We start from the raw sequence: 57,671 nt of genomic DNA, 5'->3' as shown, positions 1-57,671 counted from the left end.
TTTTAACAAAAATCCCATCTTTATCTTTGCTATTTTTGCGATAGTTATAGTTCTAGCTTTTAGAAGCTTTAGTGGCGACGGACTAGGCGGTACTTTTGGGCTTGGCAGCAACGCTCAAAGCAAGATGGTGGCCTACTCCGAATTTAAAGATATGCTAAAAAATAAGCAACTAAATGAGGTTGCGATATCTGAAACCACGATAAAAGGCGTTGGTAATGACAAAACCATCTACCTCGCAAAGCGCATAAATGATCCAACGCTCATTGGTATACTTGAGCAAAACGGTATAACTTACAGTGTTTATAGCGAAAATAACTGGTTTGGTGATCTTATATTTTCATGGATTATACCGGTATTTATATTTTTTGCTATTTGGATGTTTATCGCTAGTCGTATGCAAAAGAATATCGGCGGTGGCATACTTGGCATAGGAAGTGCAAAAAAGCTTATAAATTCTGAAAAACCAAAAGTTAAATTTGACGATGTTGCAGGCGTTGAAGAGGCAAAAGAAGAGGTTCAGGAGATAGTTGACTATCTAAAAAGCCCAGATAAATACCTAAGACTTGGCGCAAAAATCCCAAAAGGAATTTTACTAGTTGGCCCTCCAGGCACTGGTAAAACACTTCTTGCAAGGGCAGTTGCAGGCGAGGCTAGCGTGCCATTTTTCTCTATGTCAGCGTCAAGCTTTATCGAGATGTTTGTTGGTGTTGGTGCGAGCAGGGTTAGAGACCTTTTTGAAAATGCAAAAAAAGAGGCTCCGGCGATTGTATTTATAGATGAGATCGACGCTATCGGTAAGAGTAGAAATTCTGGCCCAATGGGTGGAAACGATGAGAGAGAACAAACTTTAAATCAGCTTCTTTCTGAGATGGACGGCTTTGATGCGGATAAGTCGCCAGTCATAGTTATAGCTGCTACAAACAGGCCTGAGGTTTTGGACGCTGCGCTTTTAAGGCCAGGTAGATTTGACAGGCAAGTGCTTGTTGATAAGCCTGATTTTAAGGGACGTTGCGACATCTTAAAAGTCCATATGAAAGATGTGAAAATCGGCAAAGATGTAAATATTGAGGATATCGCAAGGCTTACTACTGGTTTGGCAGGTGCTGATCTTGAAAATATCATAAATGAGGCCGCACTTCTTGCAGGACGTAAGTCAAAGACTTTTGTCGAGCAGGCTGATCTAGTGGAGGCTGTCGAGAGATCGATAGCTGGTTTAGAGAAAAAATCACGCCGCGTAAATCCAAAAGAGAAAAAGATAGTCACTTACCATGAAAGCGGTCATGCCTTGATAGCTGAGCTAACAAAAGGTGCAAAAAGAGTGACAAAAGTCTCAGTCGTGCCACGCGGTCTTGCGGCGCTTGGCTATACGTTAAATACACCTGAAGAGAATAAATTTATGATGCAAAAGCATGAACTGCTTGCAGAAGTCGATGTGCTTTTGGCTGGTAGGGCTGCTGAAGAGGTCTTTATAAAAGAGATATCAACTGGAGCTAGCAACGATCTAGAGCGTGCGACTGATATCATAAAAGCTATGGTTAGCATGTATGGTATGAGTGATGTTGCTGGTCTTATGGTACTTGAAAAGCAACGCGCAACATTTTTAAATGGTGGACAAAGCATAAAAGACTATAGCGACAAGATGGCTGAAAAGGTCGATGAGTTTGTAAAAACGCTTCTTCATGAGAGATATACAGCTGTGCTTGGTCTTCTTGAAATTTATAAAGGCGCCATTGAAAACATGGTTTCAGCGCTTTATGAAGAAGAGACTATCGAGGGAAAAAGAGTTAGAGAGATCATCAAAAACTACGAAGAAGAAAATGGTCTTGAAAGTAGGCTTGTAGAGCTTGAAGAAGAGGAAAAAGGCAAAAAAGAGGAATAAAAATGAGTGGCTACATCGCAAAAGCAGGGTATAAATTTATATTATTCTTTTTGATTTTATTTGCTATATCTGCATTGTTTGGTATTGCGCCACTATTTTTTCTAGCACTGCTTCTTTTAACTCTTTATTTTTTTAGAGACCCTGAAAGAGAGCCTTTTACTGATGATAAACTAGCCTTACTTTCGCCCATAGATGGTAAGATAAAAGAGATCAGCGTTTCAAATTTTGATGATAAAGAGGTAGCTAAGATAGTTATCTCAAAGCCATTTTTTGGCGTAGGTACGCTAAGAGCTATAAGCGATGCTAACGTCACTGAAGTTAAAAGAAGGCATGGGCTCTTTTTGTGCCAGGCTATGAAAATTTCAGAGATGCTAAACGAAAGAGCGATAATTCGTTTTGAAAAAGGAAGTATTAAATTTGCTATGAAGATCATAGCTGGAGTTTTTAGTAGAAGTTTAGAAATTTATAATATTACCAGTCTAAAAGCCTCTAGAAAATTTGGCTTTTTAGGAAGCGGCGAAGTGATTTTATACTTGCCAAGAGATACTAAAATTTGCGTAAGCGTTGGCGAGAGCGTTAAAGCTGCTTCACTTCTTGGATACTTTGAAGAGGAAAAATAAAATGAATAGCATACAAAAAATGCAGTTAATGTATATCTTGCCAAATTTATTTACCGCAGCAAGCGCTTTTTTGGGCGTTATAAGCATTATTTCATCTATTCAGGGGAACTATTTTAAAGCTATTATTTACATCATTCTTTCACTGATTTTAGACGGACTTGATGGACGCGTGGCAAGGCTTACAAAGACTACAAGTAAATTTGGAGTAGAGTTTGATAGCCTTGCAGACCTTGTAGCATTTGGTGTGGCTCCAGCGATTTTATTTTATCTAACAGTTGGTGCAAAATTTGGCAGATTTGGTGCGTTAATAGCAGCTATGTTTGTAGTCTTTGGAGCTATTAGACTAGCTCGTTTTAACGTCACTACCGGCACATACGAACCAAATGTTTTCATCGGACTTCCTATACCATCAGCAGCCATCATCGGAGTGCTTTGGGTTGGTGTTTATCTAAAGCATGAATTTTTATATGGTTTTGAGTGGTGCTTGATATTGCTTGAAGTAGTTTTAGCTATCTTGATGGTTAGCAACATCCGCTACCCAAGCTTTAAAAAGATGAATTTAAAACAAACTCATGTTATGCGAATTTTAGTAGCACTTGTAGTTGTATTTTCTATGCTTTATCTATATCCTTACGAGAGTGCGACCTTTTTTATGAGCGTTTATATGCTTTATGGTATTATTAGAGCGGCGATAATGTTTAGCAAAAATCACAAAAAAAAGGAGAGCGAATGAGCGAAAATGGCATAATAAAATCGCGTAAATTTTTACCAAAAATTGAAATCAAAAACTCTCTACTGCTGCTACTTAGGTAGCAAATTCTTCTTTACTTAACTCATTAAATTTAAATATAAAAATCATAAAAGGACAAAAAATGGATAAAAATAAAATTATAATCTTTGATACGACTTTAAGAGATGGCGAGCAAAGCCCAGGAGCTTCTATGAACACAGCTGAAAAGCTTCAGATCGCACTTCAGCTTGAAAGGCTTGGTGTGGATGTGATGGAGGCTGGATTTGCAGCTGCAAGCCCAGGGGACTTTGACGCGGTAAATCAGATCGCAAAGCAAGCTTCAAACATCACTGTCTGCTCGCTTGCACGCGCGGTTGATCGTGATATCAAGGCAGCTGGCGAGGCACTAGCTCCGGCAAAAAACAAAAGAATTCACACCTTCATAGCAACAAGTCCGATCCACATGGAGTATAAGCTAAAAATGAGCCCAGATGAGGTGATCAGGCGTGCAGTTGAGGCGGTACAATACTCAAAAACGTTTTGCGATGATGTGGAGTTTAGCTGCGAGGATGCTTGCAGAAGCGAGATGAGCTTTTTAAAAGAAATTTGCGACGCAGCGATAAACGCAGGGGCAAAAACCATAAACATCCCAGATACGGTTGGCTACTTGTATCCAGAGGAGATCACAGCTCGCATTAGCGAAATAGTAAAATTTATAGGCGATAGAGCGGTAGTTTCGGTGCATAACCACAACGATCTAGGCATGGCTACGGCAAATTCACTAGCTGCTATAAAAGCTGGTGCAAGGCAGGTTGAAGGCACGATAAATGGCATCGGCGAGCGCGCTGGAAACGCTGCACTTGAAGAGATCGTGATGGCTATCAAAACTCGTCAGGACGTCTTTGCTCCACTTTACACAGGCATCATCTCAAAAGAAATTTATCCGACTTCAAGACTTATCGCTAGCATCACAGGCATCGAGCCACAGCCAAACAAAGCGATCGTTGGCAAAAACGCCTTTGCGCACGAGAGTGGCATCCACCAAGACGGCGTACTAAAGCACAAAGAGACTTACGAGATCATCAGTGCTGAGAGCATCGGCTTAGAGAAAAACTCGCTCGTTCTTGGCAAGCACAGCGGCCGCCATGCGTTTAAAGATAAGCTTGCTAGCCTTGGATTTGACCTTGATAGCGATGCGCTTAATAAGGCGTTTGAGAAATTTAAAGACTTGGCAGATAAGAAAAAAGAGATATTTGACGATGATATCAGAGCGCTTGTGGCAGAGGAGATCACCAAGATCCCACAAGCTTACGAGATCACAGACTTGCTTCAAAGTAGCGGTGGCAGCTTAGCAAGTGCCTCTATGAGTATCAGGCACAACGACGAGATCGTTAGCGACTCAGCCCTTGGCAATGGCACAGCAGATGCGATATTTAAGGTAGTTGATCGCATTAGTGGCATTAACGGCACGCTCAAAGACTACAAGGTCACAGCTGTTTCTCAGGGCAAAGATGCTCTTGCAAAGGTCGATGTAAAAGTCGAGTTTGAGGGCAAGACAGCAGTAATGGGTCACGGACTTGATATCGATACGATGATGGCAAGTGCTAAGGCCTATGTCGGCGCACTAAATAGCTACCTTCGCATCCATAAAAACTAAAATTTTTGGCCAGCTGCTAATTTTGCAGCTGGCTAATTTAAATTTAGCTACTCTTTAAATTTACTGCGTTTTTTAAATTTTAAAATTCCATTCACTCGCAAGAATTGACTACTAAAATTACTCGTTCATAAAATTTTAAAATTTACTTGACGCTTGCTCGATATTCAAACACATGCAGTGCGAAGCACCGTTGCATGCACCTCTAACGTGCGGGGGATTGGGGGATTTAAAAAGGGGGATAAGGGGACGGCCTCGTAACTTGAGTCCCCTTGTCTCCCTTTTGGATAAAAGAGTTTATAAATTTAAAATCTGGATTTCAAAAATATAAATTTACTATTTTACAAATTTTAAAATTTCATTCACTCCTAAGAATTGACTACTAAAATTTGGCTTCGCCTATAGCTTAGCTCAAATTTATGGCCGAAATTACTCGTTCATGAAATTTTAAAATTTGATAGAGTTTTTTGTAGCAAAACCGCATGCGGTGCGAAGTGCCGAAGCATGCCACCTCTAACGTGCGAAGGGGGTCTTACTCGGGCTTTGTCTCACAACTGCAAGCAGACCGTAATTCAAGCCTCTTCCCCCTTAACAAAGAGGCAAACATTTAAATTTGATTAGGTTGCTTTGCAAATTTTAAAATCTTACTCACTAGACTTAGCGGACTACTAAATTTAGGTCTCGCAGAGCTTACCACTAAATTTAGAGCCATGATATGTTCGCTCATAAATTTTAAAATTTAATAAGCACTTTTTTTGGGTTACAAAATGCAAATCTTTATAAATCCAAGAATTTAAACAAATATCCTAAAATAACCAAAAATTTTAAAGGAAATTTCATGCAAAACAAGCTTTTTACGCCGCTTAAGATAGGCGGCATCGAGATCAAAAACCGCATTATCATGGCTCCGATGTGCATGTATGAGGTCAAAAAAGAGGATGGTCGTCCAAGGTGCTTTCACAAGCTCCACTACGCTACAAGGGCGATAGGTGGTGTTGGTATGATCATCGTTGAGGCGACGGCTGTGGAGGCGCGTGGCAGGATCACTAAAAAAGACCTTGGGCTTTGGAGTGACGAGCAGATCGAGGCTCACGCGGAGCTGGTAAAAGGCTGCAGCAAATACGGCGCCAAAATGGCCGTCCAGCTTGCTCACGCAGGCAGAAAGGGCACTTGTGAGGGCATTATCGCGCCAAGTGCTATCAAATTTAGCGATGAGTACGCCACACCAAAAGAGATGAGCGCAGAGGATATCGCAAGCGTCAAGCAAAGCTTTGTGGAGGCGGCCATTAGGGCAAAGAGCGCAGGATACGAGGCTGTGGAGATACACGCGGTGCATGGATATTTGATAAATCAATTTTTATGCGCTGGCACTAACAAGCGAGGTGACGCATACGGCGGTTTTTTTGAAAACCGCATAAGGCTGCTGCTTGAGATTTTAAGAGAGATTAAGGCTGGCACTAATATCACTGTTGGTGTTAGGATAAGTGCAAGTAGTTGGCTTAAGGGCGACTGGGACGTAGAAGATAGCGTAAAGCTCGCACGTGAGCTAGAAAAAAATGGGGCTGATTTCATCCACGTCTCAGCTGGCGGAGTCTATGCAAAAGTTGATGCTGCGCCTAAATTTACGCCTCTTTATCAGGCTGGCTACGCAAAAGCGGTGAAAAATGCAGTCAAAATCCCAGTCTTTGCAGTCGGCCTCATCACAAAGGCAAGCGAGTGCGAGGCATTGCTGCTAGGCGATGTTTGCGACGGTGTGGCGCTTGGCAGAGAACTACTACGCAACCCATATTTTGCTTTTGGCGCTATGAAAGAATTTGGCGAAAATGACAAAATAGAAAACGCCTATAAAAGGGCATACTAAATTTTCATGGCAAGGTGAGAGCCTTGCCAAATTTCACTTTTCTTAAATAAAATCACTAAAATTTACTTGCTATTTTTCTACACTAACAAATACAAATTTCTATATTTATAGCTATAAAATCGCATTTATTTTAAATTTTTACCTAAAATTTATATTTAAAATTATAATATTCAATCTCAAAATTAGATTATAAACTAAAATAGTAATTTTAATAATCAAACTAGGAGGAGAGATGAGATTTAAGGGCTTATTTAAGCTCTCTCTTGCAGCAAGCGTGGCAGTTTGTGCAAACGCAGCAGACGAGAGCGTGCTAAGCGGTGTTGAGGTGACAAGTAGCAGCGGTGGATACGGCGTTGATGATATCAAAATTTCAACTAGAAACGCTGGCCTAGCAAAAGACGTGATGAGGGACATCCCTGGCGTCTATGTGGGCGGCACAAACGGCATGAATCAAAAAATTTATATGAGAGGCGTAAGTGACCGCGGTCTAAATATCACGGTAGATGGCGCAAAACAAAATGGAAACACCTTTCACCACAACGCCGACTTGCTGATCGATCCTGATCTCATAAAGGCAATAGACGTCGAGGTTGGCTCAAGATCGGTCGTAAATGGCTCTGGCGCACTTGGTGGCTCAGTCGCTTTTAAAACGGTCGACGCAAGGGACTTGCTTGAAAGTGGCGAGAAGATCGGCGCAAAGATAAAGACCGGATACGCCTCAAATAACAGCGAATTTTCTCAAGGCCTTATGCTCTTTACCGCCCCAGTTGAAGGGCTCGATTTTATAGCAGCTATTAATCACAAAGGTTACGACTACGGCAAAAGTGGCAACAAAATGAAGATAGGTGGCGATGGAAACGATCTTAGCTATCTTTTAAAGCTTGGTTATAGCTTCCTTGATGCACATAGAATTTCTATCTCAAGAGAGCATAATGAATTTAAGGGTCTTTATCCTTTAAGGGCAGAATTTGGCAGCTGGCATACAAATGACGACTACCGAAAATACGAGCGCGATACAACAACGCTAAAATACGAGTATAAGCCTAGTGATATTTTAAATTTGGACGTAACGGCTTATAATACAAGACACCAAAGGATCGATGGTTCAAAATGGGGCGTAGAGACAAATGGCATAAATGCAAAGGCTAAAAGCGTAGTCGAGAGCGGCGCTTTGACGCAGACTTTTAGATATGGCGCTGAGTTTTACCAAAGTAAAAATTTCAACAAACCAGACAATCACTACCCAGAAAAGGTAAATAACTACTCGATCTACGCAGAAGATGCGCTAAATTTTAGCTCGCTAACCATCACGCCAGGCGTCAGATATACGCACCATGAGCTAAAAAGCTACGACGGCAGAACTGGAAATGTAAAGAGCTACACATATAAATTTAACGAATTTACCCCAGCGCTTGCGCTTGACTATGAGATCCTTAAAGGGCTACACGCATTTGCAAGCTATGCAAGAGTCTTTAGAGGGCCTGACGTCATGGAGTCTATGATGGCAAGTGGAAGAGGCAGAAGCGGAGCTTTAAACTGGGCGGCAAATAAAAACCTAAAAGCTACAACTGGCAATAGCTATGAGACTGGACTTAAATACCATGGCGACATAAACGAAGCCAGCTCATATAGCCTATCTGCAAAATACTTCATGACAAAATATAAAAATTTAATAGTCGATAACAACGCAGCAGGTGGTGGTGTAAATCAAACTCTAGTCAGGATAAACGCTGGTGGGGCTGATATAAGCGGCGTTGAGCTACTTGCAAGGCTAAATTTAGACGCACTAAGCCTAGCTGCTAGCTACACTCACCAAAAGGTAAAATATAAAGATAGGGTCGCTAAACCAAATGGCAGCTACTACACCTCAAACATCATCGGCTACCGAGATCAAGGTGATAAATACACATTTAACGCAGAGTACGCATTTTCAAGGATCGATACGCTAATAGGCTACAACCTAATCTACTTTGCCTCGAAAAATACCATCTCAGCTGGCGATAATGAAAATGTCAAGATACCAAGCTACGCAGTTAGCGACATCTACGCTACCTATGCGCCAAGCAGCGGTAAATTTAAAGGGCTTGAGATAAATGCTGGAATTTACAACCTTTTTAACAAGGCATACGCTTCGCAGTCCCAACGAACGGCTAATTATACAGGCGATCCAAACTACGTAGACTGGGAGCCAGGTAGAAATTTCAAGGTAAATGTCTCTTATAAATTTTAGCTTTGTGGCAAGGTGAAAGCCTTGCCAAATTTCACTTTTACACAGCCTATTTTTCACACCTCGCTTTTTGCTGTTTGATTTAAATTTAATATAGTATCATTTGTGCGACTAAACTTTCAGGGGAGAAAATGAGGCAAAAGCACTTTGAAGTGGCAATTGTTGGAGCGGGCATTAGCGGGACGGCACTCTTTTACGAGTTGGCTGCATTTAGCGATATAAAAAAGGTCGCGCTTTTAGAAAAATATGACGGCGTAGCTACGCTAAATTCAAGCGGCAAGGGTAACTCGCAGACCATCCACTGCGGCGATATCGAGACAAACTACACGCTAGAAAAGGCAAAAAAGGTCTCACAAGTGGCAAATATGCCAGTAAAATACGCCCTAAAATACAACTTAGAGGGCAAATATATGTTTGCTCATCAAAAGATGACATTAGCCATCGGAGATGCCGAAGTAGAGCGCATCAAGGAGCGATATGAGAGCTTTAAGGAGCTGTTTTCTTATCTTGAAATTTATGACAAAGAGAAGTTAAAGCAGATCGAGCCAAACGTCGTTTTTGACGCAAGTGGCAATGAGCGACCTGAAAATATCATCGCAATAGGCGCGCAAAATGGCCAGTACACGACGATGGACTTTGGTGGCATGGCAAATTCGCTCGTACAAAATGCGCTAAATTTGGGCGGAGATGGCTATGAGATCAGCCTAAGCTCAGAAGTGACCGATATGAAAAAGGTGGGCGATACATTTCACATCAAGATAAATGAGGGCGAAGTGATCACAGCAAACTACGTCGTAGTCGATGCTGGAGCGCACTCGCTATTTTTAGCTCACAAGATGGGTTATGGGCTTCATCTTAGCACGCTGCCGGTTGCTGGGAGCTTTTATTTTGCTAACAAGCGCCTGCTAAACGGCAAAGTCTATATGGTGCAAAACGACAAGCTACCATTTGCCGCACTTCACGGCGATCCAGACATCCTAGCTAATGGCAACACTCGCTTTGGTCCAACAGCTCTTGTCATACCAAAGCTTGAGAGATTTCACGGCTGTTCTAGCTTTTTTGACTTTTTAAAGTGCCTAAAATTTGACAAAAACGTCCTTGAAGTCTTTACAAATTTACTAAAAGATGAGGACATCAGGTCATATATACTAAGAAATTTCTTGTTTGAAGTGCCATTTATCAACAAAAAAGAATTTGTTAAAGACGCCAGAAAGATCGTACCAAGCCTAAGCGAAAACGACCTAAGCTACGCTGTAAATTTTGGTGGTGTAAGGCCGCAGGTGATCGACCGCAATAAAAAAAGGCTCGAGCTTGGCGAGGGCAAGATCAGCACAGGCGAGGGCATAAACTTTAATATGACGCCAAGCCCGGGGGCTACTAGCTGTTTTGAGACGGCGAGGGCCGATATGGAGGAAATTTGCAAATTTTTGGGCAAAAATTTCGACGAAGAGAAATTTAACGCCGAGTTTTTTGGGTAGAAAATGGGAGTGTTTGATATTTTTAAAGGAGGTGCGGATATGCCAAAAACAGCACAACAAAGAAAAGATGAGAACATAAAAATTTTAAAAAAAGAGGGCGTGGCGGTGCTTGAGAGCTTGCCACTTCGCTATGAAAATAGCGAGGTTACGCCAAGAGATATTGACGAGATAGTAAAGCGCGCAGTTTGCTCATTTACAGCGATCATGTGTGCTTGCACTATCCGTGATGAGGGCTCTTTGGGCAAAGAAAATATGGCGTGGGCAAAGAGCTTTTTAGGTGATGCCTACGAGGGACTAAGCGTAAAAGAAAAAGAGGTCGTTGAAGATAGAGCCGATATGGACACGGCTGTGAATATGGGTTGGAAATATGAGTCGCTTTGGATCTTGCTTTGGGCGCTTGGCATAGCTGAAGATATCGGCCAGATGGATAAAATTTGCGACTGCGACTTTGTGATGAATGTCTTTAGAGAAGGCGGGCTAAAAAGCCGCTCAAAGCTTCGCAGTATGGATGAAATTTTAAGTAAGCTCGATCTAGTTTATCGCTACCACTGGGCGTGCGTAAATGCAAGAGTAAATGGCACAAAGGCGGCTGGACTTGACGAAGAGGTCGTTATGGAGAGGCGAGCAGGGCTTGAGTGGCTATGCTGCAAAGGGCAAGAAAATGACGACTTGAGCGCTGAGTTTAACTGCTGGGACTATCCTGATCTAAACACTTGATATAAGAAATTTTAAGCTCAAATGAGCTTAAAATTTATCTTAACGTAAATGCTATCGGAAAGCGAAGATAGCGGTCTTCTTTTGGCTTTGAAAAGTCGTTTTTACATTTTCTATCTTACCTTCTACAAGTTGCTCAAATGCTCGTATATGTAGCAATAAACATTAATCAAATTTAACTAGCTTAGCGCGGTTTAAACGGTAAAAAACTAACTTTCAAGGCCTAAATTTGCTCTGTATTCTTCGTATGTGCCTTTAAAATCAACGACTTCGCCACTACCTTTTAGGTGTAAAATTCTATTTGCAAAGGCATCTATCAGCTCCCTGTCGTGGCTTATGCAGATGACCGAGCCATTAAAGTTGTAAAACGCCTCGCCAAGTGCGATGATAGCCTCAAGGTCAAGGTGGTTGTTTGGCTCGTCCATGACAAGTAAATTTGGCTTGTGAAGCATGAGTTGAGCTAGTCTCACGCGATGTTTTTCACCACCGCTTAGCGCGCCAACTGCCTTTTCTTGCTCAGCACCGCTAAAGAGCATCCTGCCAAGGCACTTTCTGATCTCGTCGATGTCCTTGTTTTTGGCATCTTGCAAGTATTCATAAAGTTTTAGCTCGCCATCTATCTTATTTACCGTATCTTGTGCAAAATATCCTAGCTCAATGGTCGCACCTATATGCACCTCGCCCGCGTCAGGCTTTATCTCGCCCATTATGATCTTACAAAGTGTGCTTTTACCAACGCCGTTATGACCAATGATGGCTAGTTTGTCGCCCTTTTCGAGCTTAAAGTTAAAATTTTCAAATATCACTTTATCATCAAATTTCTTACTTACGTTTTTAAGCTCAATTAGCTCATTGCCTATCTCGCGGTTTGCACGAAATAGAATACTTGGATCACGCCTGCTTGAGACTGTGATCTCTGCGATATCTAGCTTTTCAAGCTGTTTTGCACGTGAAGTCGCCTGCTTTGCCTTGCTCGCATTTGCTGAAAATCTCGCGATAAATTTCTCCAGCTCCTCTTTCTCTTTTAGCTTCTTGTCACGCTCCATCTCATGCTGCTTTGCGATCAAATTTGCAGCCATATACCAGTCGTCGTAGTTGCCTGAAAACTCGCGAATTTTCTTAAAATCCACATCCAAAATGTTTGTGCAAACTCTATTTAAAAAGTGTCTGTCGTGACTGATAACCACAAGTGTGCCCTCGTGGCGGTTTAGCTCGTTTTCTAGCCATGCGATCGCGTCTATGTCAAGGTTGTTTGTTGGCTCGTCTAAGAACAAGATGTCTGGCTTTGGAAATAGCACTTGAGCCAGCAAAACTTTAACTTTATCCGAGTTTTCGACCTCGCTCATGAGCTTATCAAATTCATTTAGTCCAAGCGAGCTTAGGATTTTCTCTATCCTAGTCTCGTACTCGTAGCTTGGGTCTTCTTCAGCGCTTATCATCTCAAGCTCGCTTAAACGCTCGTTTATCTCATCTGTAAATTCCTCGCTCATATAGAGCTTCTCTTTCTCTTTTACAGCGTCATATAGGCGTTTGTTGCCATAAAGCACCGCATCTTTTAGCGTGAAATTTTCAAACGCAAACTGATCTTGCCCAAGCACGCCAACCTTTAGTCCATTTTCTATAATGATCTCGCCGCTAGTTGGCTCGATAGCTCCGCTTAAAATTTTTAAAAATGTCGATTTACCAGCGCCATTTGCACCGATTAGTCCGTATCTGTTGTGGCGATTTAGCTTTAAATTTACATCCTCAAATAGCAAACTGCTTGCAAATCTTTGAGTAAGTCCCCTAACTTCTAACATTATTTTTCCTTGAATTTATTTTGTGCGATTTTGCCTAAAATTTGATTAAAAAGCCATTTTGCTACTTTAGCCTAAAATGCCCCGTGATCTTGTAGCTATAAAGTATGTTTTCTTCTTGCACGCCAGAGCCGATATTGTGGATGACAAGCGGTGTTTGGCCTTCAAATTTATCTGAGATCACACCGATGTGAGGTAGATTTTTTGGTAGCATCCATGTGACGATATCGCCTGGCAAAAATTTATCATCTCTGGCCTCAAAACCTTTTCTTTTTAGATAGGTAGCGATGTTTAAAACACGCCTGTGATCGATGTTTTTATCAGCCTTTTTAAGTCCCCATTTTTTAGGATAGCTTGCAAAATTTCTACTCATATCTTCAAAAATGAGCCTTTGCAGATCCATATCCTGATGCCGCAAAGCCCTTACTACAACGTCGGTGCAAACGCCCTTTTTGATATCCACGTCACCCATTGGGTAGGCGAGCCGCTCATAACTTGGATCGTAACTTAGAGTCACGCCTATCTGCGACCTAGCGTCATTTACAAATTTACTCGCCGAAAAGGCAAAAATTTGCGTGGCAAAAAGAGCTAAAAGTAGAAATTTCTTCATTTTCTACTTTAAAAGCATTGTTTTTAAGATACGTTTTCCTATCTCAACGCCTGGCTGATCGTAGGTGTTGATGCCTAGCATGATACCAGTGGCAGAGGTTAGTAGCTCGTAGTAAAAAATGAGCCAGCCAGCATGAAACTCATCAAGCCTCTCAAGCGTGATAGTATCGACACTTATGCCCTCTTGCACCAGCGCCATAGCCGTCGCATCGCACTGCAAATTTATAAGCTCGTTTAGGCTTAGACCCGCCACAAAATCGCACTCTTCAAGCCCCTTTAGGCTTAAATTTGGGATGGTCTTGTCGCTTGCGTGATCTTTTATCTTTATAAACGTCACACTCTTATCTTTTACGCCGTCCATGATAAGCTGTAAAAAGCTGTGCTGATCGCGGCTGCCGACAAGTCCAACTGGCGTAAGGCCGACCCTTTTATAGCCTCTTTTTTTACCAAGGCTCTCCGCCCAAAGCTGCACGTACCAGTCGTTAAATTCAAAAAACCTATCGCAATAGCTAAAAATGACATTTATACTTGCATTTCTGCTAGTTGCGTAGTGGTAGGCTTTAGCGACTATTGAGCTATCTTTTTGCTCGATGTATTGCTTCTTGCAAGCAAGTGCGCCCTCCAAAAGTGCCTTTATATCATAGCCACAGATACCAAGAGGCACAAGGCCGATCGCACTTAGCACGCTAAATCTCCCGCCAACGTTCTTTGGGATGTTAAAAAATTTGATCCCATTTTCTTTGGCGAAATTTTCTAAATTTGTGCCTGGATCTGTGATGATGAGGAAATTTTTGCCTAAATTTTGAGGTTTAAAGTCATCAAGCAAGCACTTAAAAATGGTGATCGTCTCGATCGTATTGCCTGATTTTGAGCTTATTATAAAAAGTGTCTCATCAAATTTTAGCCCACTAAGCGTGCTTTTGTAGCTGCAAGGATCGACGTTATCTAAAAACAAAAGCTCTCTTTTTATCCCCTTTGTGCCTTCAAGCATTGATTTTAGCGCCTTTACGCCAAGACTGCTGCCACCAATGCCAACAAGTACTACATTTTTGATATGAGCTAGCCCCTTTTCATATTCCTTGATCTCGCCAAGTAAATTTTGCCCAAGCACCGGCAAGTGGTAGTAGCCTATCTCGCCGCTTTCGTACTCGTCGTTTATGCGTTTGGCATAGGAGTCGATGACCTCGCTGTTTGCAAAGTTAAATTTAAATGAAGTTTCTATCATTTACTGCGCTCGTAAAAGAAATTTGTAGCCTCGACAAAGCCATCGATGCTACCGCAGTCAAATCTCTTGCCCTTAAATTTATAGGCTAGCACCATGCCATCTTTCGCCTGCGTTTTTAGCGCGTCTGTGATCTGGATTTCGCCGTTTTTGCCTGGCTTTGTTTGCTCTAAGATGTTAAAAATATCTGGCGTTAGGATGTAGCGGCCAATTATCGCTAAATTTGTCGGAGCCTCGGCAGGATCAGGCTTTTCAACCATATCATCGACCATTATGAGATCATCTTCTATAAACCTACCGCTTACTACGCCATAAGACTTGGTCTGCTCTTTTGGCACCTCCATCACAGCTACGACGCTGCAGCGGTATTTCTCATAAATTTTAACCATTTGCGAAAGCACGCCCTCGCCATTTTCATTTATACATAGATCATCTGCCAAAATGACCCCAAATGCCTCATCTCGAACTAGAGTTTTACCCGTATAAATGGCGTGTCCAAGCCCTTTCATGGCATTTTGCCTAGTAAATGAAAATGTGCATGAGCTCATTAAATTTCTAACTTCGCTAAGTAGTGACTCTTTTGAGCTGCCTGCGATCTCTTTTTCTAGCTCGTAGCTGATGTCAAAATAGTCCTCAAGCGCCCTTTTTCCGCGTCCTGTGACAAAGGCCATATTGTCCATGCCAGCCTCAAGCGCCTCATCAACGCCGTAGTGAATGAGCGGTTTTGTAAGGATCGGCAACATCTCTTTTGGGAGTGATTTTGTAGCTGGTAAAAACCTCGTTCCATATCCAGCCGCTGGAAATAGGCAAGTTTGTATCATTTTAGTCCTTCATGAAAAATTGCAAAATTCTACTATTTTTTCCTTAATAATATAAATTTGTCTGAATTTACAAGGCTTTAATTAGCAAATTGATAAGATTTTTAAAATTTTTAAAAAAGAGCAAATTTGCAGACGATTGATAGGATTTTCAAAGCCCAGCTTGATATAAAAAAGTCAAATTTCTTAGCATTTTTATGCCCTATAAGCTCGTTTAAAAGCTTGCATGAAAGCCTAAAAGAGGAGCATTTTAAGGCTGTTCACGTAGTTTGGGCGACAAGGGAGCTAAACAAATATGGACAAATCGTTGAAAATCAAAGTGATGACGGCGAGCCAAAGGGCACTAGCGGCCAGCCAAGCCTAAATGCGCTAAGAGGGGCTGGGCTTATAAACGTTGGGGTCTTGATAGTTCGCTACTTTGGCGGGATAAAGCTTGGCACTGGAGGGCTTGTTAGAGCCTACTCAGGGGCTGTAAATGAAGCGATAAATGAAGCGATAAAAGATGGTGGCGTAATGAAATTTGAGATAAAAGATGAGGTTAAATTTTTTACGCCATTTTCGCTGATGAGCCGTTTTGAGCACTACTTTGCCACTAAAAATTTAAGCGAGTTTGAAAGAGAATTTAACGACCTTGGAGCGATCTGGAGCGTAAATTTAAACGAAGCCGAGTTTGCTGAGCTATTTAAATTTTGCAAAGAATTTGAAGCAAGCGAGTTTAAATTTTTAGCCTTGCCACTTGGCAGCAAAGCGCTGTTTATTTATTAAAAGCCAAATCATTGTAAAATATCAAAAATTAAAGCAAAAAGAGAGAAAATGATAACAAAGGAAAATTTAAGAGAAGTTCTCCAAAAACTAAATTTTACGTTAGACGAAAATGGTGAAATTTTTACTAAAAATTATCAAAACGACAATATCCTAGTAAATTTTAAATCTCAAAAAATTATCTATCCAAAAGAGCTTATTTGCGGCGATAAAACTAGCTCAAATTTCGATCATCCCGAAAATTTCGTCGTTTTAGAGTGCATAGATCGCCTTTTAACTAGCGGTTATACACCTTCAAATTTAGAGATAGAGCGCAAATGGAAACTCGGCAGAGATCAGAAAAGCGGTAAAGCCGACATTATCGTAAAAGATAATCAAGGCTCAACATATATGATAATAGAATGCAAAACTTTTGGCATGGAGTATAAAAAAGAGCTATCCAAAATGAGAGAAAACGGTGGTCAGCTTTTTAGCTATTATCAGCAAGAAACATCTGCAAAGTTTTTGCTTCTTTATACGGCTGATTTTGATAGCAATACACCTAAAAACGAGTACTTTGCGATAGATTTAAGCGACGATGAAAATATAAGTAAAAACGCCGATAAAACCTATGAAAATGCTACGAATAATATAGAAAAATTTCAAGTTTGGCGAGATACTTATGAGTATGATGGCTTTAGCGTAGGCGTATTTGATAGCAAGCCGTTTAATATAAAACAAAATCAAAAAACATTACGTAGCTTACAGGAAATTACTTTAAGTGACGTGGGCGGTAAATATAATGAATTTGCAACAATTATGCGAAAACACAACATTAGTGGACGTGAAAATGCTTTTGACAAACTCTTAAATTTATTTCTTTGTAAGATTATTGATGAGTTAGAAAATCCAAACGAGCTTAAATTTAACTATCGCGGAAAAAGATATGACGATATTTATGCTTTTAGTGATAGGCTCCAGCAACTTTATCAAAAAGGTATGATGAAATTTTTGCAAAAAGAGATCGCATACGTCTCTGACAAGCAAATTCAAGATGCTTTTAAATTTCTTAAAAAAGATCCCGACGAGACTAAAAAGACGATAGAAAAATATTTTAGAGAGCTTAAATTTTACACAAATAACGACTTTGCTTTTGTGGAAGTTTATAATGAAGAGCTTTTTAAGAAAAACGTCAAAATTTTGACCGAAGTAGTCGAAATGTTTGAAAATATTCGTCTAACAAATAGTGAGCATAATCAATTTTTAGGCGATTTATTTGAGGGCTTTTTGGATCAAGGCATCAAGCAAAGCGAAGGTCAGTTTTTTACTCCGCTTCCTATCGTTAAATTTATTATTCAAAGCCTACCAATAGAGCAAATTTTAAAAGACAATGAAGACGTTAGAGTAATTGACTATGCTTGCGGTGCGGGGCATTTTATAAATGAATACGCAAGCTTTATTAAGGCTCATTATATAAAAGATGCGGACGAATTAAAGCGTCATCACAAAAATATTTACGGCGTAGAAAAAGAAAGTCGTTTGGGTAAAGTAAGTAAGGTTGCAAGCTTTATGTATGGGCAAGATTTAAACATTATAGATCAAGACGCGCTAGCCTACCATAAAGATATCGATAAAGGAGGTTTTAACATTTTAATTGCAAATCCGCCTTATTCGGTAAAAGGCTTTTTAACGACACTAAAAGAGGATGATAATTATGAAAAATATGAGCTTAGCGCGTTAATTGAAAATCTAGAAACCAATAGAGCCATCGAGTGTTTTTTTGTGGAGAGGGCTGCCCAAATTTTAGATAAAGACGGTGTTTGCGGTATCGTTTTGCCAAGCTCGCTTATAAATAAAACTGGTAAAATTTACGAGAAAACACGCGAAATTTTGTTAGGAAATTTCGAGATTATCGCTGTTAGCGAATTCGGAAATAAAACATTCGGCAAAACTGGAACAAATACGGTTATTTTATTTTTACGCCACCTAGCAAACAAGCCGAATGCCTTACTCCACGCCAAAAACCGCGCCGCTAGCGTTATAAACGATGGCAGCTTTTTAGCACAATATAACGATAGGCTAAATTTAGGCGAATACTGCGAATTTATGGGCTATGACAAAGATAAATACGAAAAATTTATAACGCAAAACGAACTTTTTGAAAATGAGATTTTTAGCGAATACGAATCAGCATTTAAATCTAGTAGCGAGTATAAGAATATAGATAAGAAAAAAATTCCTGATGAACAAAAGAAGACTGAAATTTCTAAAAAAAAGTTTGAGTTCATAAAGGCTATCGAGATAGAAAAATTTAGCATCTTTCAGCTTGTAAATTCTCAAACAACGCTCATAACTAAAGCGCCGAGCAATAATGAGGAACAGAAAAAATTTTTAGGCTACGATTGGAGTGATGCCAAAGGTAACGAAGGGATAAAATACATAACGGATGCGGTGATAGGCGGCGATGACGACGAAACGATAGAAAATATAAAAAAAATAAGCTCAATTAAGACCGCACTTTACGATCCAAGCGATTTATATAATCCCGAAAAATTAAATTTTATTATTCGCGAAGCCTTCGACGGAAAATTAAAACGAATTAACGAGGACTTAAAGCCGTATGCAAATTTGGTAAATTTACGTGATTGCATAGATTTTCGCCGTGCAAGCTTTGATAAAGCGATAAATTTAAGAGCGAAAAGTAAAGTCGAGATAACGAGTAAGTATCCACTTGTTAGATTAGTAGATTTTCCTTCTCAAATTAGTAAAGGTAAATCTATCACACAAAAGGATACAAGAAGTGGTGTTTATAAAGTCGTTGCAGGTGGTTTAAATTATGCTTATTTGCATAATGAATTTAATAGAGATGAAAATACGATAACGGTTAGCGCATCGGGCGCAAATGCTGGTTATGTTAATCTATGGAAAGAGAAGATATTTGCATCGGATTGCACAACAATAAGGGCAGAATCAGACGATGAAACATTTTATATTTTCTACTTCCTAAAAAATATACAACAATATATTTTTACCTTAGCTAAGGGTGCGGCACAACCACATGTTTATCCTATAGACTTAGAAAATTTAAAAATCCCGAAACCGCCGATTGAGATTCAAAAACAAATCGTAGTTGAATGCGAAAAAGTAGATAATGAGTTTAAAACTATTAGAATGGAGATTGACGAGTTAAAAGCTAAAATGAGTAAAATTTTCTCTAAGTTTGGTATAAGTTTTGAAACAAATGGGGGGGGTATGAGCTAATTTCTAAATTTTGCGATATTTTAATAGGTGGAACGCCCAAAAGAGGTAATTCCGCATATTATGGCGGAGAAAATTTATGGCTAAGTATTTCAGAGATGAATTCAAACTTAATAACCGACACTAAGGAAAAAATTACAAATTTAGGGGTAAAGAACTCAAACGTTAAACTTATACCAGAAGGTACAACTCTTGTTAGCTTTAAACTAAGTATAGGAAAAACTGCCATTGCAGGAACTGATTTATACACAAATGAAGCAATAGCTGCCTTTGTTATCAAGAAAGAGTTTAAGGATAAAATTTTGGATAAATTTATCTTTTGCTTATTTGATACAAAGTTTATAAAATTACAAAAAAATGGATTGAATGCTTTTGGTCAAAGCCTAAATTCAAAAGACTTAAATTTAATAAAAATCCCACTTCCGCCGCTTTCTACACAAAAGCAAATCGTCTCCGAATTTGAAAAATTAGAAGACGAAATTTTGCAAAGAGAACAAAAACTAACAAATTTACAAGGTGTATACGGTAAAATTTTAGATAAATATTTATGATTTTAAGCCTTTCTATTATAGAATCCATAAAAAATAAAATGAGATTCTATGGAAATTTGGAACGACATTTATAACCACTTTAACCCAGTCGCTTTTAGTGTTTTTGGCTTTAGCGTGCACTGGTATGGGCTTATGTATATTTTAGCCCTTGTTTTGGCGCTTGCCATGGCAAAGTATCTCGTTAAAAAAGATGATATCCCCATCTCAAATCAACTTTTAGATAACTACTTTTTTTGGGTAGAGATAGGCGTCATTTTGGGCGCTAGACTTGGCTGGGTTTTAGTTTATTCTGGCGAAGCGGGATATTATCTAACGCAGCCTTGGCAAATTTTTAATCCAATCCACAACGGCGAGTTTATAGGAATTCGCGGTATGAGCTATCACGGCGCTGTGGTTGGCTTTTTGTTAGCGACAATTTTATTTTGCAAAAGATATAAGCAAAACGCTTGGCAGTTGCTTGATCTTTGCGCCATTTGCATACCTTTTGGCTACACCTTTGGCAGGATAGGAAATTTCTTAAATCAAGAGCTTTTTGGGCGAGTCACAGACGTGCCTTGGGCGATAAATGTCTTTGGTCAGCCAAGACATCCAAGCCAGCTTTATGAAGCATTCTTAGAAGGTTTAGTTATTTTTGTCATTTTATTTTTATATAGAAAATATAAGAAATTTAATGGCGAGCTCATAGCACTTTACGCCATTTTATACACATTTGCAAGATTTATTTGTGAATTTTACAGAGAGCCTGATTCTGGACTTGGATTTATTATTTTTGGTCTATCAATGGGGCAAATTTTATCACTTATTATGTGCGGGTTCGGAATTTTTGTCTATATTAAACTCTATAAGAGATTTACGAAAATTTAATGTCAATATTTAAAATTTATTAAAGTAAAGTTCTGATAACATTAGCTTTATCAATTAATGCTAATGTTTAAATTAGTATTAAGAAATGATAACTTATTTCAAATTTCTTAGGAGGGCTCATGACCGGGCTTATAGAAGGTTTTTTGGGGAAACGGTCGGACGGCAAAAAAAGCCGCACTCCAGCCGCTTGGGATAGATGGCAAAGTATTACAGGATTTATTCTAGCCTGTTTCATATTGTGCCATATGGTTTTTACTTCTACTATACTACTTGGCAAAGACGCATTTAACGCTGTCGTAGGATTTGCAGAGGCTAAATTTTTATTTGGCGAGGCTACTTGGTGGATCACAAATGTTATAGCTGCTGTTATCTTTGTAGTTTTTGTAACTCACGCTTTCTTGGCAATGAGAAAATTTCCTGCAAATTATAGACAATACTTAATGTTTAGAGGCCACAAAGACCGCATGAAGCACCTTGATACCACACTTTGGTGGTTCCAGTTTTTAACAGGCTTTGCTCTATTTTTTGCAGCAAGCGCCCACCTCATCGACATCATCTTTGGTGGACACATCACTGCTGACAAATCAGCTGCTGCTTTTCATAAACTAGAAATTTTCTACTTCGCACTACTTGTTTTTATGGTCGTTCACGCTAGCGTTGGTATGTACCGTTTATATGTCAAATGGGTAAGCATTGATGGCGTAAATAAACACGAAATGTTTGCCAAAAGAAATAAGGCAAAGACAGTTGTATTTGTCATTTATGGCATACTTGCTGTGATCGCTTTGATCGCTGACTTCGTGTGGATCAGCCATTAAAAAGGAGCTAGAAGATGAATGTAAAATATTATGACGCATTGGTAATTGGTGGCGGTCTAGCTGGTCTTAGAGCTGCTGTGGCTGCTGGAGAAAAGGGCTTAAGCACCGTAGTTTTGAGCCTCATCCCTGTAAAACGCTCTCACTCTGCTGCTGCACAAGGCGGCATGCAAGCAAGCCTTGGTAACTCTAAAATGAGTGAAGGCGATAACGAAGATGTACACTTTGCTGACACAGTAAAAGGTAGCGACTGGGGTTGTGATCAACAAGTTGCACGTATGTTTTGTCAAACTGCACCAAAAGCTATTAGAGAGCTTGCAGCTTGGGGTGTGCCTTGGACTAGGATCACAAAAGGCGAAAGAAGCGCTATCATCAACGCTCAAAAGACAACTATCGTTGAAAAAGAAGAGGTTCATGGCCTTATCCACTCACGTGACTTCGGTGGTACAAAAAAGTGGAGAACTTGCTACACAGCTGACGCAACTGGTCACACCATGCTTTTTGCTGTTGCAAACGAAGCGCTTAAGCACAATGTAGAAATTCACGACCGCAAAGAGGCGATCGCTTTGATACACCAAAATAACCGCTGTTACGGCGCGATCGTTCGTGACCTAGTAAATGGCGAGATCACAGCTTATGTTTCAAAAGGCACACTGATAGCAACTGGCGGTTATGGTAGAGTTTATAAACACACTACAAACGCTGTTGTTTGCGAAGGTATCGGCGCTGCGATCGCACTTGAGACTGGCGTAGCTCAGCTTGGCAACATGGAAGCTGTTCAGTTTCACCCAACTCCGATCGTCCCATCTGGCATTCTTTTAACAGAAGGTTGCCGCGGTGATGGTGGAATTTTACGTGACGTTGATGGATACCGCTTTATGCCTGATTATGAGCCAGAGAAAAAAGAGCTAGCTAGCCGCGACGTCGTTAGCCGCCGTATCATGGAGCACATCCGTGCAGGCAAAGGTGTGCCTAGCCCTTATGGCTATCACGTTTGGCTTGATATCTCTATCCTTGGACGCGAGCACATCGAGAAAAATTTACGTGACGTTCAAGAAATTTGCGAAATTTTTAATGGTATCGATCCTGCTGACACTGAAGTATATACTGACGAGACAGGACATCAGCGTGGCAAAGGTTGGGCGCCGATCCTGCCTATGCAGCACTACTCAATGGGCGGCATCAAGACAAAACCAACTGGCGAGAGCCCAACTTTAGCTGGTCTATTTAGCGCTGGCGAGGCTGCTTGCTGGGATATGCACGGCTTTAACCGCCTTGGTGGTAACTCAGTTTCTGAGACAGTCGTTGCAGGTATGATCGTTGGTGATTATTTTGCAGATTATTGCGCTAGCCACGAGATCGAGATAAACACAGCTGATATCGAGAAATTTGTTAAAAAACAAGAAGATTATCTAAATAGCCTCGTCACAAAAGAGGGTAAATTTAACGTCTTTGATATCAAAAACAAGATGAAAGAGGTAATGTGGGAACACGTTGCGATATTTAGAACAGGCAAAGGCCTAGAACTTGCTGTTAAAGAGCTTGAAGCACTCTACAAAGAGTCACTTGATGTAAAGGTAAGCAACAAAGCACTATTTGGCAACCCAGAGCTTGAAGAGGCTTACCGCGTGCCAAAGATGCTAAAACTAGCACTTTGTATCGCAAAAGGTGCGCTTGATAGAACAGAGAGCCGTGGTGCTCACTGCCGTGAAGACTATCCAAAAAGAGATGACCTTAACTGGCTAAACAGAACGCTTACAAGCTGGAAAGAAGGCGACACTATGCCAACTATCACTTATGAGCCACTTGATATCATGAAGATGGAGATGCCGCCAGCATTTAGAGGTTATGGTGCAAAAGGAAATATCATCGAGCATCCAAACAGCGCTATCCGCCAAAAAGAGGTCGATGAAATTCGCGAGAAAATGCAAGCAGAAGGCAAGAGCAGACAAGAAATTCAAGAGGCTTTGATGCACTATGACCTTCAACCAAAATATAAAGCACCAAATGAAAGAGCAGGTATAGGAAATGAGTAGAAAAATAACCATAAAAGCTTTTAAATACAATCCTTTAAGCAAAGTTTCAAAGCCTCATTTTGCGACTTATGAGCTTGAAGAGACCGATGGTATGACGCTATTTATCGCGTTAAATCAAATTCGTGAGAAATTTGATCCAGATCTTAGCTTTGACTTTGTTTGTCGTGCTGGAATTTGCGGAAGTTGTGGCATGCTAGTAAATGGCAAACCAAGCCTAGCTTGCAGAACTCTAACAAAAGATTTTGAAAGCGGTGTCATCGAGCTTATGCCTTTGCCAGTCTTTAAACTACTAAAAGATCTAAGCGTAGATACTGGCAACTGGATGAACGCTATGAGTAAGCGTGTCGAGAGCTGGATACACACAGATCATGAGACAGATATCTCTAAGCTTGAAGAGAAAGTTGAGCCAGAAGTTGCTCAAGAAGTTTTCGAGCTTGATCGCTGTATAGAGTGCGGAATTTGCGTCGCATCTTGCGGAACAGCTATCATGAGACCTGATTTCATCGGCGCTGTTGGTCTAAACAGGGTTGCTAGATTTAAGATAGACGCACTTGATAAGAGAACTGACGAGGACTTTTACGAGCTAATCGGCGATGATGATGGCGTATTTGGTTGTATGACTTTGCTTGGCTGCGAAGACAACTGCCCAAAACACCTACCACTTCAAAGCCGCATAGCTTATATGCGTAGAAAAATGGCTGCTATAAAGTAGCAAAGGGGCTGTAAAAAGCCCCAAATTTATTTAAAAACTCTGCAAACTGACGCCAAGATACAGATACAAATATCTAGTGCTGCAAATACTAAAAATATAAATATTAAAATCGGAAACGACAAGACTATGCCTATTATATAACCAAGTGGCAAGGTAATAAAAAATAAAAGACCAAAACCGACACTAAAGCAAAAAAATAGCGCAAACAATGAAGCGATCACGTTCATAAACAAATTGATATTATCAGAGAAAAACTCTGTTAGGCTTATATATTTCATGCGGTGATTATAGCTTTTAAGATTACAAAAATTGATTAAAATTTATCTAGCATTTTAGAAAAAATAAACCATGGAACTAGATGTCGATTAGACGGCGTCATGGATGAGCTAGGACTTTCTAAAATTTACATCCAAGCAAAAAGATATAAAGATGGCAGCAACATAGGCAGGCAAGAGATACAGCAGTTCAACGGCGCTATCTCAAATAAAAATACCAAAAAAGGCGTCTTTTTAAGGCGGCAAAATTTACAAAAGAGGCCCAAACGTTTGCCAAAGATAGTCAAAACTTTAGCGTAGTCTTGATAGATGGCGACAGACTAGCCGAGCTAATGATAAAGTATAAAGTAGGCGTTCAAACAGGCCAGATATATGAAATTTGTAAGATTGACACCGACTTTTTTGACGAAAATAATTTTTAGATACAAGAATAAGCAATCTTTTTGTTTTCATCGCATAAATTTTTTGCGTAGCCACCCAAATAAACCTAAAATTTACCAACTCAAAACACATTTTAAACCAAATTTCACTCTTATAAACGCCGTCTAAATTTTAAGTGTTATAATTACGGCAAAATAACGATTTTAAGGAGAGTGTATGTCTTCACGCATTATCACTGGCGTTTTGATGTTTGTTGCTATTTTGGTAGTTTTTTTTATAGATAATTATATTTTAAATTTTATTTTGCTTGGCGCTGTGCTTTACTTTGCCTTTAATGAGTCGCTCAAGCTTTACGGCATCGATCACAAACAGCTAGTTTATGCAGCACTCGCATTTTACGTGCTTACATATTTTACAAATCCGATCTTCATCGCGATCCTAGCTATCATGCTGGTAGCATCTATCCTTGCGCACATAAAAAGCGAAAATTTAAAGCTAGTTGCCCCTTTTGTCTATCCGACAACTCCTATCTTTATGATGTGGATGCTTTACTCAGAGTATGGCATGGGCTATCTTGCGTGGCTTATCTTAAGCGTCGTTGCAAGCGATAGTGGCGCATTTTTCGTTGGTAAGATGTTTGGCAAGCATCCATTTAGCCCAAGCTCACCAAACAAGACCATCGAAGGTGCAGTTGGCGGCGTGGTAGTAGGCACCATAATTGGCTGCGTAGTTGGAAATTTCGTAACAGATGGATTTTTTCAAATTCTATTTTCAAGCTTTTTAGTCTGCGTCTTTGCGGTCTGGGGAGATCTCTTTGAGAGCTATCTAAAGAGACTTTGCGGTGTCAAAGACAGCGGCACGCTTTTCCCAGGTCACGGTGGCATGCTTGATAGGATAGATGGCTATTTATTTGGCGTTGTTGCGCTACTTTGGTCGCTATCGTGGTAATACTTGGCTCAACTGGCTCTATCGGCAAAAATACTCTAGCGCTCTGCGAGAAATTTAATGTAGAGGTTGAGGCGCTAAGCTGCGCTAAAAACGTAGCTTTGCTAAACGAGCAAATTTTAAAATTTAAGCCAAAATTTGTCTGTGTGGGCGACGAAAAGCTAGCTAAAAATATAAAAAACATTGAAGCTAAAAACATCTTTTTTGGCGAGGCTGGACTGCTAGAAATGCTTGAAATTTCAAGCTCAAAAAAGGTGATAAACGCCCTTGTTGGCTTTGCTGGACTTGCTCCTAGTCTAAAGACACAAGCGCTTGGCAAAAAACTTGCTCTTGCAAACAAAGAGAGCCTTGTAGTTGGCGGCAAATTTTTAAAAACAAGAGAAATTTTGCCCATTGATAGCGAGCATTTTGGGCTTAAATTTCTACTAGAAAATAAAACTACCCCAAGCAAGCTCATCATCACAGCAAGTGGCGGGGCATTTTATAAAAAACCGATCAAATTTCTAAAAGACGCCACGCCTAGCGACGCACTTAAACACCCAAACTGGGATATGGGCGCAAAGATAACGATTGATAGCGCTACGATGACAAACAAGCTTTTTGAGGTGATGGAGGCCTACTGGCTTTATGGCATAAAAGATATCGAGGCCGTGATAGAGCCAACCTCAGCCATCCACGCCGTAGTTGAGTTTATCGATGGCTCAAGCACGATGCATCTCTCACGCACAGATATGAAACTGGCCATTTCGCATGCTATCTTTGAAAAAGTTGAGCAAAATATCGTCTCACACGCAAATTTGCTTGATCTAAAAAATATCAAATTTCACAAGATCAGCCTTAAAAAGTATCCGGTCTTTTCACTAAAAGATGAAGTCTTAGCTAGTCCTGATCTAGGTGTCGTCATAAACGCTGCAAACGAGGTTGGAGTATTTAGTTTTTTAGAGAAAAAGTGCTCATTTTTAGATATCTCAAGGCTTATTTTGGGCTTGACTAATAAATTTAAAGATATAAAAATTTCAAGTGTAGATGAAATTTATGAAGTTGATAAAGAGGTTCGAGAATACGCAAAAAGGATGCTAAATGCAAAGGTATGAAGGGTATAAATTTAATCTTAGACAAAGCTTGATCGGTGTGCAGTTTTTATTTGTCGCCTTTGGTGCGCTGGTGCTCGTGCCTATCCTTACGGGGCTTGATGCAAACGTAGCGCTCTTTACCGCTGGCCTTGGTACGCTGCTTTTTCAGCTAATAACTAGAAAAAACGTCCCGCCGATCTTTCTAGCAAGCTCGTTTGCCTTCATCGCTCCGCTTCAGTACGGCATCGAAAAATGGGGCATACCAGTGACTATGGGCGGAGTTATATTTGCTGGATTTTTCTATGTCGCGCTAAGTCTTGTGGTTCGCTTTGGCGGCGAGAAAATTTTGCATAAAATTTTGCCTCCAGTTGTCGTTGGCCCTGTCATCATGACCATAGGTCTGATACTAGCTCCTAATGCCGTCAAAATGGCTACTTCAGCTGCCCAGACCTACACCCAAAACGTAGCGATGATAGTTGCAGCCACCTCGCTTATAGCTACTATCGTTGTCATGATGCTAGGACGCGGGATGTTTAGGCTCATACCGATCCTGCTTGGCATCATCGCTGGCTATATAGTGGCTTACTGCTTTGGCATGGTTGATTTTAGCGCCATTGCAAACGCCCCTTGGTTTAGAGTGCCAAGCTTTAGCGCACCAAAATTTGAAATCGAAGCGATCATCTATATGATACCTATCGCCATCGCCCCAGCGATCGAGCACATCGGCGATATGCTCGCTATCTCAAACGTCACAAAAGAGGATTTTTTGAAAAATCCAGGGCTAAAAAACACCCTTTTAGGCGACGGTCTAGCCACCTCGCTAGCTGCTGCCTTTGGTGGTCCGCCAAACACCACCTACTCAGAGGTCACAGGCGCAGTTAGCCTTACAAAAGCGTATAATCCAGCGATCATGACCTTTGCAGCGATCACTGCTATCGTGCTAGCCTTTGTTGGCAAGCTTGGCGCGGTGCTCTCGACCATCCCAGCACCAGTCATCGGCGGCATCATGCTGCTACTTTTTGGCATCATCGCAAGCGTTGGCATGGAGACACTTATAAAAAACAGAGTAGATCTTGCCGATCCTAGAAATATGATAATCGTAGCCCTCATCTTCATCTTTGCCATCGGCGGCATGGTGCTTGACCTTGGTGCGGTTAAATTTTCAGGTATCGGACTTGGCGCGGTTACTGGTATAGTTTTAAATTTGCTTTTGCCAAAAACAAAGCATTACGAAGGATATTAATGCGTAAATTTAGACTTCTTCTAGCGGCTTTTGTAGCTGCAAGCCTTGCAAATGCAAGCGCACTGGACTATGCACTTATCAAAAAAGGTGAGCCAAGTAGTAATACTATGCTCTTAATTGGAGGCATACAAGGCGATGAGCCAGGCGGCTTTTTGGCGGCTTCTATCGTGGCGACTGACTATAACATCACAAAAGGCTCGCTTTGGGTCGTGCCAAATTTAAATTTCCCAAGTATCATCGAGCGAAGTCGCGGCACAAAGGGCGATATGAATAGAAAATTCGCCCACGTCGATAAAGACGATCCAGACTACAACTCAGTCATGAAGATAAAAGACGTCATCACCGATAAAAACGTCACGCTCATCTTAAATTTACACGATGGTAGCGGATATTATAGAGATAAATTTATAAGCAAGGATGAAAATCCAGACAAATGGGGTAACACTTGCATAATCGATCAAAGCACACTGCCGGGCTCAAAGTATCCAGAGCTTGAAAGCATCGCATCAAGCGTAAAAGACGTGCTAAATAAGCACCTCATAGACCCAAAACATCAGTATCATGTCAAAAATACGCACACAGCTATGGGCGACAAAGAGATGCTAAAAAGCCTCACCTACTACGCTATCACGCAAAACAAGTCCGCCTTTGCAAACGAAGCTAGCAAAAATTTAAACGCCGAGCAAAGGACATATTATCACCTTATAGCGATCGAGGAGTATATGAAAAAGGCTGGCATTAGCTTTACTAGACCGTTTGAGCTCGATGTCAAAAGCGTGAAAAAAGCGATCGAAAAAGAGATCAGGCTTGAGCTATTTGACAGCTACGCTCTTAGCCTTAAAAATTTAAAGCCAGTGATAAGCTTCGTGCCATTTAAAAGGGGCGAGCTAAGCTACCACTCGCCAAATCCGCTAATCGCTGTCATAAAAGAGAATGACACTTACAAAGTGCAGTATGGCAACCGCTCTGTCACAAGGCTAAAACCGCAATACTTTGAGTTTGCAAAGCCACTTGATAAAATTTCTCTTACGATCGACGGCAACGAGCAGGTGCTAAAAAGTGGCGACAAATTTAGCGTGAAAAAGAGCTTTAAGGTAAAAGCTCTCAAAAATGTGCGCGTAAATGTCATAGGATACGGCACTAAAAGCATTGATGAGAGCGAGCAGGACATCGATAAAAACAGCCTAAATAAAAGCTATAGCATAGATAAAGATGGCAAAATTTACCGAGTTGAGTTTTACAAAAGCGAAAATGGTAAAGAGAAATTTGCTGGCATGATACTAGCGGAGTTTAGATGATACTTGGCATCGAAAGTAGCTGCGATGACAGCTCTGTTGCGCTCATAGATGAAGAGACGCTGGAGCAAATTTATTATAAAAAGATCTCGCAAGAAGAGGAACACGCTATCTTTGGTGGTGTGGTCCCAGAGCTTGCAGCGAGGCTTCACACAAAGGCGCTGCCAGCACTTTTAAATGATATCTTGCCAAATTTAAAAGATATAAACGCCATCGCTGTGACAAACGAGCCAGGGCTAAGTGTGAGCCTGATAGGTGGCGTCAGCATGGCAAAAGCGCTAAGCGTCGCTTTAAATATACCGCTAATCGCCGTAAATCACCTTGTCGGCCACATCTACTCGCTATTTTTAGACTGTGAAGCCACCTTTCCGCTTGGCGTTTTGCTAGTAAGTGGCGGACATACGATGATTCTTGAGATTGACAAAAATGGCGAAATCACAGAGCTTGCAAGCACTGGCGATGATAGCTTTGGCGAGAGCTTTGACAAGGTGGCAAAGATGCTTGATCTTGGCTATCCAGGAGGCGCTGTGGTGCAGCAAAATGCACTTTTATGTGAGGATAAAGAGAGGTTTAAATTTACCGTCCCACTTCTTCACGACAAACGCCTTGAATACAGCTTTTCAGGTCTTAAAAACCAAGTCAGAGTTGAAATTTCAAAGCTTGAAACTATCACACAAAAAGATATCTCAGATATTTGCTACGCCTTTGAAAATACAGCCTGCGAGCACATTTTAAATAAGCTTGAAAAGGTTTTCAAGCTAAGAAATTTCAAGCGTTTTGGCGTGGTTGGCGGAGCGAGCGCAAATTTAAATTTACGAAAAAGGCTTGAAATTCTTTGTCAAAAAAATGGGTGCGAGCTTTTGCTAGCCCCACTTGCGTTTTGCTCTGATAATGCGCTGATGATAGCAAGAGCTGGACGTGAGAAATACTTAAAAAAAGAGTTTATCTCGCATGATAAACTAACTATAAATCCAAGGGTTAGTTTTAAGAAATTTGAAATTTAAAATTAGAGTAAATTTGATGGTGGCTAAAGCTAGCCACCTTGTTTAAATTTAAAGTCTTGTTTTCATCTTTTCAAATTCATCTTTTATCACTTGCTCGTGTGGCTCGCTAGTCATTTTATTTATCGCGTCGCCCCAGATACTGACCATGATGATGGCTAGGCTTGAGGTTAAAATGCCTGGTAAAATTTCATAAACATAGGCATTTAGTCCTGATGTTATCCAAAATATCACGGTCGCACCCCCAGCTATCATGCCAGCAAGCGCTCCAAGTGCGCTCATGCGTTTCCAGTAAAGGCTAAAAAGTAGCACTGGTCCAAAGCTCGCGCCAAATCCAGCCCAAGCGTTGCCAACGACGTTTAGAACGTTATCTGTCGAGATAAAGGCAAGCACTGTGGCAATTAGCGCTACAACCACGACTGCATAGCGGCTGATCGCTGTTTGCGTGCTTTGGCTCACCTCTTTTTTATAAAAGGCAAAGATGAAGTCCTTTGTGACCGAGCTTGAAGTGACTAAGAGCTGGCTTGAGATGGTACTCATGATCGCTGAAAGCACGGCTGAGATGATGATACCTATAAAAAATGGTGGGAAAAGTAGCTCACCGAGCTTTAAAAACACGGTCTCAGGATCGCTTAGCCCGCCTCTTTGGCTAAAATAAACAAAGCCGATAAGTCCGCTCATAATTGCACCAAGTAGGCCGATCGTCATCCAGCCGATGCCGATCCTTCTTGCCTTTGCAAGCTCTTTTGAGTCGCGTATCGCCATAAATCTAACTATGATATGTGGCTGTCCAAAGTAGCCAAAGCCCCAAGCTAGAAGGCCCAAAATGCCCCAGAAAGTCTGGTTTCTAAATGGATTTAGGTGATTTGCATCAAGCCTGCTTATCTCTTTTATCAAATTTGTATCGCTTGGCAAGTCTAAATTTAGATATGCCACGACTGGGATCGAAACTAGGACGCAAAACATCAAAAGCCCCTGAAATGCGTCAGTTATGCTAACAGCCTTAAATCCACCAAAAAACGTATAAAAGACCACAATACAAAGTGTAAATATCGCACCATACTTAAAGCCTATGCCAAAAAAACTCTCAAAAGTCTTACCACCAGCGATGATACCGCTACTTACGTAAAGTGTAAAAAATATCAAAATGATAAGGCCAGATACGATCCTTAAAATTTTCGTCCTATCTTTAAAGCGGTTTTCCAAAAAGTCTGGTATGGTGATGCTATCGCTCGCGATCTCAGTATAGACCCTAAGCCTCTTTGCTAGAAATAAGTAGTTGCAGTACGCTCCCACGATAAGACCAGCTATCATCCAGACATTTGCTACGCCAGTTGCGTATAAGGCCCCGGGCACGCCAAGTAACATCCAACCACTCATATCAGAGGCGCCAGCACTAAGTGCGGTGACGACTGGACCCATTTGACGGTTATCCAGCAGATACTCGTTCATACTTGCATTTTTATCGTAGAAATATCTTCCGATAAAGAGCAAAAAGCCAAAATAGATGGCGATGGCTATGTAAGACCCAAAGCTCATAAAATTCCTTTCAAATAAAATAAAACGGTTATGTTATTACAAAAATATTTAAATTTCAATGAGCGGGCTTGTTCCTTAAAAATTTTTAAGCAAAATGATATATTTTTTTTCGTATCATTTAAGGCTACATTTTAAAGAAAAGGACGAAGTTGAAGGCTCAAAATTTAGCTAAATTTCTGTTTTTTATAACAATCGTCTCATTGGGCGCATATTTTTTCTACCCAAGGGAGCTTAGCGATGCTCAGCAGCTAGCCTATATAAAGAGCTACGGAGTGACGCTGGGGCTTACTATCGGTGGTGTCGCCATAGGTATTACGCTTGGATTTATCTTAGCGTTTATTAAATTTCTAAACATCAAAGTTATAAATTTTATAATAGACGAATACATCGACATCTTGCGTGGAACGCCTGTAATACTTCAACTTCTTATATTTTCAGTGGTCATTTTTGCCACTTGGAGTGACAACTTCTACGTCGCTGTGATCGCACTTGGACTAAATAGCTCAGCATACGTCGCTGAGATCGTAAGAAGTGGCATAAATAGCGTCGATAAAGGTCAGATGGAGGCAGCTAGGGCGATGGGGCTAAACTACTACGTTTCGATGCGTGAGATAGTCTTCCCGCAAGCTACTAAAAATATCTTGCCAGCACTTGCAAACGAGTTTATATCGCTTTTTAAAGAGACCTCAGTAGTTGGCTACATAAGCGTCGTTGATATCACGATGCAAAGTAAGAGCCTTCAGGCGGTCTTTTACAGCCCAGAGCCAGTCATTTTTACGGGCATTGTATATTACGTGAGCGTTAAATTTTTCACCCTTTTGGTGAAACTACTTGAGAGGAGACTAAATCGCCATGATTGAGATTAAAAATTTAAATAAAAGCTATGGCGATCTACTCGTTTTAAACGACATCAGCGTAAATATCAAAAAAGGTGAGGTTATAGCGATAATTGGCCCAAGTGGTGGCGGCAAAAGTACATTTTTACGCTGCATAAACCGCCTTGAAGAGCCAGATAGTGGGCATATCAAGATAAACGGCGAAGATATCTTGGATAAAAAGTCAGATATAAATAAAATTCGCCAAAAAGTGAGCATGGTGTTTCAGCACTTTAACCTTTTTGCAAACAAAAACGTCTTGCAAAATTTGACTCTAGCTCCAATAAAAGCTGGAATTTTAGACAAAGAGAGTGCCGAGAGGAGGGCCGAGGAGCTGCTAAAGAGCGTTGGGCTAAGCGATAAGAAATTTGCCTATCCGCATAAGCTCTCAGGCGGTCAAAAACAGCGTATAGCAATCGCAAGAAGCCTAGCTATGGAGCCGGAGGTGATACTATTTGACGAGCCAACAAGCGCACTGGACCCTGAGATGATCGGCGAGGTGCTTGATATCATGAAAGATGTCGCAGCAAAGGGCATAACTATGCTTGTGGTGACTCACGAGATGGGCTTTGCGAGAAACGTGGCAAATAGAATTTTCTTTATGGACAAAGGCAAGATAGCCGTTGATGACACGCCAAAAAACGTCTTTACAAATCCGCAGCATGAGCGTCTACAAGAGTTTTTAGGCAAAATTTTAAACCACTAATAAAGGAGAAAAATGAAAAATTTATTAAAAGTTCTAGCGTTAGGGTTGGTTCTGTTTTTTATAGGTTGTGGTGATGATAGTGGTAAAAAAAGCGCTACAAACGCGCCAGAAGCTAGCAAAGAGGTAGTTTATAAGGTCGGATCAAGCGCTGATTATCCTCCGTTTGAATATCTTGATGAGAAAAACCAGATCGTTGGCTTTGAGATAGATCTTCTAAATGAGATCACTAAAAAAACTGGGATCAAATTTGACGTTGCAAATATGAGTTTTGATGGGCTGATACCAGCTTTAAAAACAGGCAAGATCGATATCGCGATAAGCGGTATGAGCGCAACTGACGAGAGAAGAAAGTCGGTTGATTTTACTAAGCCATATTATTTTTCAGAGAATTTATTTATCCGCAAAAAAGGCTCAGATGTAAATAAAGACAACCTTAAGGATAAGAAAATTTCAGCTCAAGTTGGCACACTTCAAGAAGAGGCAGCTAAAAAGATCACAACTCAGTCAATCCCAGCTGAAAACGTAGCAGCAGCTATAATGTCACTAAATGCCGGTAAGATCGATGTTGTGCTTACTGATAGCCCGATAGGTGTTGAGTTTTTAAAACAAAATCCAGACTTAGAGGAGTTTTTGAGACTTCCTGACGGCACAGAGGGCTTTGCGATGGCGTTTGATAAGGGCAAATATACTGATCTTATCAAAAAGATAGATGCTGCGATCGAAGAGCTACAAAAATCTGGCGAATTTGACAAAATACTCGCTAAATACGACCTTAAAAAATAAATTCTAATATAAATTTGCAAGAGGCAAAATGCTTCTTGCAAAAAATCTCACAAATTTCTAATTTATAAAATTAAATATTATTTAAATATATTGTAATAAAATTGTCAATTTACTTTAAGGAGAATGCAATGAAGTCACTCAGGATGAGAACGGCACTTGTGCTAAGTGTCATGCTTTTGGTTTGTGTTAGTGTGGTTGGTCTTGTGACCTATAACATGGCTAAAAATTTATATACCGACAGGGTCGAAAGTAAAGAATTCCCACTTGCTGTCAATGAAGTTGGTTATAAAATAGAATCTTACATCGATAAGATAATCGACGCTTCTTATCAAATAACTCAAAATAGCTTCTTAATAGACTGGGTCAAAAATGGCGAGGACGAGCACGGTAGAAAGGTCTTGTTTGACTATTTTCAAACTCTTGCTAAAAATTTAAAGCTAGATACAATAATGTTTGGCTCAGATAGAACCCTAAACTACTATGTCGAAGATAAAATTTTAAAGGTCATTAATCCAGAAAACGACAAGTGGTACTACGCCTTAAAAGATGGCAGCAGCCCAAGCCTAATCGACATCAACAAGGCTGAAGACGGCAGCGGCAAGATAATGATGTATATAAACTATAAGGTTCAAAAAGATGATAAATTTTATGGTATCGCAGCGACTGGCGTAAATTTAAGCGAGATAGTAAATTTTGTCCAGTCACAAAAGATAGGTCGCGGCGGTAAATTTCTACTAGTTGATGAAAAAGGCGACATCAAAATCGGCAAAGATGTAAGCGGCAATCTAAAAGATATAGTCGGCGAGGAAAATCTCAAAAAACTTCTCAATGAAAATGGTGGCTATGTTTCACTAGAAAAAGATGGCAGAAATTTATTGATCGGCTCAAAATATATCAAAAGTATGGGGTGGTATCTTATCGGCGAGCTTGACAAAGATGAGCTTTTAGAGGATCTAAACTCACTTGCTTATGCATCTGTCGGAGTGCTTGTAGTGGTGCTTATTTTAGGACTATTGCTCTCACTTTATCTATCATCATATCTTTTAAAAATCATCCTCAAACTAAAAACAGGCCTACTATCTTTCTTTGATCTACTAAATCACAAGACAAACAAAGCACAGCCTATAGAGATAACATCTAAAGATGAATTTGGTCAAATGGCAGAGCTAATAAACAAAAACACAAAGGCCATTGAAGATGGTATGAAAGATCAAAGTATCTTCATCCAAAAAGCCAACACCTTTGTAAATGAGATAAAAGATGGCAACTATGAAGCAAGCTTAGAAGCAGATACTAATAACCCAGCTCTAAATCAACTAAAAAGCACATTTAAAGATCTACAACTTGCTCTTAAAAATGCAATCTCAAGTAACGGTAAAGATGTACTTGATCTACTAAACACTTATAAAAACCAAGACTTTACAAAAAGACTTGATGATGATGGTAAGATAGCAAGTGGTATAAACTCTCTTGGCATAGAAATATCTAAAATGCTAAATGACAATCTAAACCAAGCTCAAGTACTAGAAGAAAAAGCTAAACTTCTAGCTAGCTCAGTATCTAAAGTAGCAAGCTCAGCAAACACTCAAGCAAATAGCTTACAAGAAAGCGCAGCTGCAGTTGAGCAAATGTCTAGCTCAATGAATGCCATCTCTCAAAAGACAGCTGATGTTATAAGACAAAGTGATGAGATCAAAAACATCATAACTATCATTAGAGATATAGCAGATCAAACAAATTTACTTGCTCTTAATGCTGCAATAGAAGCAGCACGTGCAGGAGAACATGGCAGAGGCTTTGCAGTTGTTGCTGATGAAGTTAGAAAACTAGCAGAAAGAACTCAAAAATCACTTGGTGAGATAGAAGCAAATACAAATGTCCTAGCTCAATCAATAAATGAGATGAGTGAATCAATAAAAGAGCAAAGTGAAGGTATCAATATGATCAATCAATCAGTTGCTCAAATAGATAATCTAACAAAAGAAAATGTTGTAATTGCAAACCAAGCAAATGAAGTAACATCAGAAGTAGATGAGATGGCTAAAGCTATAGTTGAAGAGGTTAGGAAGAAGAAATTCTAGCTTTTTTATCCAAAGGGAGACAAGGGGACTTAAATTACGAAGCCGTCCCCTTATCTCCATTTAGATACCCCAATCCCCTCGCACGTTCAAGGTGCATGCAATAGTGCTAACGCACTGCATGCGTTTCAAAATCTCTGATAAATTTTAGATACGCTCGCTCATAAATTTTAAAATTTGATCGAAATCTTTCTAGTGTATTTGTTTATACACTTTACAAGCTTATGTAAATTTCTATCATTGCGCTAAATTTAAACAAATTTTAATAGATAAATGCCGATAATTAGGGCTTTAAATCACTTTAAAGGATAGACATGAAAAAGATCTTTGCTCTTTTACTAACAGCTTTTGTTGCTCTTTGTGCAAACGAGCTAAAATTTGGTACTGCGGCAAACTACCCGCCATTTGAATACATCGATGAAAACAACAAAATAACAGGCTTTGACATCGACTTGATAGATGAAATTTCAAAGCGTGCTGGCTTTTCATACAAGATCATAAATATGAGCTTTGATGGCCTTATCCCAGCGCTTAAAGCTGGCAAGATAAATGGCATCATAAGTGCGATGAGCGCGACTCCTGATAGACTAAAGTCGATTGACTTTACAAAGCCATACTATCTAACTGAAAACATCTATCTAAAGAAAAAAGGTAACGACGCTTTAAAAGCTAAAGAGGAGCTAGCTGGCAAAAAAGTAGGCGTGCAACAAGGCACCATCCAAGAGCTAGCTGCAAATGCGATAAATGGCGCAAAAGTAGTGCCTTCAGAAGATACTGTGCCACTTATAATGGGACTAAAAGTTGGCAAATTTGACGCAGTCATCCTTGATAGCTCGATCGGCTATGGCTTTATCAAGAAAAACCCTGAAATAGAGGCGTTTTTCAAAGAGGTTGATGGTAGCGAGGGCTTTTCAATCGCTTTTGATAAAAATAAAGAGAGTGAGCTTATCGCTAAGATAAATCAAATTTTAGATGAGATGAAAAAAGACGGCAGCTATGACGCACTGCTTAAAAAATACGAACTAAAATAACACCTCCAAACTAGCCTGCAAATTTAGCAGGCTAGCTTTATCTTGCATTTTAAAATTTATACTAAAATCCGCTTTTACATAGAAATTTAAAGGACGGATTATGAGAAAAATTCTGCTACTTTTGTGCCTAGCACTTAGCCTCTTTGCCTTGCAAAATGACAAAGATATGCTAAGTGGAGAGCTAAAAAACGGGCTTAAATACTATATAAAAGAGAATAAACTCCCGCAAAATACAGCCATCTTTTACCTAGTCGTAAACTCAGGCTCGACCGATGAGAGAGACGGCGAGCAAGGTCTTGCTCACTTTTTGGAGCACATGGCGTTTAATGGCAGCCGTGACTTTAGCAAAAATGAGCTCATTAAACAGCTTGAGAGCCTTGGGGTTAAATTTGGCGCTGATCTAAACGCGCAAACAAGCTACGATCAGACGAGCTACACGCTAAGTATAAATGTAAATGAGAAAAATTTAAAGGACGTTTTCAAGGTCTTTTCAAACTGGATCGATGGCGTGAAGATCGATGCAGGCGAGCTTGATAAGGAGCGTGGTGTCATAATGGAGGAGGAGCGCCAGCGAAACACGCCAGCATATAGGCTCTATCTTGCTCAAAGTAAGGACATCTTTGCTGGCAGCATCTATCAAAAAAGAGTGCCAATAGGCGATATGAACGTGATAAAAAGCGTAGATGCTAAGCACATGCAAGAGTTTTACGAGAGGCTATATCAGCCAAGATTTATGAGCTTTGTGGCAGTTGGCGACTTTGATAAAAACGAGATAAAAGCCCTGATAGAAAAAAACTTTAGCGCAGCAAAAAATAGCAACTCATACGTTCATCCAGATAAAAGCATCGCTTTTAAAGATGGGCTAAATGTCTTTAACTACGACGCAAACGAGACGGCAGCTCAGTTTGTAAGGCTTAGCTTTTTTGATAAATTTAAGCCAGTTTCAGACGAGGCTGACGTGAAGCGAAATTTAAAAGATGCGCTAATAGCTAGCCTTATAAATATGCTTTATGAGCAAAAAAATGCAAATAATTCATCAAATTTAAGCGTTGATTTTATGGCGCAAACACTTCAAGCAAAGCAAAAAATTTATAGCTTTGAGGCAAATGTGATCGGAGATGATTTTAACGCTAGCATTAAAGATATGTTAAGCGTTTTAAATGGTATCGAGAAATTTGGCTTTAATAAAGGCGATTTTACCGATGTGAAAAAGGCGTTTTTGGCAAATGTAGAGGCTAAATTTAAACGCTCAAAAACTAAAAAATCAAGCGTTTATGCAAGTGAAATTTTAAATATGATCGAAAATGGCGGCTTTGTGCTAAGCGATGAAGATAGCAAAAACCTTAGTCTAAAGCTCTTAAACGAGATCACGCTAGAGGATGTTAATGCTAGATTTAAGCAAATTTTAGCCATACCTGATGAGCGCGTGAGGGTCTTTAGCAAAGATGGCTTTAAACTTAGCAAAGATGCCTTTTTGAAGCTAAAAGATGAGGCTAGCCCTTACGATACAAATTTAGTTAGCCAGAGCCTAAATAAGAGCCTTGGCAATGAAAATTTAGAGCCAAAAGATATCCTTTCTAGCGAATTTGACCAAAAGCATGGCATCTATACTTATAAGCTGCCAAATGGCTCGCAAGTCATCTTTAAGCCACTAGCCACCAAAAAAGATAGCATCTTGTTTGCGGCCATTAGCAAAGGTGGCACTTCAGATTTAGCTGATCCTAAGCTTGGTGGCTTTGCGGTTGCGCTTACAAATGAAAGTGGCGTTGGCAAATTTAACAACTACGAGCTTTCAAAGGTGCTAAACGACAAGATAGTAAGCTACGAAAAGAGCATAGAGGCGCTTACACAGGGCATTTACGGCTCTTCAAGCAGTGGCGATCTTGGCTCGTTGCTAGCTGTTATAAATTTAGAGTTTAACTCCCCAAGAGCCGATGCAAACGTGCTTGAGAGGATAAAAAAAAGGGCAAAAGATGAGCTAGCTAAAGAGCAAAATTTACCTGAATATAAATTTAGCACCGAATTTAGCAAGTTTTTTTACGAAAACAACAAGCGTGTAGCGCCCATCGAGATGGCGCAGATCGACGCGCTAAAGCTAAATGAGCTAAAAGAGATCATCAAAGATAAATTTACAAACGCTGCCTCATACACCTTCGTAATCATCGGCGACACCGACGAGGAGAGGCTTTTGCCACTTGTTAAAAAGTATATCGCTACCTTGCCAAAGCTTGGTGAGGCTGAAAATTTTAAGGATGATGGCGTGCGAAGCATCAAGGGTCAGCACACCTTTAAAAGAGAGTATCAAAGCACAAAAAGAAGCGATGTGAGCGTGGATATCGTAAATTTAGATACAAAATACAGCTTCAAAGAGGTGATCAAGTTAAGAGCGTTAAGCTCAGTCTTAAAAACGGTGCTTCGAGAAAAGATCAGAGAGGATAAGGGGCAAACATACGGCTTTAGCCTAAACGCTAGGCTCGCTCGCTATCCGTATGAGCACTCAAAGGCGGTGATCGGCTTTACTTGCGACCCTGCAAACACGGACAAGATCATCGCCGAGATAAAGGAGATAATAGCTAGCATCAAGCGTGATGGCGCACTTTTGCCAAAACATTTGGAGGATTTTAAGGCGCAGAGTGAAATTTCTATAAAAAAAGATTACGAAAAGCCTGAGTTTTGGCAAAATCTCATCATCTCAAATAAATTTTTTAACACGCCACTTTATACGGCTGATGAGTATATAGATGCGATCAAAGCGCTCACAAATGACGATATCAAAGAGGCTGCTAGGCTATATCTTGATGAGAAAAATATGGTGATAAGTATAAATAATCCGAAGTAGAAATTTGGGGGACAGCTGGCTAGCTCTTTAAATTTAAGACTAAGCAGAAATTTGAGTAGCTAAGCTAGCCTCCAGAAATTTATATCTAAATAAAATTTTAGTTATCTAAGCCGGTTTTTTAAATTTAAATATAAATAGACATTTGAGAAGTGAAGCTGGCTCTTTAAATTTAAATATAAATAAATTTAGAGGGCAAGGCCAGCCTCAAAAATTTAAGCAAAATAAATTTAGCGCGCCAAGCCAGCCCCAAAATTTAAACCCTAAAGCTAAGCCAGTATATCCTTTGGCTTTAGCTTGTTTAGCTTTTGCACTAGATCATCAAAGCTCGCTCCATTTTCGACCTCGCGCCTGATAAATTCCTCAAAAAACTCGCGCTTTATGTCTTTATTGGTATAGGTCACGCTCTTTTTGGTAACTTGCATAGGCTTAAATTTCTCTTCTTCTATATCCTCATCGCCATCTTCTCTAACTGGCACAAGAGCGATATTTTGCAGGTTTTATTAAACTCATCTACGCTAAATCCGTTTTTCTCGCTAGTGATGATGGAATTTAACCTCCAAAGCTTCGTGCTATCAACGAAATTTTTAAGGCTAGCCACTTCATCTTTACTCATAGAACTATCGATGCCATTTATCTTGCCCCAGATAGAAATTTTATCATTTGACGAGTAGCCAGAAAGCGATAGATGCTTGAAGTCTAGAGAATTAGGAGAAATTTTTACCTTGCCTAAATTTGCGATAGTCGTTGGCTGTTTATTAAAAGCGTCTTGATAGTTAAAGCTTTGATTAAATCCATTTAGCGCATTTATCATGTCAAATCCTTTAACACTATATCGGCAAATGGATTTAAATTTTAAGTGGGATTATTTTTTATTGCGGTATTTTTCAAAAATGGCGATCATTTGGTGCGAGTCTTGCGCGACTTTGAGCTTGTTTGGGTTTTTGCTAAGCAGCTCTTCTCTTAGGGCGTCGATAAATTCCTTGTCCTTTTTGCAGGCTTCAAGGCTCACACGCCCTCTAAGTATAGCCATAAACATAATATCGGCAGTCGCGTTTATCATCTCAAGCATCTTTTCTTCGCTCATTTTTCTAAATTTTGCCCCTTTTTAAGCAAATATTATTCCTTTGTGCTTATAAAATTTATTATTTTTACCTCTTGGCTCTCTTTGCAAGCCTCCAGAGCAGCTGCGTTTTTCACCATGTGAGCGCTCTTCATATGCTCTTTTTGGCTTTCTAAATTTTCCCAGCTCTCCATAAAGCAGTATTCGCTTTTAGTGCCTGCAACTACGCCGCACTCGTAGCTTATGCAGCCTTTGTCTTTTCTTGAAGCTGGCACGATCTCTTTTAAAATTTCTTCAAATTTCGCCTCACATCCAGCTTTTAACTTTACATTTACATAAAATCCTACCATTTGCCTATCCTTTAATATTTTTTGGCTAAAATAACGCAATTTAGACGCAAGTTTGCGTATTACATTACAAGGCCTTTTCATGACAAGATGATACAAAATAGTAAATTTATAACTCATAAAACCAAACAAATTTAACCAAATATCGGAGAAAAAATGAAAAGACGAGACTTTTTAAAGCTAGGCGCCTTAAGCGCAGCAAGCCTTCAAGCAAAAGAACTTGACGGAGCAGCTCAGGCACTTTTTGACAAGCAAAGCGGCCTAAGTGCGAACAAATTTGGCCCATTTTATGTAAAAACTATCGCAGGTCGCGTGGTAGAGACCGAGCCATTTGAGGGTGATGCGTGCCCAAATGAGCTAAACAACGCACTTCTTGATCATATCCAAAACGAAAGCCGTGTAAAATATCCATTTGTTAGAAAGAGCTTTTTGACTGACCCAAACAACCCAAAGCCAGAGCTTCGTGGCAAAGAGGAATTTGTGCGTGTGAGCTGGGACGAGGCGATAAAGCTAAGTGCGAAAATTTTAAAAGAAAATTTTGATAAATACGGCGCTGAAGCTATCTACGGACAGGTTTATCAGTGGGGTAGCCTTGGTAAAGTTGGTCACAGCCAAAAGACCGCAAAGAGGCTACTTAACGTGCTTGGCGGATATGTAAATGAGCTTGGTGGCTACTCATACGGCGCAGCGACTGTCATCATGCCACACATCACTGGCTCGATCGACCCAACACTAGCACCAACAAAGTGGGAGGCTATCTTAAAAAATGCCAAAACGATCGTATTTTGGGACACAAACCCAGTCGTTTCAAACAAGATCGCCATTGGCGTGCCACTTCACAACTCATATAAATACTACGATGAGATCAGAAAAAAAGGCGAGAGCGGCGAGATGAAAATTTATAGCGTAGACGTTTATCACAACGAAAGCGCAAGATATTTTGGCGCAAAATACCTTGAAGTCGTGCCTTGCGCTGATACGGCGATGATGATAGGTATGTGCAACTACCTTTTTGAAAAGGGGCTTTATAGCAAAGAATTTATAGAAAAATACACCGTTGGCTTTGATAAATTTAAAGAATATATGCTTGGCACAAAAGACGGGGTCAATAAAAACCTAGCTTGGGCAAGCAAAATTTGTGGCGTGAGCGAGCAAGAGCTGGCGAAATTTAGCGAGGATCTAGCCAAAAACGACTCAGTCATAGTTAGTGGCTACGCCATCCAAAGGCAAGATCACGGCGAGATGGCCTACTGGGCGCTAGTGACGCTAAATGCGATGCTTGGACACATCGGCAAAGAGGGTTGTGGCTTTGTCACAAATGACGGCATGCACAAAAACGCTGATGAAAGCTATATAGCGCCTAAACTAGCGGCTTTTGAGACGAAGGTGCCACAAAAATTTATTGATAGTGGGCTAGTGCCAAAGACTAAGGGCTACGAGCTGCCAAACTCAAGGCTCATAGACGCGCTTTTAAGCCCTGGTAAGGAGATAACTAGAAATGGCAAGAGCTACAAGCTACCAAAGATCAGAGTGATGTTTAACGCCAATGGCTCGACATTTACAAGGCATCCAGAGACTAACAGGGCGATAAAAGCTATGCAAAAAGTTAGTGCGATCATCACTTGCGAGCCATTTTGGACGAGCACGGCTAAATTTAGCGACATCGTCCTGCCAGCTGCGCTTGAGTGCGAACGAACGGACATCGAGATGGCAAACTCAACAAACGAATATCTCTTTGCCATTAAGCCGCTTGTCACGCCATTTGGCGAGAGTAAAAGCGACTTCGAGATCGCAAGGCTCATCGCAAAAGAGTGGGGCAGAGAAGAGGCATTTAGTGAGGGCAAAAGCGAGCTAGAATGGGTCAAAGAAATTTACGAAGATGCCGTTAAAAAGGCTGCTGGGCTTGGGTATGAGAGCATGCCAAGCTTTGATGAGTTTTGGCAGAAGGGATATTTTAGATTTGACAAGGTCGATGAGAAAAAACGCTACTTTACAAACTACAAGAAATTCCGCGATGACCCAGTGGCAAATCCGCTAAAAACGCCATCTGGCAAGATAGAAATTTACTCTGAAACGGTCGCTGGCTTTGGCTACGATGACTGCCCACCGCATGCGACGTGGCTTGAGCCATTTGAGTGGCTGGGCGCAAAAAATAAAAAATACCCTATCGCCATCAGCGGCGCACACTCTAAATTTAGACTTCACTCGCAGCTAAATAACTCTGTGCTTCGCCATTTTAACGAGATCGCAGAGCGCGAGCCAGTGCTCATAAACCCAAAAACAGCCGAGGCTAGAGGGATAAAAATGGGTGACGTGGTGAAAATTTACAACGACAGGGGCGAAATTTTGTGTGGTGCATTTGTGACTGAGGACGTGCCACAAAACGTTGTTATCGTGAGCGAGGGCGCTTGGTACGACCCAGATGTGCCAGGCGAGAAGAGCCTTTGCTTGCATGGAAATTTAAACGTGCTCACAAAAGACGTGCCATCAAGCAAGATGAGCCAGAGCAACACCGCTCACACGAGCCTTGTCGAGGTCGAGAAATTTAAGGGCACGCCAAAGCGTGTCAGGGCGTTTGACGCACCAAAGATCGGCGCAAGAAAGGCCTAAAAGTAACACTTTGAAAATTTAAAGTGCCAAAAGCTATCCTTTTTTAAATAATTAGAGTTAAAATCTAAGAAAAAAGAAAGGATAGCTAATGAAAATCGCTGAAATAGACACTCCAGCGCTGCTCATAGACAGAGAGATAGTGCTAAAAAACTTAGACAAAATGCAAAAATATGCTGATAAATTTAACGTAAGCTTAAGACCACATACCAAAACGCACAAGATGCCATACTTTGCAAAACTGCAAGTAGAGCGCGGCGCAAAGGGCGTCACGGTGGCAAAGGTGGGCGAAGCTGAAGTGATGGCAAAAGAGGGGCTAAACGACATTTTCATCGCAAATGAGATCGTCACAAGGCAGAAATTTGCTCGCATCATAGCGCTTGTAAGATCTGGGGCAAAAGTGAGCTTTGGCGTCGATAGCGTGGGCGTTTTAAAGCTCATTGATGAGGTCTTTGGCGAGGCTGGCGAGATAGCTAGGCTACTTGTTGAGATAGAAGTTGGCGAAAACCGCTCAGGCGTCATTGAAGAGGGCGATTTTAGGGCTTTGATGAGCGCTTTTAAAGAGTGCAAAAACGTGAAATTTTGCGGTGTTTTCTCGCATGATGGGCACTCATACAAGGCAAAAGATAAGCGCGAGTGCGAGCAAATTTTTAGGGTGGCAACCGACAGGACGCTAAAATTTGCTGATATCGCGCGTGAGTTTGGATATGAAAAAATTACTGTTAGCATAGGCTCGACGCCGTCGCTGATAAACGACTTTGAGATACCAAAAGGCGTTACGGAGCTTCGCCCTGGCACATATATATTTATGGATGCGTCGCAGGCAAACGCTTATGGTAGCTTTGATATGAACACTGCTAGCGTGCTTAGCGTCGTGATCTCAAGGCCGACTGCGACCCGCACGATCCTTGATGCTGGGGCAAAGGCGCTAACCAAAGAGAGGCGCAGCGAGGGCTTTTGCACGACGCCTGGCATGGGTCTCATCGCGGAGCATGAAGTGTGGATAGATAGCCTGTTTGACGAGCATGCGATCATCTTAAATGAGAAATTTGCTAACAGCGTGCGCGTGGGCGATCTCGTGCGTATCTATCCAAACCACATCTGTCCGGTGGTAAATTTGTATGACTACGCCTATCTCGTAAGTGGCGATGAGGTCTGCGAAAAAGTCCCAGTTTTGGCAAGAGGTAAGATAGAATAAGTAAATTTGGTTGATATATCTGCGCATGCAGTGCTTTAGCACTGACGCATGCACCTCTAACGTGCGAGGGGATTTTACTCGGGCTTCGCCTCGTAACCGCAAGCAGACGTGGGATCTAAAGGGAGATAAGGGGACGGCTTCGTAATTTAAGTCCCCCTGTCTCCCTTTTGAATAAAAAGAATTTTACAAATTTGATAAAGCTGTCTTTGCAAATTTTAAACTTTCACTCACTCACAAGAATTGACTACTGATTTTAGGTCTCGCGAAGCTTGCCACTAAAATCAGAGCCAAAATTACTCGTTTATGAAATTTTAAAATTTACAAGGCGCTCACAGCTCACACATGTAGTTTGAATTCAAATTTCACTTTAATATCACCGAACTCTCTTGCAGTTTTTCTAGCTTTAAAATTTGCTCTTTTGGCTTTGCTTTTAGGCGCTCAAGCATCGCTATTTTTTGGGCGTAAATTTCATTAAATTCGGTCTTTATATCAAGCAAAGTTTTATTTAAAAAAGAGTTATTTGAGCACATAAGATCGTCAAATTCATAAAGGCTAAAGGCATTTAGCATGCGCTCATAAACCTCTTTTGCACTTGGGATGTAGAGTGGCGTGCCCATTTGCAGGTGCGAATTTAGCGAGTTTTCGATCTTTTGCTTTAGAAAATAAACCGCAAGCTTAAGCGCATTTTCGTAGTTTGATGCGACCTTTACGTCAAGCTTTTCAAAAAAGAGCGAAATCTTTTGCGTCGCCTTAAATTTGGCATTTTCATACTCTCTTAAGAAATTCTCATAGGTCCTGCCAGCGTAGGTGTTTATCGATTTTGTCTCGTAGTTTGAGGCAAACTCATCAAATGGATTAAAGCTCTCATAGCGAGATTTATAAACGAAAAGCTCATCTTCTAAGCTTTTATAAAGCTCATCAAAAGCTGATATGATCTCATTTTCAAGCTCTTTTAGATCTCTTTTGTAGCGTTTAAAAAATTTAGAAAAAACGACGTCTTCATAGATGAGCTTTGAAAAGACCTCGTCCGTGTCAAGGCTTATCATCTCAAAATTTTCTCGCTTATAAATTTCTTTGTTTAAAAGCGTCTTTGCTGGGTTAAATTTTGTCCTAGAAAATGGCTTAAGCAGCTTAAAAACTTCATCGCTTGCAAGCTTGATAGCCTCGCTCATATCGCTGTATCGTAGGGCGATTTTAGGCTTAAACTCCTCTTTTATCGCTTCTAGTTTTTCTTCAAGCGTGGCATTAAATTTATCTAAAATTTCATCAGCTGCGCTATAAACTTTTAGGCGGTTTTCTTGCTCAGTGATTAAAAAATTTACTATCTTTTTCGCCCTTGCTTTTATGAAATTTTCTTTAAAGCTCGCACTTAAAAACGTCTCTTTTACCGCGCTTAGTGCTTTAGCGAAATTTGAGCTTTCTAGCTCGCTCTTGTTTTCATTTGTGATGCCAAGGAGTGCTTGCTTTGATGAGATGGCAATGATATCTTCAAAAAGCTCGCCGTAAGTTTGCCTAGCGTGTTTTAGCAAGCTTTCAAGCTCGTCCTCGCTTAGTTTATCCTTTTGATTGATGAAGCAAAGCGCCTTTAGATCGTTTGTTTTTAAAATTTCTTCTACGCTTTCAAGCTCGCTTGCCTTTGCTGCGTTGTTTGCGAGGCTTAGCCAGATCGCGCCGCAAACCTTTTTTAGCGTGTTTTTGGTCTCTTTTGTGTCGGCATCTCGTAGTGAGTTTAGGCCGGGCGTGTCGATGAAATTTACCTCTTTTAAAATTTCGCTTGGCGCATAAAGTGTCATGCTCTTTATCTGCTCGCTCATGGCGTTTAGCTCTGCAAGCTCACTGCTAGCTAGCAAACTCTCGCTGCCATTTGTAAATTTCACGCTAAGAAGCGGTAGCTTGGCAAATTTTAGTCGCACGGCTTTTGCCGTGACAGGCGTTAGACCTGATGGCAAGATGTTTTGCCCAAGCAGAGCGTTTAAAAATGTTGATTTGCCACTTGAAAACTGCCCGATGACGGCGATGAGAGGCGGCTCATTTAGAGTGTCGATTAGTAAATTTAGGCTCTCTTTTATCTCATCGCTTGCGTGCAGGCTTGGATCATTTAGCTCATTTACCAGCCTTGCTAGCTCGCCCTTAAAGTCGCTTGTAAAAACCTTAAAATATCTCGCCTTATAGGCATTTATGAACTCATTAAACATTTTCTAGCTCCCCTAAAAGCGAGCAAATTTCATCTTGCAAGGCGTTTTGTTCTTTTAGTTTTAAAAGTGAGTTTTGATTTTGCGAGCTAAGCTTTTCTAGCTCACGATCTAGCTCTTTTAGCCTCTTATCAAGCGTGGCTTTTTGAGCGCTTTCATAGGTTTTTATGAGGTTTAAAAGGCGATTTTTTTCATGGTCAGTTAAAATTTCACAAAATTGAGAGATATTTTTATCTTTTAGCAAGCCCTCTTTTAAGCCTAAAAGTGCTTCACTTGCGTCACTTGAAATTTTAGCTCTAAATGCAGCTAAAAGCTCCTTAAATTCAAGCTTTACGCCCATTTGCTCTAAAAAGTCATTGATGTTAAAAACCTCGTCTTTACTAATCACATAATCATCAAAATTTAAAGCGATGTTTTGCTCGCACGATCTTGTTTGCACCAAAGTCTCGTTTCTAGCCTCTCTCATAAGTGCCATCACACCGTCTCGAAGCGTAGTTTTTGCGATTTGCTCTATGCGTTCAAAATTTAAGCTTTGCTTTTTGCTTTTGCAGTAGGCTAACTCGCTTTTTACCTTGTCGTTTAGGTTTTGCAAAAGCGTCTCAAGCCCCATTTTATAGATGTTTTTGGTGTTGCTGCTTTCAAGCTTTGCAAGCTCGTTTTTGGTTAGGCTTTCAAGTTTAGAGAAATTTTCACTAAGTGCGCTTTTGACGTTTGCCTGCTCATTTTGAAGCTTTTTAAGCTCCACTTCATAAGCTTTGAGCGACAAAATTTCAGCCTTAGTAGCCTCAAGCTTGCTATTTAGGATGTTTTTTAGCTCCTTTTGATACGAGCTTAAGATAAGGGCTGATTTTTTAGAATTTTTGCCAAAAAGCACCTCGTAAAGGTAGTCCTTAAACTCCTCCACACCGCTATTTGCAGCGCCTTCTAAGAAGCTTTTTGCACTAAGCGCAAAATAATCAATCTCAACGCCATTTATCTGCTCAGCAATCGCTTTTTTAGTGTAGTTTAGCGTCTCGTTTAGCTCTTTAGCGCTTAGCTCATCAGCGTGAGTTAGCACCACGGCGAGCCTTACGATATGCGAGTTTTCAAGGCATTTTTTTAAAAATAGAGCGTCTTTTTGTGTGGCACTTTGTGAGGCGTTCATGAGGTGGGCTAAAAGGTCGCACTCCCTCATAAAATTTGTAGTGATCTGCTCTCTTAAAACCACCGCATCATCGATGCCTGGCGTATCTATGATGCAGACGTTGTCTTTTAAAAGCTCTAAGTCGTCATAAAGCTCGACGCTTTTTACGAGATTTGCTGTTTTTGAGCTTGAAGAGGTGTAGTTTTTTATCTCGTCTATGCCGATATCTACGCTTTTGCTTGGTAAATTTTCGCTTGGTATGCCAAGTGCTAAAAGCTCATCAATGCTGTAAAAATTTACCCTCGCAAAGCTATCTTTGGAGTATTTTAAAATGGTTAAATTTATAGTTTCTGGCACGTTTGAAGCGCCAAGGACGGACTTGTTTAAAAGGGCGTTTAAAAGGGTTGATTTGCCAGAGTTTATGACGCCGCTTGCTGCTATGTTAAAAAGCGTTTCGTTTGATCTTTTTTTGGCTGCCGCAAGTGCCTCTAAAAATGTTTTATCACTATCAAGTAAGCTTGCTTTTTCGTTTATCTCATTTAAAAAGTCTAGGTTTTTATGGAAGTGATCTTTTGGCTTGGTATGAGAAATTTTAGCCTCATTAGCGCCTTTGTTTTTGCTTATGATCTTTTCTAAAAAGGCAAATTTCTCATCATCTATGATCTTTTCATCGCGCAATTTTTCTAGGTATTTTACTATCTCATCACTTGAAATTTTAGCCTCATTTAGTGCTTTAAGAGTCGCAAGCTGCGCACTTTGTATGCTAAATATATCTAGCTCAACTTTAAGCCTTTTTAGCACCGCCCTAAACTCATCAAGCGCCATAAACTGATCTAAATTTCTCTCGTCACAAACTAAAAGAAGAGCTAGCAGATCTGGGTAAAATGGCACGCTAGCAGCAGCATTTGTATAAATTTTATTTGCACGCCAAGCCTGTTTTAAAAACTCATCCATAAAGACTCTTTTTATTGATATTTTGGGATTTTATTAAATTTTTACTTATGAAGCTATCAATCAAAATTGTAAAGACCGTTTAGTAGGCAAAAGCTTTGATGCAAATGGTTTTAGGACACTGCCTAGATGCTCTATACTCGCAGGTTAAGAGGCATCTTATTTTGGCAATATGTGTTGCATTAAAAAGAGCTTCATACAACTAAAAAGGTAGTCAAAAAGAAGTAGTTAGTTTTGGTTGCAAAATAGCGAATTTACTCTTATTTGAATGAACTAGAGCATGCTTTTAAAATGTAATACTTTTAAACTTAAAGATATTTATTTTAGTAGCAAAATTTATCTTGCATAAAACATCGCAACCAAACCGCGGTTTATATCTTTAGTATCGCCATCATCTATCTTCGTAACCTTTGCGATACTCACACTTTTATCGCTATTTATCGTGAAAGTGAGCTCAATAACTCTCTCATTTACCTTTCTAGCGTTTTCACCAAAATAGATCACTTCTGGCTCTTTTTGCGAGTAGTAGGCGGCATATTTGCTTTGGGCTACGACGTTGTCAAAGACCCATTTTTGTTTGATATCTAAATTTTGTGCAAGCTCATTTTTAAACTCAAGGTCACAGCTAACAGAGGCTAGGTAGCCAGCACTTTCTTTTGTCGGATCAAATTTACAGTGCTTGTTTACGATGGATAAAATAGTCTCTTTATCTATGCTTTTACCACTTTTTAATATGCTATTTGCGCTATCAAGTGCTAGCTCAAGGCTGTTATCAACTCTTTTTTGCTGAGCAGCTTTTGCATTATTTAGAGCTTTTATGTAGCCGCTATTTTTTCTTTCAAACTCATCTTCAAGTACATTTTTCCCTACCACGCAGCTTACTTTAACCACTTTTTTATCGTCACTACTGATGTCTTGCCACTGGGTGCTTGTACAGCCTTTAAAGCTATCTATCGCTGAGCCTATTGTTATTAATTTATTACCTTTTAAAATGTAGTTTTTAACAATACCTATGTTGCTTTCCTTGCAGCCCACTAATAATAAAAGTGCGCTAAATCCTAGAAATAGAGCCTTTTTCATCATTTTACCTTTTTGTAAATTTGACAAAATAGTACCAAACTAAAGTTTAAATTATTATGATTTTGTTAAAATAAATTATATAAATATAATTTATTAAAATAGTTTAGAAAATTTGAATTTTATAAATGAAAAAAATTAGCAGTCAATTCTTGCGAGTGAAATTTTAAAATATGCAAAAAAATTTACTGAATTTGTAAATTTATTTATCATGATTCAAAACAATTTTTTGCTAAAACCAGCTTAGTTTCAGAAATTTAGCTCAATTATTCTTTGTAAATTTTTGATATTTTCTTTGATGTTACCGTCTTTGTAGATCGCTGAGATGACGGCGATGAGATCGGGTTTAGCGCGCGAGAGCGAGCCGATATTTGTCTCATTTATGCCACCTATCACGCAAACAGGTAGGTTTAAAATTTGCTTTGCTTCTTTAACCACTTCAAGCTCACATTTTGGGGCATTTGGCTTTGTAGGGCTTACAAAAACAGAGCCAAAAGCAACGTAGCTAGCGCCGTTTTTAGCGGCATTTATGGCTAAATTTATATCGTTATAGCAGCTAACGCCCACGTATGCGTCTTTGCCTAAAATCTCAAACGCCTCTTTTATGCCCTCATCGTCTTTACCTAGATGAACGGCTTTTGCGCCTATCTTTTTAGCAAATTTGACATCGTCATTTACGATAAATTTCGCGCCAAATTTCTCGCATAAATTTAAAATTTCACTTGCGAGCTTCTCATTTTTGACCGCTTTTTTTGACCTAAACTGAAAAAACTTAACCCCACACTCCAAAATCTCTCTTGCATACTCCAAAGCCAAATTTTCAGGCATTAAAATATCATCGCTAATAGCGTAAATTTCAGCCATTAAGCCCTGCTTTATGATCTATAAGTCTTGCGCCAAATTTACTTTTATGAGCATTTTTTATCCCATTTGCCACAAATTTTTTAGCCATTTTTATGGCGCTTACTAGATCACTTTGCTGCGCTAAAATGGCCGCTAGCGAGCTTGAGAAGCTACAACCAGCCCCGTGCATCACCTTTGGTTCAAAAAGCTCCTCGCTAAATTTCATAGCGTCACCATTTTTTAGATAGAGCGTATCCTCGCAAATTTCATCGACCTTCGTTCGCTTTAGCACCATATCGCAAGGTAAATTTGTAAAATTAATACCCAAAATCCTAGCCTCATCTACATTTGGCGTGGCAACACTTGCGAGCTTTAGTAGCTCTTTTAGCGCCTCGATCGCCCCATCTTCTAGCAGTTTTGCCCCTGATTTTGCCACACAAACAGGATCAATCACAACTGGCACATTTTTAGCTCTTAACTCCTTTAAAAACGCGCTTACAACGGCTATTATCTCCTCGTTAAAGAGCATGCCAACCTTCACAGCGTCTATATCAAGCTCAGCTAGCACCATCTCAAACTGAGCTTTCACCATACTTGCTGGCATCGCAAGTACGCTGCTAACGCCATTTGTATTTTGCGCGGTCACGGCTGTGATGACGCTTGCGCTAAAGCAGCCAAATGCCTCGCAACTTTTTATATCCGCCTGAACGCCTGCACCGCCGACGCTGTCGCTTCCAGCAACTATCAAAACATTTTTTTTACTCACCCACACACCCACTTATCTCTTTTACGTCAAAAGGGTCTTTGACCTGCCATGAAAGTGCGTATTTCTCGATACTTTTCTTGATCGCACTCACCAGATAATCAATATCCTCAAAGGTATGCGTATAGTGAAGGCTAACCCTCACCCAGCCTGGTTTGTGGGTGAAATTTGGATCCTCTTTTAGCCCCAAAAGGTCGTGTCCGTACGAGCCTGCGCACGAGCAACCAGCGCGCATTTGTATGCCATACTCTTTGCTTAAAATTTTTGAAAGCTCGTATGGAGCTACGTTTTTTACATTAAATGAAAATATCGCAAGGCGCTTTAAATTTGCCGGGCAGTAGCTAACTAGCTCTGGGATCTCTCTTAGCCTTTGGCAAAAGTATTCGCTAAGCTCGCTCTCGTTTTCGTAGATAGTCGCAAGCCCTATCTCTTCTCTTAGCTTGTAAGCTAAATTTGCCCGTATAAGCCCCAAAATAGGCGGTGTGCCAGCCTCTTCAAGTGCCTCTTGATCCTTTAAAAATATATGGTAGTTTTTGCTCACATAGCTTACCGTGCCACCACCTGCAAAGCTTGGCACATCGTCATTTGCTAGCACTTTCTTGATTGCCAGTAGCCCACAGCTACCAACTCCGCCAAGAAGCTTATGTGGCGAGATAAATAGCGCGTCAAAGTAGTCGCAGTCTAAATTTGCATAGGCGCTAAGGCTCGCCACGTCAAATGCCACGATGCCGCCAAATTTCTTAACAAGCGTGTAAATTTGCTTGTAGTCGCTTATGACGCCTGTAACGTTTGAGGCTGCGCTAAAGCTAGCGATGATCTCGCGCCTTGCGTTTATCTTTAAAATTTGCTCCAAGTGAGATAGGTCGATGCTACCGTCTTTTGCAAGCCTTATGCGCTCAACCTCGCAAAGCGCCTCTTTAAAGCTGATCTCGTTTGAGTGATGCTCGTATGGCCCAAGAATGACTAGCGGCGAGTCGTTGTTTGGCTTTAGATCAAACCTTCTTTTGGCAGCTGGAGGCACGTAAAGCCCCAAAAGCTCTTGAAATTTCTTGATCGCACCAGTGGCGCCGTATCCAGTAGCTATGAGATAAAACCTATCATCAAGCCCAAGAGCGCGCTTTAGCTCACTTCTAGCGCTATCATACAAAAGCTGCGTTTTATAGGCATTTGAGGATGTTAGCGAGTGGGTGTTGGCGTAGGTTTTTAAGATATCAGCGACCTCGTCCTCGATAGGCTTATACGCAAGCCCAGAAGCGGTGTAGTCGAAGTAATGTATCCCTTTTTTTAAAATAATATCTCTTCTAATGTGCTCTAAATTTACCAACTTTAGCCTTTTAGTTTTTGCGTGATTATAATTAAAATTTTCTAAAAATATGCTACAATCCGCCACACAAAGGATACGAAATTTTAGCCATAAAATCGACATTTGAGCGGATGAAGCACCTTGGTATTGCTGAAGTTATAAAATTTCATCTTGTTTTTGATGACTTTTTATTAAAGGGCTCATACTACGATGTTTTTGAGGCGATCAGGGCTGAAATTTTAGATGATTATAAAAATTTGATGGCTAGGTTTTACTTTGACGAGGATAGCGACGAGGCCATCAAAATGGCTCTCATTAAGCTTGCTAGAAGTGACAGAAAGAAATTTAGCGTAAATAAAATTTTGCCCCAAAGCATGACAAATAGGGTCTATGCAAAGCTTTTTAGCAAGGATTTTTTAGTGCTTGAAAAGAGCCAAGAAAAGCCACGGGTAAAAAGCAAACGCCAAATTTTAAAAAAGAGTGAGCGAGCTTATAAGATAGAGGATAAAATTCACTTCAACAGCCATTTTTCAAGGTTTTGGTTTAGATTTATCGAGCCAAATTTAAGCCTTTTAAAAGAGGACAGGAGTGAAGAAATTTTAGAGCTTATAAGAAGAGAATTTGACGAGTACGCAAGCCTTGGCTTTGAGCTTTTAAGCGGCGAGCTAATGGCTAAAAAGCTTGGGCTTGATGGCATTTTGTTAAGCTCATTTTGGAGTAAAAATATAGAGCTAGACATGCTTTTTAGCATAAATGGCAAGATAATAGTTGGCGAAGCAAAGTATAAAGAGCGAAAAATTTGCAAAAATGTCTTAAATTTAGTCCTTCACAAGTGCGAAAGACTAGGCATAAAGCCTGATATCGTGGCGCTTTTTTCAAAAAGTGGCTTTAGCAACGAGCTTTTGGGCTTAAAAGATGAGCGGCTTAGGCTTTATGAGATAAAAGATTATGAGGAGTTGCTGTGAGTGATATTGACATACAAAATGGCCTAAAAAGCCTGATAGAGCAGACCTATCTGATAGAGCGTGAGTATAAAAATTTGACCGCTTCTTATATGGGCTTGCAAGGTTTTATAAAAGATATCGTGGAAATTTTGCCAAATGCCATTTGGGTACTTGATCAAAATGATGAAATTTTCTTGCAAAACTCAGAGGCACAAAAGCTTGGCAAAGCGCTAAATTTCATCCCAAAAGATGAGGGCGAGCTAAGCTTTGGCTCGCAAATTTATCTAGTAAAAAAGGTGGTCAAAGACGACAAAAAGATCATCTCAGCTACCGACATAACGCAAGAAAAACGAACTGAGCGCCTAGCCTCGATGGGTCAAGTAGCAGCGCACCTAGCTCACGAGATAAGAAACCCCATCGGCTCTATCTCGCTTTTAAATTCCACTCTTTTAAAAAGGGCTGAGCCAAAAATTTTGCCTATCGTCGAGCAGATACAAAAGGGAATTTGGCGGGTTGAGCGCATCATCAAAGCCACACTTCTTTTTACAAAAGGGCTTAGCATCACGCCAAAGGAATTTAACTTTTTAGATATCAAAAGCGAGTGCGAGGAGGCGCTTAAATTTTATGAGTATTCAAAAGATATAACTTTTGAGCTAAATTTCCCTGACGCCACATATGAGGGCGACTTTGACCTCATTGCGATGGTCTTTCAAAACATTTTATTTAACGCGATCGATGCTATCGAAGAGGACGAAAACGACGAAGGCGTGGTGAAGCTAAGCTACGAAAAGACGCCAAATGAACATAAATTTATAGTCTATGACAGCGGCGTTTCTATAAAAAATGAAAATATCGTCTTTGAACCGTTTAAGACGAGCAAGCTAAAGGGCAATGGCCTGGGACTGCACCTTTGTCTGCAGATCATCGAGGCACACAAGGGCAGCATAGAGATAACCCTTGAGCCAAAGACATTTTGTATAAATTTACCTATAAAGGAGAAGTGATGAGTGAAATTTTAGATGAGCTAAATGCGTGGCAAAATGGCCTAAAAGCGCTTAAATTTAGCGAAATTTTTAAAAATGGCAGCGAAAAAGTAGCATTTATAAGCGTTGATATGATAAATGGCTTTTGCTCTGAAGGCGCACTAGCTAGCAAGCGTGTGGGTGAGCTAGCAAGCCGTATAGCAGATACTTTTAGGCTGGCAAGAGAGAAATTTGACCTTAAAAACTACATCCTCATCCAAGATGCTCATGAGCCAAATTCAGCTGAGTTTGCGAGCTTCCCAGCTCATGCTTTAAAAGGGCAAGATGAGGCAGAGGCAGTTGATGAGCTACGAAATTTAGACTTTTTTGATGAGATGAAAATTTTTTATAAAAACTCACTTAGCATCGCTTATTCGCAGGAATTTAATAAATTTATAAGTAAATTTGACAGCTTTGTTATCATGGGCGACTGCACCGATATGTGCGTATATCAGCTTGTCTCTCACCTAAGACTTAGCGCAAATGAGCAAAATTTAAAAAGAGAGATCATCGTGCCAGCAATTTTAGTCCAAACATACGACGCACCAGGGCATAGTGGTGATTTTTACCAAAATGTATTTTTACACCACATGCAAATGGCACTAAATGCACGTGTGGTAAAAGAGCTAGAAATTTAGCCATATATTTATATTAAAAACAATTATCAAGTTATAAAATTTAGCGCTTATCTATCGTATTAATATAATTAATAACGCAGATTTGCGCTAATCTTCAGATCTGTTCTCTTTAAATTTTTCTTCTTATAAAATATTTTTAGATTACATTTTTACAATGTATTTGACATTAACTATCAATATAGTTATAATCACGCTCAAATTTTAAAAATAAGAGGCATTATGGAACTTTTAAAACACAACATTGACTATATAATCATCGGTATTTTGGGCGTTATGAGCTTTTTTGTGCTTTGGTATACGATCGAGCGTATCATTTTTTACTCACGTGTTGATATAAATGGCTACAAAAGCATCGAAGAGCTTGATGAGGCACTGACAAAAAATTTAACCACACTTTACATCATCTACTCAAACGCCCCATATATCGGACTTCTTGGCACGGTTGCTGGCATCATGATCACATTTTATGACATGGGTATGGCTGGCGGCATCGATACAAAAAGTATCATGATCGGTCTTTCTTTAGCGCTAAAAGCGACCGCATTTGGCCTACTTGTGGCGATCCCAACGCTTATGATCTACAATGGCTTTGTTAGAAAAGTCGATGTCATGATAAACAGATACAAGGCCGAAAATGCGTCTAAATAAAAAAGATGGGCTAAATATCGTCCCATTTATCGATATCATGCTCGTTTTGCTAGCCATCGTGCTAAGCATCTCGACCTTTATCGCCCAAGGCAAGATCGCAGTCGATCTACCAAGCGCCAAAAGCGCACAGCAGGATAAAGAGGATGAGAAAAAAGTGAGTGTCGTTATCGATAAAGATAATAAATTTTTCATAGATGATGCAGAAATTTCAGAAGATGAACTAAAAGATAAGCTAAATGCTGTGGATATAAAAACCTTAATCGAGCTAAAAAGCGATAAAAACGCTAAATTTGACAGCTTTGTCAA

At 40.2% G+C, this 57,671-nt stretch carries 48 protein-coding genes and 2 pseudogenes (2 of these 50 only partly in view); 35 read left to right on the top strand and 15 right to left on the bottom strand.

Translation table 11 applies throughout. From position 1 onward, the window contains the following. The 8 genes from ftsH to CYO89_RS01705 all read left to right on the top strand — a co-directional run. A protein-coding gene (ftsH, locus tag CYO89_RS01740) for an ATP-dependent zinc metalloprotease FtsH (protein ID WP_103596913.1) crosses the window boundary here: on the top strand, positions 1–1,879 show its 3' portion. 47 nt of this gene lie to the left of the window's left edge; the window shows 1,879 of its 1,926 coding nt (coding positions 48–1,926); its start codon lies off the left edge, out of view; it ends in the stop codon at positions 1,877–1,879. 2 nt (positions 1,880–1,881) lie between these two features. After that, complete coding sequence (locus CYO89_RS01735; protein ID WP_103596912.1) at positions 1,882–2,499, top strand: phosphatidylserine decarboxylase; 618 nt, start codon at positions 1,882–1,884, stop codon at positions 2,497–2,499. 1 nt (position 2,500) lies between these two features. Continuing rightward, positions 2,501–3,232 (top strand): CDP-diacylglycerol--serine O-phosphatidyltransferase, encoded by a 732-nt coding sequence (gene pssA, locus CYO89_RS01730; protein WP_103596911.1) that lies wholly within the window; start codon positions 2,501–2,503, stop codon positions 3,230–3,232. 139 nt (positions 3,233–3,371) lie between these two features. Beyond that, on the top strand, positions 3,372–4,886 hold the full coding sequence (locus tag CYO89_RS01725; protein ID WP_103596910.1) for a 2-isopropylmalate synthase: 1,515 nt from the start codon (positions 3,372–3,374) through the stop codon (positions 4,884–4,886). Between the two features lie 835 nt (positions 4,887–5,721). After that, positions 5,722–6,744, top strand: a complete 1,023-nt coding sequence (locus CYO89_RS01720) for an NADH:flavin oxidoreductase/NADH oxidase (RefSeq protein WP_103596909.1) — start codon at positions 5,722–5,724, stop codon at positions 6,742–6,744. A 232-nt stretch (positions 6,745–6,976) separates the two neighbouring features. Continuing rightward, positions 6,977–8,974 carry a TonB-dependent receptor domain-containing protein gene (locus tag CYO89_RS01715; RefSeq protein WP_103596908.1) on the top strand — a complete coding sequence of 666 codons (1,998 nt, stop codon included), beginning with the start codon at positions 6,977–6,979 and terminating at the stop codon, positions 8,972–8,974. 128 nt (positions 8,975–9,102) lie between these two features. Next, a complete protein-coding gene (locus CYO89_RS01710; RefSeq protein ID WP_103596907.1) occupies positions 9,103–10,449 on the top strand; it encodes an FAD-dependent oxidoreductase in 1,347 nt (448 codons plus the stop codon). A gap of 39 nt (positions 10,450–10,488) precedes the next feature. Next, entirely contained in the window at positions 10,489–11,166 is a 678-nt protein-coding gene (locus CYO89_RS01705; RefSeq protein WP_103596906.1) for a DUF4272 domain-containing protein, read from the top strand. Between the two features lie 206 nt (positions 11,167–11,372). Here the strand turns inward: CYO89_RS01705 and CYO89_RS01695 are convergent, their stop codons facing one another. From CYO89_RS01695 to galU, 4 genes are all read right to left on the bottom strand, one after another. Continuing rightward, positions 11,373–12,962, bottom strand: coding sequence for an ABC-F family ATP-binding cassette domain-containing protein (locus CYO89_RS01695; RefSeq protein WP_103596905.1), 1,590 nt, complete (start codon positions 12,960–12,962; stop codon positions 11,373–11,375). Positions 12,963–13,023: 61 nt separating this feature from the next. Next, a complete protein-coding gene (locus CYO89_RS01690; RefSeq protein WP_103596904.1) occupies positions 13,024–13,569 on the bottom strand; it encodes a DUF1287 domain-containing protein in 546 nt (181 codons plus the stop codon). 3 nt (positions 13,570–13,572) lie between these two features. Further along, complete coding sequence (locus CYO89_RS01685) at positions 13,573–14,793, bottom strand: glucose-6-phosphate isomerase (protein ID WP_103596903.1); 1,221 nt, start codon at positions 14,791–14,793, stop codon at positions 13,573–13,575. After that, positions 14,790–15,611 (bottom strand): UTP--glucose-1-phosphate uridylyltransferase GalU, encoded by an 822-nt coding sequence (galU, locus tag CYO89_RS01680; RefSeq protein ID WP_103596902.1) that lies wholly within the window; start codon positions 15,609–15,611, stop codon positions 14,790–14,792. The genes CYO89_RS01685 and galU overlap by 4 nt, the downstream gene beginning before the upstream one ends. 126 nt (positions 15,612–15,737) lie before the next feature. On the opposite strand from galU, the gene CYO89_RS01675 reads away from it, so the two are divergent. The 13 genes and pseudogenes from CYO89_RS01675 (at position 15,738) to tsaD (ending at position 30,801) form a co-directional block, all read left to right on the top strand. Continuing rightward, positions 15,738–16,373 (top strand): IMPACT family protein, encoded by a 636-nt coding sequence (locus CYO89_RS01675; protein WP_103596901.1) that lies wholly within the window; start codon positions 15,738–15,740, stop codon positions 16,371–16,373. 48 nt (positions 16,374–16,421) lie between these two features. Continuing rightward, complete coding sequence (locus tag CYO89_RS01670) at positions 16,422–19,610, top strand: N-6 DNA methylase (RefSeq protein WP_103596900.1); 3,189 nt, start codon at positions 16,422–16,424, stop codon at positions 19,608–19,610. Then, positions 19,610–20,158 (top strand): restriction endonuclease subunit S, encoded by a 549-nt coding sequence (locus CYO89_RS01665; RefSeq protein WP_103596899.1) that lies wholly within the window; start codon positions 19,610–19,612, stop codon positions 20,156–20,158. Before CYO89_RS01670 ends, CYO89_RS01665 begins: the two co-directional genes overlap by 1 nt. A gap of 48 nt (positions 20,159–20,206) precedes the next feature. Further along, positions 20,207–21,022 (top strand): prolipoprotein diacylglyceryl transferase, encoded by an 816-nt coding sequence (gene lgt / locus CYO89_RS01660; RefSeq protein ID WP_103596898.1) that lies wholly within the window; start codon positions 20,207–20,209, stop codon positions 21,020–21,022. A gap of 119 nt (positions 21,023–21,141) precedes the next feature. Further along, positions 21,142–21,840, top strand: a complete 699-nt coding sequence (locus tag CYO89_RS01655; protein WP_035160410.1) for a fumarate reductase cytochrome b subunit — start codon at positions 21,142–21,144, stop codon at positions 21,838–21,840. A 14-nt stretch (positions 21,841–21,854) separates the two neighbouring features. Further along, on the top strand, positions 21,855–23,873 hold the full coding sequence (locus CYO89_RS01650; protein ID WP_004317497.1) for a fumarate reductase flavoprotein subunit: 2,019 nt from the start codon (positions 21,855–21,857) through the stop codon (positions 23,871–23,873). Beyond that, the gene (locus CYO89_RS01645) at positions 23,866–24,585 is read left to right on the top strand and encodes a fumarate reductase iron-sulfur subunit (RefSeq protein ID WP_004317555.1); all 720 of its coding nucleotides are present in this window, start codon (positions 23,866–23,868) and stop codon (positions 24,583–24,585) included. Before CYO89_RS01650 ends, CYO89_RS01645 begins: the two co-directional genes overlap by 8 nt. A 377-nt stretch (positions 24,586–24,962) precedes the next feature. Further along, a pseudogene (locus CYO89_RS10710) lies at positions 24,963–25,135 on the top strand (restriction endonuclease); the annotation flags it as partial. Positions 25,136–25,457: 322 nt separating this feature from the next. Then, entirely contained in the window at positions 25,458–26,189 is a 732-nt protein-coding gene (locus CYO89_RS01635) for a phosphatidate cytidylyltransferase (RefSeq protein ID WP_103596897.1), read from the top strand. Further along, positions 26,171–27,280 carry a 1-deoxy-D-xylulose-5-phosphate reductoisomerase gene (gene dxr / locus CYO89_RS01630; protein ID WP_103596896.1) on the top strand — a complete coding sequence of 370 codons (1,110 nt, stop codon included), beginning with the start codon at positions 26,171–26,173 and terminating at the stop codon, positions 27,278–27,280. Before CYO89_RS01635 ends, dxr begins: the two co-directional genes overlap by 19 nt. Further along, positions 27,267–28,502, top strand: coding sequence for a uracil-xanthine permease family protein (locus CYO89_RS01625; protein ID WP_103596895.1), 1,236 nt, complete (start codon positions 27,267–27,269; stop codon positions 28,500–28,502). Before dxr ends, CYO89_RS01625 begins: the two co-directional genes overlap by 14 nt. Further along, the gene (locus CYO89_RS01620) at positions 28,502–29,800 is read left to right on the top strand and encodes a M99 family carboxypeptidase catalytic domain-containing protein (protein ID WP_103596894.1); all 1,299 of its coding nucleotides are present in this window, start codon (positions 28,502–28,504) and stop codon (positions 29,798–29,800) included. The genes CYO89_RS01625 and CYO89_RS01620 overlap by 1 nt, the downstream gene beginning before the upstream one ends. After that, positions 29,797–30,801 (top strand): tRNA (adenosine(37)-N6)-threonylcarbamoyltransferase complex transferase subunit TsaD, encoded by a 1,005-nt coding sequence (tsaD, locus tag CYO89_RS01615; protein WP_103596893.1) that lies wholly within the window; start codon positions 29,797–29,799, stop codon positions 30,799–30,801. The genes CYO89_RS01620 and tsaD overlap by 4 nt, the downstream gene beginning before the upstream one ends. Before the next feature lie 48 nt (positions 30,802–30,849). On the opposite strand, the gene putP is transcribed toward tsaD, so the two are convergent. Then, positions 30,850–32,337, bottom strand: coding sequence for a sodium/proline symporter PutP (gene putP, locus CYO89_RS01610; protein WP_103596892.1), 1,488 nt, complete (start codon positions 32,335–32,337; stop codon positions 30,850–30,852). 191 nt (positions 32,338–32,528) lie between these two features. Between putP and CYO89_RS01605 the strand changes: the two genes are divergently transcribed. The 7 genes and pseudogenes from CYO89_RS01605 (at position 32,529) to CYO89_RS01580 (ending at position 40,649) form a co-directional block, all read left to right on the top strand. Further along, on the top strand, positions 32,529–33,197 hold the full coding sequence (locus tag CYO89_RS01605) for an amino acid ABC transporter permease (protein WP_410368993.1): 669 nt from the start codon (positions 32,529–32,531) through the stop codon (positions 33,195–33,197). After that, positions 33,190–33,918 carry an amino acid ABC transporter ATP-binding protein gene (locus CYO89_RS01600; RefSeq protein ID WP_103596890.1) on the top strand — a complete coding sequence of 243 codons (729 nt, stop codon included), beginning with the start codon at positions 33,190–33,192 and terminating at the stop codon, positions 33,916–33,918. The genes CYO89_RS01605 and CYO89_RS01600 overlap by 8 nt, the downstream gene beginning before the upstream one ends. A gap of 12 nt (positions 33,919–33,930) precedes the next feature. Next, positions 33,931–34,701 carry a basic amino acid ABC transporter substrate-binding protein gene (locus CYO89_RS01595; RefSeq protein WP_103596889.1) on the top strand — a complete coding sequence of 257 codons (771 nt, stop codon included), beginning with the start codon at positions 33,931–33,933 and terminating at the stop codon, positions 34,699–34,701. A 128-nt stretch (positions 34,702–34,829) separates the two neighbouring features. Then, positions 34,830–35,612: pseudogene (locus CYO89_RS10705) on the top strand (cache domain-containing protein); the annotation flags it as partial. Then, entirely contained in the window at positions 35,604–36,782 is a 1,179-nt protein-coding gene (locus CYO89_RS10700) for a methyl-accepting chemotaxis protein (protein WP_430516205.1), read from the top strand. The pseudogene CYO89_RS10705 and the gene CYO89_RS10700, both read left to right, overlap by 9 nt. Positions 36,783–37,093: 311 nt before the next feature. Then, positions 37,094–37,810, top strand: coding sequence for a basic amino acid ABC transporter substrate-binding protein (locus CYO89_RS01585; protein ID WP_087583725.1), 717 nt, complete (start codon positions 37,094–37,096; stop codon positions 37,808–37,810). Between the two features lie 100 nt (positions 37,811–37,910). Further along, entirely contained in the window at positions 37,911–40,649 is a 2,739-nt protein-coding gene (locus tag CYO89_RS01580; RefSeq protein ID WP_103596888.1) for a M16 family metallopeptidase, read from the top strand. 266 nt (positions 40,650–40,915) lie between these two features. Here the strand turns inward: CYO89_RS01580 and CYO89_RS10295 are convergent, their stop codons facing one another. Genes CYO89_RS10295 through CYO89_RS01565 form a run of 4 tightly spaced genes read right to left on the bottom strand, consistent with a single transcriptional unit; the run spans position 40,916 to position 42,059 of the window. Next, positions 40,916–41,125, bottom strand: coding sequence for a hypothetical protein (locus CYO89_RS10295; protein WP_181001866.1), 210 nt, complete (start codon positions 41,123–41,125; stop codon positions 40,916–40,918). Next, on the bottom strand, positions 41,092–41,460 hold the full coding sequence (locus CYO89_RS01575; RefSeq protein ID WP_181001865.1) for a hypothetical protein: 369 nt from the start codon (positions 41,458–41,460) through the stop codon (positions 41,092–41,094). The genes CYO89_RS10295 and CYO89_RS01575 overlap by 34 nt, the downstream gene beginning before the upstream one ends. Before the next feature lie 51 nt (positions 41,461–41,511). Beyond that, complete coding sequence (locus CYO89_RS01570) at positions 41,512–41,733, bottom strand: hypothetical protein (RefSeq protein ID WP_002941152.1); 222 nt, start codon at positions 41,731–41,733, stop codon at positions 41,512–41,514. A 32-nt stretch (positions 41,734–41,765) separates the two neighbouring features. Continuing rightward, entirely contained in the window at positions 41,766–42,059 is a 294-nt protein-coding gene (locus CYO89_RS01565) for a putative quinol monooxygenase (RefSeq protein ID WP_103596887.1), read from the bottom strand. A 153-nt stretch (positions 42,060–42,212) separates the two neighbouring features. Here CYO89_RS01565 and CYO89_RS01560 point away from each other — a divergent pair, with 153 nt between their 5' ends. After that, a complete protein-coding gene (locus CYO89_RS01560; protein ID WP_103596886.1) occupies positions 42,213–44,666 on the top strand; it encodes a molybdopterin-dependent oxidoreductase in 2,454 nt (817 codons plus the stop codon). Positions 44,667–44,754: 88 nt separating this feature from the next. Then, entirely contained in the window at positions 44,755–45,861 is a 1,107-nt protein-coding gene (locus CYO89_RS01555; protein ID WP_103596885.1) for a D-TA family PLP-dependent enzyme, read from the top strand. Positions 45,862–46,223: 362 nt separating this feature from the next. Here the strand turns inward: CYO89_RS01555 and CYO89_RS01550 are convergent, their stop codons facing one another. The 6 genes from CYO89_RS01550 to CYO89_RS01525 form a co-directional block, all read right to left on the bottom strand. Next, entirely contained in the window at positions 46,224–48,056 is a 1,833-nt protein-coding gene (locus tag CYO89_RS01550) for a dynamin family protein (protein ID WP_103596884.1), read from the bottom strand. Next, entirely contained in the window at positions 48,049–50,130 is a 2,082-nt protein-coding gene (locus CYO89_RS01545; RefSeq protein WP_103596883.1) for a dynamin family protein, read from the bottom strand. Before CYO89_RS01545 ends, CYO89_RS01550 begins: the two co-directional genes overlap by 8 nt. Positions 50,131–50,463: 333 nt before the next feature. Then, complete coding sequence (locus CYO89_RS01540; RefSeq protein ID WP_103596882.1) at positions 50,464–51,207, bottom strand: hypothetical protein; 744 nt, start codon at positions 51,205–51,207, stop codon at positions 50,464–50,466. 246 nt (positions 51,208–51,453) lie between these two features. Next, the gene (thiE, locus tag CYO89_RS01535; RefSeq protein WP_103596881.1) at positions 51,454–52,068 is read right to left on the bottom strand and encodes a thiamine phosphate synthase; all 615 of its coding nucleotides are present in this window, start codon (positions 52,066–52,068) and stop codon (positions 51,454–51,456) included. Beyond that, entirely contained in the window at positions 52,061–52,813 is a 753-nt protein-coding gene (gene thiD, locus CYO89_RS01530; RefSeq protein ID WP_430516203.1) for a bifunctional hydroxymethylpyrimidine kinase/phosphomethylpyrimidine kinase, read from the bottom strand. The genes thiE and thiD overlap by 8 nt, the downstream gene beginning before the upstream one ends. Continuing rightward, on the bottom strand, positions 52,806–54,134 hold the full coding sequence (locus tag CYO89_RS01525) for an aminotransferase class V-fold PLP-dependent enzyme (RefSeq protein ID WP_103596996.1): 1,329 nt from the start codon (positions 54,132–54,134) through the stop codon (positions 52,806–52,808). The genes thiD and CYO89_RS01525 overlap by 8 nt, the downstream gene beginning before the upstream one ends. Positions 54,135–54,244: 110 nt before the next feature. Between CYO89_RS01525 and CYO89_RS01520 the strand changes: the two genes are divergently transcribed. From CYO89_RS01520 to exbD, 5 genes are all read left to right on the top strand, one after another. Continuing rightward, entirely contained in the window at positions 54,245–55,078 is an 834-nt protein-coding gene (locus CYO89_RS01520) for a DUF234 domain-containing protein (protein WP_103596880.1), read from the top strand. Then, positions 55,075–56,061 carry a sensor histidine kinase gene (locus CYO89_RS01515; protein ID WP_103596879.1) on the top strand — a complete coding sequence of 329 codons (987 nt, stop codon included), beginning with the start codon at positions 55,075–55,077 and terminating at the stop codon, positions 56,059–56,061. The genes CYO89_RS01520 and CYO89_RS01515 overlap by 4 nt, the downstream gene beginning before the upstream one ends. Continuing rightward, the gene (locus tag CYO89_RS01510) at positions 56,061–56,717 is read left to right on the top strand and encodes a cysteine hydrolase family protein (protein WP_103596878.1); all 657 of its coding nucleotides are present in this window, start codon (positions 56,061–56,063) and stop codon (positions 56,715–56,717) included. The genes CYO89_RS01515 and CYO89_RS01510 overlap by 1 nt, the downstream gene beginning before the upstream one ends. Before the next feature lie 219 nt (positions 56,718–56,936). Next, positions 56,937–57,365, top strand: a complete 429-nt coding sequence (gene exbB, locus CYO89_RS01505; protein ID WP_103596877.1) for a TonB-system energizer ExbB — start codon at positions 56,937–56,939, stop codon at positions 57,363–57,365. After that, positions 57,352–57,671 carry the 5' portion of a TonB system transport protein ExbD gene (gene exbD / locus CYO89_RS01500; RefSeq protein ID WP_002939576.1) on the top strand. 64 nt of this gene lie beyond the right edge of the window, so only the first 320 of its 384 coding nucleotides appear in the window; the start codon lies at positions 57,352–57,354; its stop codon lies off the right edge, out of view. The genes exbB and exbD overlap by 14 nt, the downstream gene beginning before the upstream one ends.

Source organism: Campylobacter concisus (assembly GCF_002913765.1).
GTDB classification, from domain to species: Bacteria; Campylobacterota; Campylobacteria; order Campylobacterales; family Campylobacteraceae; genus Campylobacter_A; species Campylobacter_A concisus_BB.
Note: the sequence above shows the minus strand (reverse complement) of the source record. Positions and strands in the feature narration are given on the sequence as shown.

Excerpts from the sequence above, each read along its gene's own strand:
- CYO89_RS01635 (WP_103596897.1), top strand. The coding sequence starts at position 25,458 with ATGTCTTCACGCATTATCACTGGCGTTTTGATGTTTGTTGCTATTTTG.
- CYO89_RS01690 (WP_103596904.1), bottom strand. The coding sequence starts at position 13,569 with ATGAAGAAATTTCTACTTTTAGCTCTTTTTGCCACGCAAATTTTTGCC.
- exbB (WP_103596877.1), top strand. The coding sequence starts at position 56,937 with ATGGAACTTTTAAAACACAACATTGACTATATAATCATCGGTATTTTG.
- pssA (WP_103596911.1), top strand. The coding sequence starts at position 2,501 with ATGAATAGCATACAAAAAATGCAGTTAATGTATATCTTGCCAAATTTA.
- CYO89_RS01555 (WP_103596885.1), top strand. The coding sequence starts at position 44,755 with ATGAAAATCGCTGAAATAGACACTCCAGCGCTGCTCATAGACAGAGAG.
- CYO89_RS01575 (WP_181001865.1), bottom strand. The coding sequence starts at position 41,460 with ATGATAAATGCGCTAAATGGATTTAATCAAAGCTTTAACTATCAAGAC.
- galU (WP_103596902.1), bottom strand. The coding sequence starts at position 15,611 with ATGATACAAACTTGCCTATTTCCAGCGGCTGGATATGGAACGAGGTTT.
- CYO89_RS01580 (WP_103596888.1), top strand. The coding sequence starts at position 37,911 with ATGAGAAAAATTCTGCTACTTTTGTGCCTAGCACTTAGCCTCTTTGCC.
- CYO89_RS01595 (WP_103596889.1), top strand. The coding sequence starts at position 33,931 with ATGAAAAATTTATTAAAAGTTCTAGCGTTAGGGTTGGTTCTGTTTTTT.
- CYO89_RS01540 (WP_103596882.1), bottom strand. The coding sequence starts at position 51,207 with ATGAAAAAGGCTCTATTTCTAGGATTTAGCGCACTTTTATTATTAGTG.
- CYO89_RS01645 (WP_004317555.1), top strand. The coding sequence starts at position 23,866 with ATGAGTAGAAAAATAACCATAAAAGCTTTTAAATACAATCCTTTAAGC.
- CYO89_RS01685 (WP_103596903.1), bottom strand. The coding sequence starts at position 14,793 with ATGATAGAAACTTCATTTAAATTTAACTTTGCAAACAGCGAGGTCATC.
- CYO89_RS01560 (WP_103596886.1), top strand. The coding sequence starts at position 42,213 with ATGAAAAGACGAGACTTTTTAAAGCTAGGCGCCTTAAGCGCAGCAAGC.
- CYO89_RS01655 (WP_035160410.1), top strand. The coding sequence starts at position 21,142 with ATGACCGGGCTTATAGAAGGTTTTTTGGGGAAACGGTCGGACGGCAAA.
- CYO89_RS01625 (WP_103596895.1), top strand. The coding sequence starts at position 27,267 with ATGCAAAGGTATGAAGGGTATAAATTTAATCTTAGACAAAGCTTGATC.
- CYO89_RS01725 (WP_103596910.1), top strand. The coding sequence starts at position 3,372 with ATGGATAAAAATAAAATTATAATCTTTGATACGACTTTAAGAGATGGC.
- CYO89_RS01545 (WP_103596883.1), bottom strand. The coding sequence starts at position 50,130 with ATGGATGAGTTTTTAAAACAGGCTTGGCGTGCAAATAAAATTTATACA.
- CYO89_RS01570 (WP_002941152.1), bottom strand. The coding sequence starts at position 41,733 with ATGAGCGAAGAAAAGATGCTTGAGATGATAAACGCGACTGCCGATATT.
- CYO89_RS01670 (WP_103596900.1), top strand. The coding sequence starts at position 16,422 with ATGATAACAAAGGAAAATTTAAGAGAAGTTCTCCAAAAACTAAATTTT.
- CYO89_RS01720 (WP_103596909.1), top strand. The coding sequence starts at position 5,722 with ATGCAAAACAAGCTTTTTACGCCGCTTAAGATAGGCGGCATCGAGATC.
- CYO89_RS01715 (WP_103596908.1), top strand. The coding sequence starts at position 6,977 with ATGAGATTTAAGGGCTTATTTAAGCTCTCTCTTGCAGCAAGCGTGGCA.
- CYO89_RS01620 (WP_103596894.1), top strand. The coding sequence starts at position 28,502 with ATGCGTAAATTTAGACTTCTTCTAGCGGCTTTTGTAGCTGCAAGCCTT.
- CYO89_RS01695 (WP_103596905.1), bottom strand. The coding sequence starts at position 12,962 with ATGTTAGAAGTTAGGGGACTTACTCAAAGATTTGCAAGCAGTTTGCTA.
- CYO89_RS01710 (WP_103596907.1), top strand. The coding sequence starts at position 9,103 with ATGAGGCAAAAGCACTTTGAAGTGGCAATTGTTGGAGCGGGCATTAGC.
- CYO89_RS01565 (WP_103596887.1), bottom strand. The coding sequence starts at position 42,059 with ATGGTAGGATTTTATGTAAATGTAAAGTTAAAAGCTGGATGTGAGGCG.
- putP (WP_103596892.1), bottom strand. The coding sequence starts at position 32,337 with ATGAGCTTTGGGTCTTACATAGCCATCGCCATCTATTTTGGCTTTTTG.
- CYO89_RS01705 (WP_103596906.1), top strand. The coding sequence starts at position 10,489 with ATGCCAAAAACAGCACAACAAAGAAAAGATGAGAACATAAAAATTTTA.
- CYO89_RS01585 (WP_087583725.1), top strand. The coding sequence starts at position 37,094 with ATGAAAAAGATCTTTGCTCTTTTACTAACAGCTTTTGTTGCTCTTTGT.
- thiE (WP_103596881.1), bottom strand. The coding sequence starts at position 52,068 with ATGGCTGAAATTTACGCTATTAGCGATGATATTTTAATGCCTGAAAAT.
- CYO89_RS01600 (WP_103596890.1), top strand. The coding sequence starts at position 33,190 with ATGATTGAGATTAAAAATTTAAATAAAAGCTATGGCGATCTACTCGTT.
- lgt (WP_103596898.1), top strand. The coding sequence starts at position 20,207 with ATGGAAATTTGGAACGACATTTATAACCACTTTAACCCAGTCGCTTTT.
- CYO89_RS01735 (WP_103596912.1), top strand. The coding sequence starts at position 1,882 with ATGAGTGGCTACATCGCAAAAGCAGGGTATAAATTTATATTATTCTTT.
- CYO89_RS01650 (WP_004317497.1), top strand. The coding sequence starts at position 21,855 with ATGAATGTAAAATATTATGACGCATTGGTAATTGGTGGCGGTCTAGCT.
- CYO89_RS01520 (WP_103596880.1), top strand. The coding sequence starts at position 54,245 with ATGAAGCACCTTGGTATTGCTGAAGTTATAAAATTTCATCTTGTTTTT.
- CYO89_RS01550 (WP_103596884.1), bottom strand. The coding sequence starts at position 48,056 with ATGTTTAATGAGTTCATAAATGCCTATAAGGCGAGATATTTTAAGGTT.
- tsaD (WP_103596893.1), top strand. The coding sequence starts at position 29,797 with ATGATACTTGGCATCGAAAGTAGCTGCGATGACAGCTCTGTTGCGCTC.
- CYO89_RS01510 (WP_103596878.1), top strand. The coding sequence starts at position 56,061 with ATGAGTGAAATTTTAGATGAGCTAAATGCGTGGCAAAATGGCCTAAAA.
- CYO89_RS10700 (WP_430516205.1), top strand. The coding sequence starts at position 35,604 with ATGGGGTGGTATCTTATCGGCGAGCTTGACAAAGATGAGCTTTTAGAG.